At 67.9% G+C, this 57,328-nt stretch carries 39 protein-coding genes and 20 pseudogenes (2 of these 59 only partly in view); 39 read left to right on the forward strand and 20 right to left on the reverse strand.

Going from position 1 to position 57,328, the window contains the following annotated elements; genetic code table 11:
- The 5 genes and pseudogenes from H0I39_RS18765 to H0I39_RS18785 all read left to right on the forward strand — a co-directional run.
- Positions 1–906 carry the 3' portion of a DUF4401 domain-containing protein gene (locus tag H0I39_RS18765; RefSeq protein WP_180551498.1) on the forward strand. 297 nt of this gene lie to the left of the window's left edge, so only the last 906 of its 1,203 coding nucleotides appear in the window; its start codon lies beyond the left edge, outside the window; it ends in the stop codon at positions 904–906.
- A gap of 32 nt (positions 907–938) precedes the next feature.
- A complete protein-coding gene (locus H0I39_RS18770) occupies positions 939–1,412 on the forward strand; it encodes a GDYXXLXY domain-containing protein (protein ID WP_308645938.1) in 474 nt (157 codons plus the stop codon).
- Positions 1,413–1,422: 10 nt separating this feature from the next.
- Positions 1,423–3,080: pseudogene (locus H0I39_RS18775) on the forward strand (isovaleryl-CoA dehydrogenase).
- A gap of 108 nt (positions 3,081–3,188) precedes the next feature.
- Positions 3,189–4,100, forward strand: coding sequence for an SDR family oxidoreductase (locus H0I39_RS18780; protein ID WP_180551500.1), 912 nt, complete (start codon positions 3,189–3,191; stop codon positions 4,098–4,100).
- Between the two features lie 156 nt (positions 4,101–4,256).
- Positions 4,257–5,198, forward strand: a complete 942-nt coding sequence (locus tag H0I39_RS18785; protein WP_180551501.1) for a diacylglycerol/lipid kinase family protein — start codon at positions 4,257–4,259, stop codon at positions 5,196–5,198.
- 11 nt (positions 5,199–5,209) lie between these two features.
- Here the strand turns inward: H0I39_RS18785 and H0I39_RS18790 are convergent, their stop codons facing one another.
- From H0I39_RS18790 to H0I39_RS18805, 4 genes are all read right to left on the reverse strand, one after another.
- Positions 5,210–6,418 (reverse strand): hypothetical protein, encoded by a 1,209-nt coding sequence (locus tag H0I39_RS18790; RefSeq protein WP_180551502.1) that lies wholly within the window; start codon positions 6,416–6,418, stop codon positions 5,210–5,212.
- A gap of 86 nt (positions 6,419–6,504) precedes the next feature.
- Positions 6,505–8,169 (reverse strand): peptidoglycan-binding domain-containing protein, encoded by a 1,665-nt coding sequence (locus H0I39_RS18795; protein ID WP_180551503.1) that lies wholly within the window; start codon positions 8,167–8,169, stop codon positions 6,505–6,507.
- Between the two features lie 65 nt (positions 8,170–8,234).
- A complete protein-coding gene (locus H0I39_RS18800) occupies positions 8,235–8,672 on the reverse strand; it encodes a hypothetical protein (protein ID WP_180551504.1) in 438 nt (145 codons plus the stop codon).
- Positions 8,673–8,758: 86 nt separating this feature from the next.
- The gene (locus H0I39_RS18805; protein ID WP_180551505.1) at positions 8,759–9,271 is read right to left on the reverse strand and encodes a hypothetical protein; all 513 of its coding nucleotides are present in this window, start codon (positions 9,269–9,271) and stop codon (positions 8,759–8,761) included.
- 578 nt (positions 9,272–9,849) lie between these two features.
- Between H0I39_RS18805 and H0I39_RS18810 the strand changes: the two are divergent.
- The 4 genes and pseudogenes from H0I39_RS18810 to H0I39_RS22775 all read left to right on the forward strand — a co-directional run.
- A pseudogene (locus H0I39_RS18810) lies at positions 9,850–10,561 on the forward strand (LuxR C-terminal-related transcriptional regulator).
- 74 nt (positions 10,562–10,635) lie between these two features.
- Entirely contained in the window at positions 10,636–11,919 is a 1,284-nt protein-coding gene (locus H0I39_RS18815; RefSeq protein ID WP_180551506.1) for a sensor histidine kinase, read from the forward strand.
- Between the two features lie 100 nt (positions 11,920–12,019).
- Positions 12,020–12,784 (forward strand): annotated as a pseudogene (locus H0I39_RS24340) (Tex-like N-terminal domain-containing protein); the annotation flags it as partial.
- Positions 12,785–12,903: 119 nt separating this feature from the next.
- Positions 12,904–14,524, forward strand: a pseudogene (locus H0I39_RS22775) (helix-hairpin-helix domain-containing protein); the annotation flags it as partial.
- 105 nt (positions 14,525–14,629) lie between these two features.
- Here H0I39_RS22775 and H0I39_RS18830 read toward each other — a convergent pair.
- Positions 14,630–14,836 carry a hypothetical protein gene (locus H0I39_RS18830; RefSeq protein WP_180551507.1) on the reverse strand — a complete coding sequence of 69 codons (207 nt, stop codon included), beginning with the start codon at positions 14,834–14,836 and terminating at the stop codon, positions 14,630–14,632.
- Positions 14,837–15,020: 184 nt separating this feature from the next.
- On the opposite strand from H0I39_RS18830, the gene H0I39_RS18835 reads away from it, so the two are divergent.
- The 3 genes and pseudogenes from H0I39_RS18835 to H0I39_RS22780 all read left to right on the forward strand — a co-directional run.
- Entirely contained in the window at positions 15,021–15,713 is a 693-nt protein-coding gene (locus H0I39_RS18835) for a glutathione S-transferase N-terminal domain-containing protein (protein WP_180551508.1), read from the forward strand.
- A 52-nt stretch (positions 15,714–15,765) separates the two neighbouring features.
- The gene (locus tag H0I39_RS18840; protein ID WP_373368354.1) at positions 15,766–16,104 is read left to right on the forward strand and encodes a DsrE/DsrF/TusD sulfur relay family protein; all 339 of its coding nucleotides are present in this window, start codon (positions 15,766–15,768) and stop codon (positions 16,102–16,104) included.
- A 55-nt stretch (positions 16,105–16,159) separates the two neighbouring features.
- A pseudogene (locus H0I39_RS22780) lies at positions 16,160–16,558 on the forward strand (phospholipase); the annotation flags it as partial.
- Positions 16,559–16,723: 165 nt separating this feature from the next.
- Here H0I39_RS22780 and gbd read toward each other — a convergent pair.
- Positions 16,724–17,859: pseudogene (gene gbd, locus H0I39_RS18850) on the reverse strand (4-hydroxybutyrate dehydrogenase).
- 65 nt (positions 17,860–17,924) lie between these two features.
- On the opposite strand from gbd, the gene H0I39_RS18855 reads away from it, so the two are divergent.
- From H0I39_RS18855 to H0I39_RS18875, 6 genes and pseudogenes are all read left to right on the forward strand, one after another.
- Positions 17,925–18,830: a 2-keto-4-pentenoate hydratase gene (locus tag H0I39_RS18855; protein WP_180551510.1), complete on the forward strand. Its 906-nt coding sequence runs from the start codon at positions 17,925–17,927 to the stop codon at positions 18,828–18,830.
- Between the two features lie 205 nt (positions 18,831–19,035).
- Positions 19,036–19,278: a hypothetical protein gene (locus tag H0I39_RS23770; protein WP_180549139.1), complete on the forward strand. Its 243-nt coding sequence runs from the start codon at positions 19,036–19,038 to the stop codon at positions 19,276–19,278.
- Positions 19,212–19,643 (forward strand): annotated as a pseudogene (locus H0I39_RS22785) (DUF3011 domain-containing protein); the annotation flags it as partial. The gene H0I39_RS23770 and the pseudogene H0I39_RS22785, both read left to right, overlap by 67 nt.
- A gap of 74 nt (positions 19,644–19,717) precedes the next feature.
- Positions 19,718–20,044 carry a DUF3011 domain-containing protein gene (locus H0I39_RS18865; protein ID WP_257645890.1) on the forward strand — a complete coding sequence of 109 codons (327 nt, stop codon included), beginning with the start codon at positions 19,718–19,720 and terminating at the stop codon, positions 20,042–20,044.
- Positions 20,045–20,168: 124 nt separating this feature from the next.
- Entirely contained in the window at positions 20,169–21,137 is a 969-nt protein-coding gene (locus H0I39_RS18870; RefSeq protein ID WP_257645891.1) for an alpha/beta hydrolase, read from the forward strand.
- Between the two features lie 161 nt (positions 21,138–21,298).
- Positions 21,299–22,163 (forward strand): annotated as a pseudogene (locus H0I39_RS18875) (YbgC/FadM family acyl-CoA thioesterase).
- 243 nt (positions 22,164–22,406) lie between these two features.
- On the opposite strand, the gene H0I39_RS18880 reads toward H0I39_RS18875, so the two are convergent.
- The 4 genes and pseudogenes from H0I39_RS18880 to ygfZ all read right to left on the reverse strand — a co-directional run bounded on the left by H0I39_RS18880 (position 22,407) and on the right by ygfZ (position 27,129).
- Positions 22,407–23,297 (reverse strand): SMP-30/gluconolactonase/LRE family protein, encoded by an 891-nt coding sequence (locus H0I39_RS18880; RefSeq protein WP_180551512.1) that lies wholly within the window; start codon positions 23,295–23,297, stop codon positions 22,407–22,409.
- 269 nt (positions 23,298–23,566) lie between these two features.
- A complete protein-coding gene (locus H0I39_RS18885; RefSeq protein WP_180551513.1) occupies positions 23,567–25,255 on the reverse strand; it encodes a CLIPPER-2 domain-containing protein in 1,689 nt (562 codons plus the stop codon).
- Positions 25,144–25,863 carry a hypothetical protein gene (locus H0I39_RS18890; RefSeq protein WP_180551514.1) on the reverse strand — a complete coding sequence of 240 codons (720 nt, stop codon included), beginning with the start codon at positions 25,861–25,863 and terminating at the stop codon, positions 25,144–25,146. The genes H0I39_RS18885 and H0I39_RS18890 overlap by 112 nt, the downstream gene beginning before the upstream one ends.
- A gap of 326 nt (positions 25,864–26,189) precedes the next feature.
- Positions 26,190–27,129 (reverse strand): annotated as a pseudogene (gene ygfZ / locus H0I39_RS18895) (CAF17-like 4Fe-4S cluster assembly/insertion protein YgfZ).
- A gap of 61 nt (positions 27,130–27,190) precedes the next feature.
- Between ygfZ and mltG the strand changes: the two are divergent.
- The 6 genes and pseudogenes from mltG (at position 27,191) to H0I39_RS18925 (ending at position 31,879) form a co-directional block, all read left to right on the forward strand.
- Complete coding sequence (mltG, locus tag H0I39_RS18900; protein WP_308645894.1) at positions 27,191–28,219, forward strand: endolytic transglycosylase MltG; 1,029 nt, start codon at positions 27,191–27,193, stop codon at positions 28,217–28,219.
- A gap of 8 nt (positions 28,220–28,227) precedes the next feature.
- Positions 28,228–28,892, forward strand: a pseudogene (gene tmk / locus H0I39_RS18905) (dTMP kinase).
- Between the two features lie 16 nt (positions 28,893–28,908).
- A pseudogene (locus H0I39_RS18910) lies at positions 28,909–29,885 on the forward strand (DNA polymerase III delta subunit-related protein).
- A 17-nt stretch (positions 29,886–29,902) separates the two neighbouring features.
- Entirely contained in the window at positions 29,903–30,280 is a 378-nt protein-coding gene (locus tag H0I39_RS18915) for a PilZ domain-containing protein (RefSeq protein ID WP_180551516.1), read from the forward strand.
- A 124-nt stretch (positions 30,281–30,404) separates the two neighbouring features.
- A complete protein-coding gene (locus H0I39_RS18920; RefSeq protein ID WP_180551517.1) occupies positions 30,405–31,211 on the forward strand; it encodes a TatD family hydrolase in 807 nt (268 codons plus the stop codon).
- A complete protein-coding gene (locus H0I39_RS18925) occupies positions 31,208–31,879 on the forward strand; it encodes an ankyrin repeat domain-containing protein (protein ID WP_180551518.1) in 672 nt (223 codons plus the stop codon). Before H0I39_RS18920 ends, H0I39_RS18925 begins: the two co-directional genes overlap by 4 nt.
- 300 nt (positions 31,880–32,179) lie before the next feature.
- Here the strand turns inward: H0I39_RS18925 and H0I39_RS18930 are convergent, their stop codons facing one another.
- Positions 32,180–33,193 carry an FHA domain-containing protein gene (locus H0I39_RS18930; RefSeq protein ID WP_180551519.1) on the reverse strand — a complete coding sequence of 338 codons (1,014 nt, stop codon included), beginning with the start codon at positions 33,191–33,193 and terminating at the stop codon, positions 32,180–32,182.
- Between the two features lie 349 nt (positions 33,194–33,542).
- Here H0I39_RS18930 and H0I39_RS18935 point away from each other — a divergent pair, with 349 nt between their 5' ends.
- Positions 33,543–33,797 carry a hypothetical protein gene (locus tag H0I39_RS18935; protein WP_180551520.1) on the forward strand — a complete coding sequence of 85 codons (255 nt, stop codon included), beginning with the start codon at positions 33,543–33,545 and terminating at the stop codon, positions 33,795–33,797.
- A 36-nt stretch (positions 33,798–33,833) separates the two neighbouring features.
- Here H0I39_RS18935 and H0I39_RS18940 read toward each other — a convergent pair whose 3' ends face one another.
- The 4 genes from H0I39_RS18940 to H0I39_RS18955 form a co-directional block, all read right to left on the reverse strand.
- Complete coding sequence (locus H0I39_RS18940) at positions 33,834–34,814, reverse strand: LD-carboxypeptidase (RefSeq protein ID WP_180551521.1); 981 nt, start codon at positions 34,812–34,814, stop codon at positions 33,834–33,836.
- 67 nt (positions 34,815–34,881) lie between these two features.
- A complete protein-coding gene (tadA, locus tag H0I39_RS18945; RefSeq protein ID WP_180551522.1) occupies positions 34,882–36,288 on the reverse strand; it encodes a tRNA adenosine(34) deaminase TadA in 1,407 nt (468 codons plus the stop codon).
- An 86-nt stretch (positions 36,289–36,374) separates the two neighbouring features.
- A complete protein-coding gene (locus H0I39_RS18950; RefSeq protein WP_180551523.1) occupies positions 36,375–36,620 on the reverse strand; it encodes a hypothetical protein in 246 nt (81 codons plus the stop codon).
- 3 nt (positions 36,621–36,623) lie between these two features.
- A complete protein-coding gene (locus tag H0I39_RS18955; RefSeq protein ID WP_180551524.1) occupies positions 36,624–37,289 on the reverse strand; it encodes an FMN-binding negative transcriptional regulator in 666 nt (221 codons plus the stop codon).
- Positions 37,290–37,512: 223 nt separating this feature from the next.
- On the opposite strand from H0I39_RS18955, the gene H0I39_RS18960 reads away from it, so the two are divergent.
- Entirely contained in the window at positions 37,513–38,334 is an 822-nt protein-coding gene (locus tag H0I39_RS18960) for a DUF72 domain-containing protein (RefSeq protein WP_180551525.1), read from the forward strand.
- Positions 38,335–38,430: 96 nt separating this feature from the next.
- Here the strand turns inward: H0I39_RS18960 and H0I39_RS18965 are convergent.
- Positions 38,431–38,964: pseudogene (locus tag H0I39_RS18965) on the reverse strand (Tn3 family transposase); the annotation flags it as partial.
- 146 nt (positions 38,965–39,110) lie between these two features.
- Between H0I39_RS18965 and H0I39_RS18970 the strand changes: the two are divergent.
- Together H0I39_RS18970 and H0I39_RS18975 are read left to right on the forward strand one after the other, a co-directional pair.
- Positions 39,111–42,023, forward strand: a pseudogene (locus H0I39_RS18970) (Tn3-like element IS1071 family transposase).
- 398 nt (positions 42,024–42,421) lie between these two features.
- Positions 42,422–43,965, forward strand: a pseudogene (locus tag H0I39_RS18975) (IS91-like element ISCR8/ISPps1 family transposase).
- A 220-nt stretch (positions 43,966–44,185) separates the two neighbouring features.
- On the opposite strand, the gene H0I39_RS18980 reads toward H0I39_RS18975, so the two are convergent.
- Entirely contained in the window at positions 44,186–44,803 is a 618-nt protein-coding gene (locus tag H0I39_RS18980) for a VOC family protein (protein ID WP_373368320.1), read from the reverse strand.
- A gap of 131 nt (positions 44,804–44,934) precedes the next feature.
- Between H0I39_RS18980 and H0I39_RS18985 the strand changes: the two genes are divergently transcribed.
- The 6 genes and pseudogenes from H0I39_RS18985 to H0I39_RS19010 all read left to right on the forward strand — a co-directional run bounded on the left by H0I39_RS18985 (position 44,935) and on the right by H0I39_RS19010 (position 49,648).
- Entirely contained in the window at positions 44,935–45,510 is a 576-nt protein-coding gene (locus H0I39_RS18985) for an NADPH-dependent FMN reductase (protein WP_180551527.1), read from the forward strand.
- Positions 45,511–45,552: 42 nt separating this feature from the next.
- Positions 45,553–46,403, forward strand: a pseudogene (locus tag H0I39_RS18990) (fumarylacetoacetate hydrolase family protein).
- A gap of 20 nt (positions 46,404–46,423) precedes the next feature.
- The gene (locus H0I39_RS18995) at positions 46,424–46,876 is read left to right on the forward strand and encodes a Bug family tripartite tricarboxylate transporter substrate binding protein (protein ID WP_180551528.1); all 453 of its coding nucleotides are present in this window, start codon (positions 46,424–46,426) and stop codon (positions 46,874–46,876) included.
- Positions 46,770–47,375: a tripartite tricarboxylate transporter substrate-binding protein gene (locus H0I39_RS19000; RefSeq protein WP_308645895.1), complete on the forward strand. Its 606-nt coding sequence runs from the start codon at positions 46,770–46,772 to the stop codon at positions 47,373–47,375. Before H0I39_RS18995 ends, H0I39_RS19000 begins: the two co-directional genes overlap by 107 nt.
- Before the next feature lie 216 nt (positions 47,376–47,591).
- Positions 47,592–47,948, forward strand: a complete 357-nt coding sequence (locus H0I39_RS19005; protein ID WP_180551530.1) for a hypothetical protein — start codon at positions 47,592–47,594, stop codon at positions 47,946–47,948.
- Positions 47,949–48,101: 153 nt separating this feature from the next.
- A pseudogene (locus H0I39_RS19010) lies at positions 48,102–49,648 on the forward strand (transposase).
- 187 nt (positions 49,649–49,835) lie between these two features.
- Here the strand turns inward: H0I39_RS19010 and H0I39_RS19015 are convergent.
- Positions 49,836–50,510 (reverse strand): annotated as a pseudogene (locus tag H0I39_RS19015) (MFS transporter); the annotation flags it as partial.
- Between the two features lie 132 nt (positions 50,511–50,642).
- Here H0I39_RS19015 and H0I39_RS19020 point away from each other — a divergent pair.
- Positions 50,643–51,532 (forward strand): annotated as a pseudogene (locus tag H0I39_RS19020) (M48 family metallopeptidase).
- A 32-nt stretch (positions 51,533–51,564) separates the two neighbouring features.
- Here H0I39_RS19020 and H0I39_RS19025 read toward each other — a convergent pair.
- Entirely contained in the window at positions 51,565–52,356 is a 792-nt protein-coding gene (locus H0I39_RS19025; RefSeq protein ID WP_257645893.1) for a GntR family transcriptional regulator, read from the reverse strand.
- A 24-nt stretch (positions 52,357–52,380) separates the two neighbouring features.
- Positions 52,381–54,108 (reverse strand): annotated as a pseudogene (locus H0I39_RS19030) (sigma 54-interacting transcriptional regulator).
- A gap of 262 nt (positions 54,109–54,370) precedes the next feature.
- On the opposite strand from H0I39_RS19030, the gene H0I39_RS19035 reads away from it, so the two are divergent.
- From H0I39_RS19035 to H0I39_RS19050, 4 genes and pseudogenes are all read left to right on the forward strand, one after another.
- Positions 54,371–54,589: a phenol hydroxylase subunit gene (locus H0I39_RS19035; RefSeq protein WP_047350239.1), complete on the forward strand. Its 219-nt coding sequence runs from the start codon at positions 54,371–54,373 to the stop codon at positions 54,587–54,589.
- 37 nt (positions 54,590–54,626) lie between these two features.
- Positions 54,627–55,618 (forward strand): annotated as a pseudogene (locus H0I39_RS19040) (ferritin family protein).
- A gap of 11 nt (positions 55,619–55,629) precedes the next feature.
- Positions 55,630–55,911, forward strand: coding sequence for an MmoB/DmpM family protein (locus H0I39_RS19045; RefSeq protein WP_180551531.1), 282 nt, complete (start codon positions 55,630–55,632; stop codon positions 55,909–55,911).
- A gap of 49 nt (positions 55,912–55,960) precedes the next feature.
- On the forward strand, positions 55,961–57,328 hold the 5' portion of the coding sequence (locus H0I39_RS19050) for an aromatic/alkene/methane monooxygenase hydroxylase/oxygenase subunit alpha (RefSeq protein ID WP_047350220.1). It continues 192 nt past the right edge of the window; only the first 1,368 of its 1,560 coding nucleotides appear in the window; its start codon is at positions 55,961–55,963; its stop codon lies beyond the right edge, outside the window.

A 57,328-nucleotide genomic window follows, 5' to 3' on the forward strand; every position in this document is an offset into this window, starting at 1 on the left:
TTCAGTGCCTTGCTGGCGGGGCTGGCCCTGCTGGCGATCGGCTTCGAGGGCGCGCTGCACAACCCGCAGTTGCTGACCATCCTGCTGGTGCTGCTGGGGACGGCGCTGTCGACCCGCGTCGCCTGGGTGCAGCGCGTGCTGGGCTTTCTGGTTGCCGGCGTGGCGCTGGCGGTGGTGCTGTGGCCGCTGGGCGCGGGCCACGCCGCCAACGACTGGGCGCGGTGGGAGTGGCGCTTCAGCGCCTTCCCGATGGTCATCAACGCCGCGCTGCTGGCGCTGGGCTGGGCGCTGTGGGTGGCGCGCGAACCGCGCGTGTCGGGCCGCCCATGGGCCGGTGCGCTGCATGCGCTGGCCGATGGCGCCGGCGTGGCGCTGCTGCTCGCGGTGGCGTATGGCGCCACGCGCCACTTCTGGTTGCTGGGCATGCTGCGCGGCGGGCCGGCGGGCTCGGCTGACGTGCCCACGGCCGGGCTGGCACGCATCTTCGATCCGGGCTGGCCGCAGCTGCTGCAGATCGCGTTGGTGCTAGGCGCGGCGATCTGGCTGCTGCGCCACTGGCACCTGCGCGAACGCTTGCCGGCGCGCGAGCTGGTGCTGCTGGCGCTGTTGTATTCGGTGCTGTTGGTGGGCTGCCTGGTGGTGCCGCACATCGGCGTGGTGGCGCTGGTCGGTACGCTGGCGCTGGGCACCGGGCGGCGGCTGATGCTGGGGCTGGCACTGGCGGCCCTGCTGGCGCAGCTGTCGGGCTTTATTACGCGCTCGACTGGCCGCTGGCCCACAAGGCGGCGCTGCTGGCCGGCCTGGGCGCGGCGCTGGGGCTGGCGCTGTGGGCCATGCGCGCGCCGCCGGCGGCCACGTCGCAGCAGGTCGAGCCGCCACGTCCGCATTGGTCTGCTCTTGTGTTGATAGCTGCTGGCGCGCTGCTGTCCTTGGGTTTGGTGCATTTCGATGTGCAGAAGAAGGAGCAGGTGATCGCCCAGGGCCAGAAGATCTACGTGCCGCTGGCGCCGCGCGATCCGCGCTCGCTGATGCAGGGCGACTACATGGCGCTGAACTTCGCTTTTCCTGAAGGCGTGCGCAAGGCGCTGAACGAGGACGACCGGCTGGGTCTGAATCGCCACGCCCAGGTGGTGGCGACGCTGGACGCGCGCGGTGTTGCCACGGTGCGGCGTCTGGCGCAGGATGGCGCACCGCTGGCCGCGGGTGAGCGCTTGTTGCCCGTCAAGCGACTCCAAGGTGACTGGGTTCTGGTCACGGATGCGTTCTACTTCCCCGAAGGGCAGGGCGAGCCATTCGCGCAGGCGCGCTTTGGCGAGTTCCGCGCCTTGCCCGATGGCCGCGCGCTGCTGGTGGGCCTGGCCGATGAACATCTGCAGCCGATCGCACCCGCGCCGCGCAAGCCACGACCTTGAGGAGAACCACATGGCCGCCACGCACGACGTCTTCAACCAGGTCACGCCGCTGGCCGACGTGAATCTGTTCGCCGGCAACCAGGCGCTGCAGGATGCGCTGAAGTTCAACGCCCCCGGCCTGAACACCGCGCCGCTGGCCGCGCTGGGCCAGTTGGCCGGCAGCGCGGCCATGCAGAACCACGCGCGCCTGGCCAACGTGCACACACCCGAACTGCGCACGCACGACCGCTTGGGCCACCGCATCGACGAGGTGGAATTCCACCCCAGCTACCACGCGCTGATGGCCGCCGCCACCGAGGCTGGCCTGCACGGCACGCCGTATGCGCCCGATGAGCAGGCCAGCGGCCACGCCCATGTGAAGCGCGCGGCGGCGTTCCAGCTGTTCACCGAACTGGAACCCTCGGTGCTGTGCCCGATCTCGATGACCTACGCCGTCACGCCCGCGCTGCGCGACAACCCGGCCATCTTCAAGGACTGGGCGCCCAGGCTGGCTGCCCGCGCCTACGACCCGGCGCTGAAGCCCTGGCGCGACAAACCCGGCGTGACGATGGGCATGGGCATGACGGAGAAGCAGGGCGGCTCGGACGTGCGCGCCAACACCACGCGCGCGGTGCACGATGGGCGTGACGCGTGGGGGAGCGCTATCGGCTGACCGGCCACAAGTGGTTCTTCTCGGCGCCGATGTGCGATGCGTTTCTGGTGCTGGCGTATGTCGAAGGGATGGGCGAGGGCGGCCTGTCCTGCTTCTTCCTGCCGCGCGTATTACCGGACGGAACGCGCAACACGCTGCGCATCCAGCGCCTGAAGGACAAGCTGGGCAACCAGGCCAACGCCTCGTCAGAAGTCGAGTTCGACGGCACTCTCGCCTGGCTGGTGGGCGAGCCCGGCCGCGGCGTGCCGCAGATTCTGGCCATGGGCACCATGACGCGGCTCGACTGCGCGCTGGGCACCAGCGGGCTGATGCGGCAGGCGCTGTCGATCGCGCTGCACCACACGGCCGAGCGCAGCGCCTTCGGCAAGCGCCTGATCGAGCAGCCGCTGATGAAGAACGTGCTGGCCGACCTGGCGTTGGAGAGCGAAGCAGCCATTGCCTTGTCGATGCGGCTGGCGCGCGCCTTCGACCAGCAGGGCGACGAGCAGCAGCGCCTGCTGGCGCGCGTGCTCACGCCCATCGCCAAGTTCTGGATCACCAAGCGCGGCAGCCTGTTCGCGCAGGAGGCCATGGAATGCCTGGGCGGCAACGGCTACGTGGAAGAGGGCGGCGAGGGCATCCCCGCGCGCATCTACCGCGAGATGCCGGTCAACAGCATCTGGGAAGGCGCGGGCAACATCATGGCGCTGGACCTTCTGCGCGCCTTGCGCAAGGGCGACGTAGCCGCCGCGCTGGCGCATGAGCTGGCGCCAGCGCGCGGCCAGCATGCCGCGCTCGACCGCATGATCGACACGCTGCCCACGCTGATTGACCACCACGCCACCGAAGCCACCGCGCGCACGCTGGCACGCGACGTGGCGCTGACGGTGCAGGCCGCGCTGCTGGCGCAGACCGCGCCGTCCGCCGTGTTCGGCGCCTTCTGCGATTCGCGCATCGCGCAGCGGCACGACGTGTTCGGCACGCTGGGCGCGGGCGCCGGCGTGGATGCGCTGATCGCGCGGGCCATGCCGGCTTGACCACAAACAATGGGAGTATATGGTTTTAGCGCCCTACTGGCGGGCTCTAGAGCATGACTACCTTGGGAGTATATTTTTCAAACCTTACCACTGAATGGAGACCGATTGATGATCAGCGACTTCAAAGGCAAGACCGCCGTGTTGACCGGCGCCGGCTCGGGCTTCGGCCTGGAGTGCGCGCGCATCGCCGCGCAGCGCGGCATGAACGTGGTGCTGGTCGACATCCAGCCCGATGCGCTGGCCGCGGCCGAGGCCGAGATCAAGGCCCTGGGCGTCAAAACCCTGGCGCGCCGCGTCGACGTCAGCAAGGCGCCGGAGATGGACCAGCTGGCCCGGCAGGTGCAGGAAACATTCGGCGCGCCGCACTTCGTCTTCAACAACGCCGGCGTGGCGGTGGGCGGCCTGGTCTGGGAGAACACCGTCAAGGACTGGGAATGGGTGCTGGGCGTCAACTTGTGGGGCGTCGTCCACGGCGTGCGCGGCTTCACGCCGATGATGCTGGAGGCGGCCAAGGCCGACCCGGCGTACCAGGGCCACATCGTCAACACCGCCAGCATGGCCGGGCTGCTGACGCCGCCCAACATGGGCGTCTACAACGTCAGCAAGCACGCCGTGGTGGCGCTGACCGAGACGCTGTACCAGGACCTGAAGCTGGTGACCGACCAGATCAGCGCCAGCGTGCTGTGCCCGTACTTCGTCGCCACCGGCATCAGCCACAGCGAGCGCAACCGCCCCGGCGACATGCCCGCGGCCGAGATGACCGCCTCGCAGCGCATCAGCCAGGCGCAGACCGACAAGGCCGTGAGCAGCGGCAAGGTCACCGCCGCCGAGGTGGCGTACAAGGTGTTCGACGCCATCGCGCACGACCAGTTCTACGTCTTCAGCCACCCCAGGGCGCTGGGCAACGTCAAGTCGCGCACCGATGCGATCGTCGCCATCCATAACCCACCCGACCCGTTTGCCGAACGGCCGGAGATCGGCGTCGGCCTGCGCGCGGCGCTGCGTGGTCAAGCGGCTTGAGGTCGCGGCCCAGGGTGCGTTAACTATGGTTTGGATAGCTGCTTGCGCTCGCCCGCTTGCGCTGCAGCCCGATTAGACCAATTTCTTCTGATGGGCCGATAGGCATTCGCGCCATCGGCCGACAGCCGCCGACGCACGCGGCGCCTACAGTGCCCCATGCCGTCGGCACCAGCCCCTTTGTTCCTCGTCTTCAACGCGGCGTCCGGGCGCGGCGACACGCCCGATGTCAGCCGGCACGTGGCCGAGCGCCTGCGCGCCGCCGGCCGGCGGGCTGAATGCTTCGTCGCCCGCCAGCCGGGTGAACTGGGCGCCGTCATCGGTCGCGCCGTCAACGCCGCCCGCGATGCGCGCGGCATCGTGGTGGCGGCGGGCGGCGACAGCACGCTGAACGCTGTCGCGCAGGCGGTGTGGAACGCCGGCCTGCCGATGGGCGTGCTGCCGCAGGGCAGCCTCAACTACTTCGGCCGCACGCACGGCATGTCGACCGATCTGGATGCCGCGGTGGACGCCTTGCTGGGCGCGCGCGTGCAGCCGGTGCCGGTGGGCATGGTGGGCGAGCGACTGTTTCTGGTCAACGCCAGCGTCGGCCTGTACCCGCGCCTGCTGGAAGCGGGCGGGCAGCGCCATGGCCGCAGCCGGCTGGTGGCCTGGATCGCCGGGCTGGGCACGCTGCTGCGCGGCCGCAGCCTGATGACGCTGGAGCTGCACGACGGCACCGAAACCCGCGTGGTGCGCACGCGCACGCTGTTCGTCGGCCACAACGATCTGCAGCTGCGCGCCCTGGGCCTGCGCGAACCGCTGGCCGCCGAAGCAGGGCGCCTGCTCGCCATCACCCTGCCGCCGGCGCCGCCGCTCGCCACGCTGTGGCGAATGCTGCGCGGCAGCATCGGCCGGCTGGACGGTGCCGCGCGCGTGGACAGTTTCTCCGTCGATCGGCTGGTGGTGCAGCCAGGCCGGGGCAGTGGCGGCATGCAGCTCGCCATCGACGGCGAGCTTGCGCACTTGCCGGCGCCGCTGGTGTTTCAGCTCGCGCCCCGGCCGCTGCGTCTGCTGGTGCCCACGGCCGCGCGCGGACTGCCCGGTCTGGCCGCGCAGTAGCACCCGCGGCTTCAGCGCGGTACCGTGTTGAGCCGGCGCTGCCATTCGTCGGGCAGCAGGTCGAACAACGGCGTTGGGTCGCGGTACATCATGGTGGAGAGCGAGCGCGTGTCCAGCTGCGGCAGGTTGTTGGCCGTGTCCAGCCAGGCCAGCTGCGACATCCAGGCGATGTTGATCGTGCCATCGGGCTGCGGGCGGGATGTGATCAGCGCCAGCATGCGCTTGGCCGCGGCACTGCCCTGGGCGGCAGCGGCCTGGTACAGCCGCATGGCTTCCGCGTAGTTGGCAGGCACCACGACGCCACGGTGCGCGCGCTGGGCTCTTTCCAGCAATCGATCGGCCTCCGTCGCGGCGGCCGACGCCGGCCGCGCATCCTTCAGATCGAGCAGTTTCAGATTGGCCGCGGCCGCGCGGGAGTGCGGCGCCGCGGCCTGCAGATGTTGGCGCGCGCTGCGCAGATCGCCGTTGACGATGGCCTCCAGCCCCAGCTCTATATGCGCCTGCGTATCGCCCTCGGCTGCGGCGCGTTCCAGCATCTGGCGCAGGGGCAAGCGCAGGCTGGTCACGCCCTGGGGGTCACTGGAGCGCACGGCAAGGGGTTGTGCGCGGCTCTCCAGCACCCATTCCAGATAGAGCGCCCGGGCACGGTGGTGCGCACGCAGTTTGTTGATGGCCTGCCGCGCGGCCGACGTGTCGGGCGGCCCCGCGCAGCCATCAAGTGCGCACCAGGCCAGGCCGGCGTTGGCCAGCGGCTGGCGTCCGAAACGCGTTGCGCGCTCGAACCACATCTGCGCCGAGGCCGTCGAGCGCGGCCCTGCGCCGCCGTGCAGGTCGATCAGCCCCAGCGTCCAGGCGGCATTGGCCGCCGCATTGGTGCTGCCGAAGCCCGACCGGGGTTGTGCCTGGCGGCGCAGCAGGTCCAGATCCCTGCGCACGGCAGGATCGGCCAGAAGGTTGCTCGTCTGACGCGCCTCCGGCAGCGCGGGCGATGCCGGCGCACGCACAGGCCCCAGTTGAGGGTCGGCAGCTCGCTGAGAAGGATTGGCCACCGGATCGGCTGGCGGCAACGGGTTGCGCGGCAAGCTGACGGCCGGCGCCTGACCGCTGGGCGCCTGGACATCCGGCACCCTTGCGGTCGGCGCCTGGATCTCAGGCAGCGTTGCCGCCCGCGCTGCTGCCTGTACCGATACGCAGGCGATCAGCAGGCTCGTGGCGACCATGCCCATGCGCCAGTCCGCGCCGCGCGGGTGGCGCATCCGGCGGGCCCGCATGTTGACGCTGCGGTGCTCATGGCCCGTGCGTCGCCTTACTGGGCGGCGCCGTTCTTGCCCGCTGCGGCTGCGGCAGCGGGGCGCGCCGGCAGGATGCGCCATTCCAGGGTCTGCGCGGCCATGTTGCCGGCACCCACCGCGGCCTCGAATTGCTCACGCAAGGCTTGCAGCGACGCGACGCCCTGCATGCGGGTCAGCGCGGGCACGTTCAGCTCAGGCGGCATCTTCAGCATCGGGTCTTCGTTGGTGGCCACGCACATCAGCGCTTCCGAGCCCTTGGCGCCTGCGGTCAACACGAACGCCGGATAAGGCACCATCCAGTCGGGCAGCCGGATGGCCTGATTGGCCGACACCAGCGATTCGGGACTCAGCATGTTGGGCTGGATCTTGACGATGTTGCCATTGGCGTCGTTGATGTAGCAGAACAGGTGTGCGGCACGCGAAATCGTCGCCGACGCAAAGATGTGCGTCCCCGCCTCGAAAGCCGTGCGGTCCCGGCTGGTGTTCTCGATCTGCAGATCGATCGTGAAGGGTTCGATCTTCGTCTGGCCAGCACTCAACTCGGCCCATCCGACGCGCGCCAGCTGCCCGTCTTCGCCCACGGCCACGAAATCGCGCAAAGCGCGCTCATAGACGGGGAAGTCGATCTCGCCCGTGACCACCGCACCCACATCGGCCTGGAAGCGGCCGACCGCTTCGCGCAGCAGGGCGTGGCCCGGTGGCAGTGCCGTTTCGGACGCTGCGAGGTAGCCTCGGCTCGCCAGATAGCGCTGCACCATGCGCGAGCGCGTGGTGCGGTCGCCCTCGTCGTACCACACGCGCAGCTGGCGCTGGAATTCGGGGTGGGTGTTGTCCAGCGTCAGGCAGCGCCAATAGGGCAGGTGGGTCCACTTGCCCGCCAGCTCGATCGCGGCCAGCTCCACCAGGGTGCGCATCGCCGCGCCCGAGCCCTGCACGAGGTCGCGGCCGACGTTGAACTGCACACCGTAGGTACCAATGCGGCCGGCCAGATCCAGCCCCTGGCCCGAGGTGCCCATGATGACCTCGTTGGCCGAGTCCAGCCCTGGGATCAGCGTGCGCGTGCGAAAGTCGCCCAGGTGCATCTCCAGCCCGATGATGGTGGCGGCGCGGCTGCGGTCGTAGCCGGCTTCGATGCGCGCGCCCGAAAGCCCTGCACTGTGCCGGTTGCTCAGCACGTTCTGATCGACGAAGGAAATGGCACCGGACACATACAGCGCCGGACGCTGCAACTCCATCTGGTTGTTGTTGAGCAGGATGGTGGTCAGGTTCTGCACCGTGTCCTGGCGCGCGATGTCGACCTCGAAATCGACGTAGCGGAACGCATTCGACTGGCGCGACATCTGCGACAGCGCGGTGATCACCATTTCCTTGGCCGCCACCGGCACGCGCCCCGAGAAATCGGGGATGTACTTGCTGGTGATCAGCGTGGTCGGCACCTCGGCGTCGCGCATCATCCGGTCCATGCAGACCAGCGAGTCGCTGAAGCTGGACATCGAGCGGACCGGCCGCGTGGCGGGCCGGTCGGTGGCACTGGCGTAGGACTGGAAGAGGGCATCCTCCTTGGGCGACAGCGGGGTGGCGCAGCCCGAGAGGACGGCGACCGCGGCCAGAGCGCAGAACAGCAATGTCCGCGCTTTCCCTCCGCGTTCGGCAGCGCCCGAGAAGTTGCCGTGTCCCATGATGTCCTCCCTCCGCTCTGGCGAGCCTCTCAGTTGCTGGTGCTGGCGGCGTGCCGCGCAGCTTCTTATTTGCAGATGGTGACCACGTCGCCGCGCAGCACCGCGATCTGGTCTCCACCACTCATGCCGTAGCGGCCTGAAGGGCCGGCTGCGGTAGGGGCGATGGTGTTGCTCGCCACTTCCGTGGTGCAGGTGCGCTGCAGGGCGTTGCCGGTCTGCCGGCTGACGACATCGCGCTCGGTTTGGACAGTTCCGCTGCCGCCTTCGAGCGCGGAAAAAGCCTTGGCTTCATAGCGCGATACCTTGGCCTGCAGCCAGGACGGAATATCCGTTTCGTTTTCGATTTGCCCCGAGGGCTGAAACGGCGGAGCGGGCAGGGCCAGGTAGCTGACCTGACCGTTCAGCATGATCGGGTCCGAGCCGGGGGCGAACTGCGCCCAGCCGCTCTGCGCAGCGCAAAGCAGAACCAGGCCAGGGGCGATGGACAGGAGCTTGAGCTTCATGGCAATCCCCTTTCGACAAGAATAAAAACGGCGGAACCGGGACGGGGGCCACCGGTTCCGCCGTGCGCTTCAGGCCCTTTGATCGCTCATTCGCAGGTCAGGCAGGCGTTGTTGCTGGAGAAGTTCTGCACCGCCCTGGATCCGGTGCCAGTGGCCTTGGCAGCCAGGAAGGCGCCCTTGCCGAGGACGATCTGCAGTTGGTCGGCGCCGACGCCGACCGAGCCCACGTTGCTGGCCAGGTTGTTGTTCGCATACGAGTCGCTGGCACTTGCGTAAGCCAGCACGCCACTGTTCTTGAGCGCAGTGATTTGGGTCGACTCGACGCCCTGGTCGATCAGCACGCCGCTGGTGTTGCTGGACATGTTGTTGACGGCCTTGGAGTCGGCGCCACTGGCCCAGGCGATGGAAGCGGTGTTTTTCAGCGCGGTCACCTGGATGGTCGGGCCCTTCAGGACGATGTCGTGGGCGCACAGGTCGCAGGCCTCAGGCGTCGGCGAAGGAGACGGAGCCGGTGGATCCTTCGGCTTAAAACTTGCGTCTTGGGCCATCGCAGACGTGGCGACAAACGCAGCGGTCAGGAAAAGCAGTTTCGCGTTCATGATGAGATCCTCCAAAGGTGTGGTGAGACACGGATCCGGAGCGGCGGGCGAATTCCAGCAGTTCCGGGGGTGACTCCGCCGCATCCGGCCTCCTGTTTTTCGGTGCTCGTCATGCGGTGTCGTCGGGGTGCAGTGTCCTGCGCATTCAGCCCGACACCAATCGCTACAAATGGATACGTCGTATGGTGGACATGTGGCATGTGTTTGGGGGCTCCAACCTCGCGGATCATGGCTCACTACAACAGCGCGCAGCTCCTGCTTGGATAGCATTCAACGGATTTCGATGGGGTAGTAACAAAAAGTGTTTATTGCAAATATTGGAAAAGAAGCGCAGGATATCCCTCTTCGATGTTGTGACAAAGCCTAAGTTTTTGTGCAAAGTTCACAACTTGTGCGCAGGAGATGTTTACAAACTCCGCGTTCAGCTCCCGAGTCGCAGGCGTCGCAGGCTTGGAGGGGTTACAGATGTTTCGAAACGCAGGCGCCGGGGGATCGACATGAGCACAACCAACATGGACTGGAGGGACCCGGCGTCACCGGGCCGTGGGGGCAAGGCAGTTGACAAGCCTGCAGCACCGATGACTTTCGGATCGAGCTGGCCCGACTTCCTCATCGGCCAGCCCGATCAGCCGGTGCAGGTGCTGCTGGTGGACGACGACCCCACATGCGCCGCGTGGTGTCGCAGGAGTTGCTGACCGACCCCGCATCCACCTGGTGGGCCAAGGGGCGTCGCTGCGCGAGGGCAAGCGCCTGATTGCGCTGCACGAGTTCGATGTCATGCTGGTCGACCTGAACCTGGGCGACGGCACCGGGTTCCAGCTGATCGAATACATGAAAAGCATGCGGCCGGTGGCCGAGGCGGTGGTGGTGTCGGCCATGGAAGACGAAGAGCACGCCATTCACGCGTTCGAATTGGGCGCCACGGGTTATCTGATCAAGAACTCCTGGTTCGGCAGCTTCCCGCAAGCGGTGCTGCAGGTGGTCAACGGCGGGGCGTCGATCACACCCAACCTGGCGCGCCGGCTGATGAAGCGGCTGGATGGCAGCCCACGGGCTGCCGGCGTGCCCGCGCATGCCAGCCGCGGCGCGGCCTCGGGCGAGAAGCTGTCGGATCGCGAGCGCGAGATCCTGCGGCTGGTGGCCACGGGCCACACCAGTTGCGAGATCGGCAAGCGCCTGGGCATCAGCGACCAGACGGTGAACACGCACATCAAGAACATGTACCGCAAGCTGCAGGTTCGAACGCGAGCGCAGGCCGTGAACCTGGCGTCGATGCGTGGCCTGCTGTAGTGAGCGCTGTCGACGCGCAGGCCGTTTGACGTCGCGGCAGTGCCGGCCATGACCGGCAGGAGGGCCGGATAGCCATGTCCATCATGTGGCCGGTGCTGTTGCTGAGCCTCGGCCTGGCGGGCTACGCCCTGCTGGGCTGGCGCCAGCGTGGCGATACGCGCGATCTGCGCTATGGCCTGGCGCTGCTGGCCTGGTCCGCCCTGCTGGCGGCCGGCGAACTGGGGCGTCTGGGTGCCCCGGATGAAGTGGTGCGGGCCGCCACACGGGGCAGCTATCAACTCACGATCCTGGCCGTGTCGGCCTTCCTGATGGCCTGGGTGCGGGGCCTGGGCTGGGGCGACAAGGTGCTGATGGCCAGTCAGGCCGCGCTCGGCCTGTTTCTGGCGCCGCTGCAGGCGGCCGCGCTGCCGGCCGGATGGGGCCAGGCGTGGTTCTGGGTCAATGCGCTGGGCATCACCGCCCTGGTGCTGCGCCTGGCGCACGCCATCTGGCGCCGCACCGATGCCGAGAGCTGGATGGTGCTGCTGGTGGCCGTGCTGGGCCTGGGCGTGGTGCTGACCGACCTGCGGCAGGCCGCTGATGGGCCGGCACTGGTGTCGGTCTCGCACTACTTCTTTGCGGTGGCGCTGTTCGTACTGTGGCTGGCGCTGACGCAGCGCGTCGGCAACTCGCGCAGATCGATCGGCGAGGGCGGCTCGTCTGCGCACCAGGTGCAACGCCAGCTGGCCCAGGACCTGCACGATGGCGTGGGCTCGCAGCTGACCACCCTCATCTCGGCGCTCGATGCCGGCTCGCCCGAGCAGCGCGCCACCGCCGCCACGCTGCAGCAATGCCTGCTGGAGCTGAAGCTCCTGGTGGATGGCATCAACGAGGAGGGCTCGGTCGTCAGTCACCTGGCCAGCCTGCGCTATCGCATGCAGCCGTTGCTGGCTGCGGCTGGCATGGATCTGCAATGGCGCCTGGTCGATGAGGAGCAGCTCGAGCGCGCGCAAGGGCCCGCCGCGCGCCAGGTGCTGCGCGTGGCGCAGGAGGCGCTGGCCAACGCCGTGCGGCATTCCGGCGCCGACACCGTGGTGCTGAGCTGCTGCCACATGAACAGCGCCGACGCGCTGCTGCTGGAAATCGCCGACAACGGCAAGGGCATGGCGTACGAGCGCTATGCGCGCACCGCGTCGTCGGGCGAACCGCACCGTGCGTCGCACGGGAAAGGCCTTTCGGGCATGGTGCTGCGCGCCAGCCAGATGCACGGCCAGCTGAGCGTGGAAAGCGCGCCGGGCGAGGGCACGCGCGTGCGCCTGCAGGTGCCCATGGCGGCGCTGATCCAGCCGACGGCGGAACGGCGCCGCGCCCCGGCCTGATCCTGCCCGTGCCGCCTGCGGCGCGCGGCATCTGCTGTGGCAAACTTCCCCGCTTTTTCGACTCGCCGGGCGGCGCCATGCCGCCGCGCGGCACGCACGCATGCTTTCCATCACCGCCCAGATCGCCGCCGAGCTCAAAGTACGTGAAAACCAGGTCGCCGTGGCCGTCGAACTGCTCGACGGCGGCGCCACCGTCCCGTTCATCGCCCGCTACCGCAAGGAGGCCACCGGCGGCCTCGACGACGTGCAGATGCGCGAGCTGGAAGCGCGCCTGGCCTACCTGCGCGAGCTGCACGAGCGTCGCGCCGCCATCCTGACAAGCATCGACGAACAGGGCAAGCTCACGCCCGAGCTGCGCGCCGCCATCGACGCCGCGGCCACCAAGCAGGAACTGGAAGACCTGTACCTGCCCTACAAGCCCAAGCGCCGCACCAAGGGGCAGATTGCGCGCGAGTTCGGCATCGAGCCGCTGGCGGATCAACTGTGGGCCGATCCGACGCTGGATCCGCAAGAAGCGGCCAAGCCCTTCGTGAAGGCAGAGAAAGGCGAGGGCGGCGAAGACTTCACCACCATCCCTGCCGTGCTGGACGGCGTGCGCGACATCCTGAGCGAGCGCTGGGCCGAGGACGCCACGCTGGTGCAAGGCCTGCGCGAATGGCTGTGGGCCGAAGGCCTGCTGCAAAGCAAGCTGGCCGCCGGCAAGAACGAGAACGACCCCGAGGTCGCCAAGTTCCGCGACTACCACGACTACGACGAGCCCATCGGCCGCGTGCCCAGCCACCGCGCGCTGGCGGTGTTCCGTGGGCGGGCGCTGGAGATTCTGGATGCGAAGCTGGTGGTGCCGGAGGCCGTCAGCCCTCACCCCAGCCCTCTCCCCAAAGGGGCGAGGGAGTCAACAGCCGAGGCGCTGCGGACTCGCTCCCTCTCCCGCGTGCGGGAGAGGGCAGGGGTGAGGGTGTGGCGTCGTCGGCCAAAGGCCCAGCCCCCAGCCTCGCCGAAGGCCGCATCGCCCTGCACCTGGGCTGGAGCCACCAGGGCCGCCCGGCCGACGACCTGCTGCGCAAGTGCGTGGCGTGGACCTGGCGCGTGAAGCTCAGCCTGAGCACCGAGCGCGACCTGTTCGCCCGCCTGCGCGAAGATGCCGAGCAGGTGGCCATCAAGGTCTTCGGCGACAACCTGCGCGACCTGCTGCTGGCCGCGCCCGCCGGCGCCAAGGCCGTCATGGGGCTCGACCCCGGCATCCGCACCGGCGTGAAGGTGGCCGTGGTTGATGCCACCGGCAAGCTGGTCGACACCGCCACCGTCTACCCGCACGAGCCGCGCAAGGACTGGGACGGCAGCGTGCACACGCTGGCCAAGCTGGTGGCCAAACACGGTGTGCAGCTCATCGCCATTGGCAACGGCACCGCCAGCCGCGAGACCGACAAGCTCGCGGGCGACCTGATCAAATTGGTGCAAAAACAGGCTGCAGCGCTTGCAGAACAAGCGCCACCAGCTATTGAAAAGATAGTAATCAGCGAAGCCGGCGCCTCGGTCTATTCGGCCAGCGAATACGCCAGCCAGGAACTGCCCGACGTGGATGTGAGTCTGCGCGGCGCCGCCAGCATCGCGCGCCGCCTGCAAGACCCGCTGGCCGAGCTGGTGAAGATCGACCCCAAGAGCATCGGCGTCGGCCAGTACCAGCACGACGTGAACCAGAGCGAACTGGCGCGCCAGCTCGACGCCGTGGTCGAGGACTGCGTGAACGGTGTCGGTGTCGATCTGAACACCGCCAGCGCGCCCTGCTGGCGCGCGTGTCGGGCCTGTCGGGCACCGTGGCCAAGGCCGTGGTGCGCTGGCGCGAATCGCACGGCGCGTTCAGAAGCCGCCAACAGCTGCTGGAAGTCAGCGGCCTCGGCCCCAAGACCTTCGAGCAGAGCGCGGGCTTTCTGCGCATTCGCGGCGGCGACAACCCGCTGGACATGACCGGCGTGCACCCCGAGACCTACCCAGTGGTGGAGCAGATCATCGTCAAGACCGGCAAGCCCATCGACCAGCTCATGGGCCGCAGCGAACTGCTCAAACCGCTCAAGCCCGAAGCCTTCGCCACCGAACAGTTCGGCGCCGTGACGGTGAAGGACATCCTGGCTGAGCTGGAAAAACCCGGCCGCGACCCGCGCCCCGACTTCAAGGTGGCGCGCTTCAACGAGGGCGTGGAAGACATTGCCGACCTCAAGGAGGGCATGGTGCTCGAAGGCACGGTGAGCAACGTCGCCCAGTTCGGCGCCTTCGTCGACCTGGGCGTGCACCAGGATGGCCTGGTGCACGTGAGCCAGCTGTCGAACAAGTTCGTCAACGACGCGCGCGAGGTCGTCAAGGCCGGCCAGATCGTGAAGGTGAAGGTGCTCGAAGTGGACGTGCCGCGCAAGCGCATCAGCCTGACGATGAAGCTGGACGCGCAGGCGCCGCGCCGCGATGGCCCACGCGAGAACCGCTTCGAGCACGCCGGCCGGGGCGACCGCGGCCGCGGTGGCTACGCAGGCGGGCAGGGCAGGGCAACGCGCCCACGCCCCAGGGCGCCATGGCTTCGGCGTTTGAAAAGCTCAAGGGCTTGCAGAGCAAATAGGCCTGCATCGCTTGTCTGGTCAGCGCCAGCAGCTATTGAAACGAGAGCGAAAAACAGATTCGGTCCAGCATCCGGCACCGTGGGGCGCCGAATGCGCGGTGGTCATCAGGCCGGCTTGGGCCAGGTGGCCAAAGGTACCGAGGGCACAGCCACGGTCGGCAAAGGCACCGTGGGCAGTTCGCGCGGCACTTCATCGTCGGGGTCGCTCTCGGGTGCGTGGCGCGTCATCGCGCGAAGCGCCGTGGTGGCATGGGCCGCGCCGGTCATCAGCGACAACCAGCGGACGGTGAATTGGGTCAAGAGCTGGTGCATGGTTTGTCTTCTCCATACATCGGCAGAAAGGGCGGTAGTCGGAACCTGTTCCGCCCCGCGTGGTGGGGCATGGTGCGCCACGTCCCCACTATAGGTGCGAGGCCGCACGAAGGCCAGAGTTCCCGCCCCGCCGGTGGGGGCGTGTTGTGACCAGCTGTGTCGCGCGCTTTGCCAGAATGCCCGCATGACGCCACGCCCCGTGCTCTACACCTTTCGCCGCTGCCCCTACGCCATGCGCGCCCGCTGGGCGGTGCAGGTGTCGGCGCTCGACGTGGAACTGCGCGAGATCACGCTGCGCGCCAAGCCCGCCGCCATGCTGGTCGCGTCGCCCAAGGGCACGGTGCCCGTGCTGGTGCTGCCGGGTGGCCAGGTCATCGACGAAAGCTTGGACGTGATGCGCTGGGCGCTGGCGCAGCACGATCCCGAGGGCTGGCTGACGCCCGCGCAGGGCACGCTGGCCGAGATGCTGGCCCTGATCGAGGCCTGCGAGCGCGACTTCAAGCCGCACCTCGACCGCTACAAGTACCCCGCGCGCTACCGCGCCGAGTGGGGCGGGGCGCCTGACGCGGGTGACAGCGATCCGTTGGCGCGCGCCTTTGCGGCGCAGCATTTCGATGTTGCCCAGGGCTTTCTGTCGCTGCTGGCGGTGCGGCTGGAGGGTGGTGCGGCACCGCGTTACCTGTTCGGTACCCGCCCCGCGCTGGCCGACTTCGCCATCGCGCCCTTCGTGCGCCAGTTCGCCCGCCACGACGCGGCACGCTTTGCACAGCAGACGGCGCCCGCGCTGTCGCAGTGGCTGGGCGCCTTGCTCGCGCGGCCCGATTTTGAGGCCGTGATGGCGCGGCAAGCAGTGTGGGCCGACACCGGCGCGCGCTAACATCAGTCGGTCCTGATATCCCACCCTGAAAGACCATGCAAAAATCCTGCTCATCATCCATGCCGCGCCCTATGGCAGCGAGCGTTGCCTGTCCGCCCTGCGCCTGGCCCTGGCGCTGATGGGGCGCGAGGGCGAGAAGCCGCAGCTCGACGTGTTCCTGATGTCCGACGCCACCGTGCTCGGCCTGCCTAACCAGCAGGACGCCTCGGGCAACACCCTGCAGCAGATGGTGGAGCAGCTGGTGGCCCAGCAGGTGCCGGTGAAGGTGTGCAAGACTTGCGCCGGCAACCGCGGCCTGCTTTCGCTGCAGCTGATCGGCGGCGTCACCGTCGGCACGCTGGCCGAACTGGCCGACGCCACCATGGCGGCCGACAAGGTCATCACCTTCTGACGCCGCGCTTGCGGGCGCTGCGGCTGTACGCCGGCCCGGCCGCGTACCGCCACACGCGCTGCAGGCCAGCGGCTCGATCCCCTTCGTGCTGAAGGTGGTGCACGACATTCCGGGGCGCCACGCGGCGCCTACTGGGACGGCGGCATCACCGACTACCACCTGCACCTGGCCTATGTCGCTTCATCTTCGATAGCTGTCAGCGCCCGCCCAGCAAGCGCTGAAGGCCGATTTGATGCTGAATTTGCCACCACCGGCGCGCTGGTGCTGTACCCGCACTTCCAGCAGGCGGTGGTGCCCAGCTGGCTGGGCGAGAGCCTCAAGTGGCGCCACCGCGCCACACCACCCCGAGCGCGTGCAGGCCTGGAGCAGTGCCGTGCAGGCGGCGCGGCAACTGGCGGACGAGTTCGAGGCCTGGCCGGCGCGGCCCGATCCGGCGCAGGTGCAGCCGCTCTGAGCGCCACGCGGGCGCCGCGCCGCGGCGGCTTATAACGTCATCCCGGCGTAGGCCGGGATCCATGTTTCTCCGCACACGCTGTCTGGATTCCGGCCCCGTAGCGCGGTACGGGGCAGGCTTTGCGCCGGAATGACGAGATAGGGCAGCTTTGATCTGGAATTGGAATTACATCGACTCGGCCAGCATCTGCCGGTAGTCGTCGGCGCTGGCGATGCGCGGGTTGGTCTTGTGGCAGTGGTCAAGCTGGGCGTGCTCGATCACGCCAGCCCACAGGTCTTCGGTCACGCCCATGGCGGCCAGGCCGGTGGACAGGCCCAGGCGCGCGGTCATGTCGTGCACGGCGTCGGCCACGTCGCTGCCGGCGGGCAGGCCCATGGCCTGGGCCATGCGCGCCAGGCGGTCTTCCTTCTGGATGCTTTCGGCCCCAGCGTTGAAGCGGATCACGGCGGGCAGGAACACCGCATTCAGCGTGCCGTGGTGCAGGCGTGGGTTGGCGCCGCCCAGGCTGTGGCTCAGCGAATGCACCGCGCCCAGGCCTTTCTGAAAGCCCAGCGCGCCGTGCATGCTGGCGGCCATCATGTTCAGGCGCGCTTCGCGGTCGCTGCCGTCCTTCGTCGCGCGCTCGATGTGGGCCCAGCCGCGGCGCAGGCCCTCCAGCGCAATGCCGTCGGCCACCGGGTTGAAGGCGGGGGCCATGAACACCTCCATGCAGTGCGCGATGGCGTCCATGCCGGTGGCGGCGGTCAGCATGGGCGGCAGGCCCAGGGTGAGCGCCGGGTCGCAGATGGCGGCCCGGGGCATCAGGCCCAGCTGTGAAAACCCAGCTTGCGACCATCGTCGACGATGACGATGGCGCCGCGCGCCACCTCGCTCCCGGTGCCGGCGGTGGTGGGCACGGCGATCAGCGGCGCGGCCGCCTCGGTGATCTTGGGGCTGCCGCCTTCGATGGTGGCGTAGGTCTTCAGCGGGCCGGGGTGCGTGGCGGCAATGGCCACGCCCTTGGCGCAGTCGATGGCGCTGCCGCCGCCCACGGCGATCAGGCCGTCGCAACGCTCGCGCTGGTAGATCTCGGTGGCGGCGCGCACGGCGGCCTCGGTGGGGTTGGGCGGCGTGCCGTCGAACACGGCATGCGGCAGGCCCTGCAGGGCGTCGATCACCGGCTGCAGCACGCCGGCGGCACGCACGCCCGCGTCGGTCACGATCAGCGGCCGCGTGATGCCCACGCGCTGGCACTGCGCCGGCAGTTGCTGCACGGCGCCGTAGTCGAACTCGATCTGGGTGAGGTATTGGATGAGGGCCATGGGTGGATTTCCAAAGTACGATGTTCAGGTTTCATTATTCAGTCAAACCCACAGGAGATCGCTACATGAAGTCCCGCACACTACAAGCCCTGGCCCTGGGGGCCGCCGTGTCGGTGCTGGCCGGCTGCGCCAGCACCTCGGCCCCGGTGGTGGCCAACACGCCCGGCTGCCTGGACGACGTCGCCGTCAACCGCCTGCTGGGCGACTACAACGCCCGCCGCCCGGCCGCCAACCTGCCGGAGAACCTGACCATGGTCGACGCCAACTGCACCCGCAGCAAGCTGCAGCAGCGCCTGGCTGGCCAGGCCGGCCGCCTGGCGGGCTACAAGGCGGGCCTGACCAACCCGGCAGTGCAAAAGCGCTTCAACACCACCGAGCCGGTGTGGGGCGCGCTGTACACCAACATGCTGCTGAACAGCGGCGCCACCGTGGACGCCGCCTTCGGCGCCCGCCCGCTGTACGAGGCCGACCTGTTGGTGCGCGTGAAGAGCGCCGCCATCAACAACGCCAAGACCCCGGCCGAGGTGCTGGCGCAGGTGGACCAGATCATTCCCTTCATCGAACTGCCCGACCTGGTGGTGGAGACCCCCGCCAAGGTCAACGGCGCCGCGTTGAGCGCGCTGAACGTGGGTGCGCGCCTGGGCGTGCGCGGCGCGCCGCTGATGGTGCCGCAGGACGCCGTGGGCCAGGCCCGCGTGCTGAACGAGCTGCGCGACATGAACGTGCACCTGGTCGATGCCGCCGATGCGCCGCTGGGCGGCGGCAAGGGCAGCGACGTTCTGGGCCACCCACTGAACGCGGTGGTGTGGCTGGCGCAGGCGCTGAAGGCCGAAGGCCTGTCGCTGCGGCCGGGGCAGGTGGTCAGCCTGGGTTCGTTCTCGGCCCTGCTGCCGCCCAAGGCCGGCCAGAAGGTGACCGCGCATTACGACGGCGTGACCGGCCTGCAGCCGGTGACGGTGAGCTTCCGCTGATCGCCCAGGCATGCGCTGGAGCTATACCAATGATAGCTGCCAGCGCTTGCTGCATCAGCGCTGCAGGCCGATTTGGCTTGAAACCTGTGCCGGGCACGGTGCGCCGCCGTGGTGCGCCCTGAAGCTGGCGCGACAACCGCCCGGCCGGCCACCGCGCTGAGCAGTGGATTGCCCCTTCGGGCGCCACCCACAGGAGATCGTTCGCATGACCCGCATTCCGTCCCTCGCGGCCCTGGCACTGGCCGCCGTTGCGTTCTCGCCGCTGGCGCAGGCGCAGTACGACCAGCCCATCGGCCAGCCGCTGGGCCAGCCCTGGGGCACCGTGCCCTTCGGCAACCCGACCTATGGCAGTCCGGGGTACGACCCTACGGCGGCCCCGGCATCACCTGCGAAAGCCGTGACGGCGGCTTTCAGGAGTGCGGCACGCCCTTCCGCGGCCGGCCGGTGATTGCGGAAACCCTCTCGTCCGCGGCCTGCATCGAAGGCCAGACCTGGGGCACGCGCGGCGTCGGCTCCGTCTGGGTGATGAATGGCTGCCGCGCCCGCTTTGCCGACACCTACGGCGGCCAGGCCGGCGTGGGTGGCTATGGCGACACGCGCTACACCGTGCGCTGCGAGAGCGACCAGGGCCGGCGGCGCGACTGCCAGGCGCCGGTGGCGGCACGCCTGACCCTGCTGCGCCAGATCTCCGACGCGCCCTGCATCGAGGGGCAGACCTGGGGCAGCCATTTCAACGGCCAGGTGTGGGTCAGCGGTGGCTGCCGTGGCGACTTCGGGCCCGCGCAGGGTTGGGTCAATCCGGACTACGGCACCGCCGCCAATGCCTACCGCTGCGAAAGCGAACAAGGCCGCCACCAGGAATGCCGCGCGCCGGCGCCGGGCGCCAGATGCTGGTGCGCCAGTTGTCCGAAACCGCCTGCGTCGAAGGCCAGACCTGGGGCAGCCGCGACGGCGGCGTCTGGGTGCGCGGTGGCTGCCGGGGCGAGTTTGCTGCCGCCGACTGGGGCGGACGCAGCCCCGGCTACGGCCGCACCGTGGTCTGCGAAAGCGTGGAGCAACGTCTGAACCGCTGCAACTGGGACCCGCGCTGGGGCCGGCCGGCGCTGATCGACCAGCTCTCGCAAGACAGCTGCCGCGAAGGCCGCAGCTGGGGCTACGACGGCCGCGAGATCTGGGTCGACCGGGGCTGCCGCGGACGCTTCGGGGCACGCTGACGGCGCCGCGCCGCGCCGCGCCGCGCCGCGCCGCGGCGTGCAGCGGTGCGGCGCACCCTTTCCGTCACTACGTTATCAATAGCTGCCAGCTCCCGCCAGCAGGGCGCTGGCAGCTTATTTCATCATGAATCACTCGCCCGACATCCACGCCCGCCTGACCCCCGCCATGCGCCTGCTGGTCGAGCGCATGGCGCAGGCGCCTTACCCGCCCATGCACACGCTGACGGCGCAGCAGGCCAAGGCCGCCTACGCCAAGTCCATCGGCGTGCTCGACGTGCCCAAGCCCGAACTGGCGCGCGTGGAGGAGGTGCGCATCCCGGCGCGCGACGGCCACGCCTTGCCCGCGCGCCTGGTCGCGCCCAGTACTGACACCGGCCTCCCCGTGCTGCTGTACACCCACGGCGGCGGCTTCACCATCGGCAGCATAGAATCGCACGACACCTTTTGCCGCGTGCTCAGCGCAACCAGCGGCGCCGCCGTGCTGTCGCTCGACTACCGCCTGGCGCCCGAATGGCGCTTTCCCACCGCGGTGCACGACGCCTGGGATGCGCTGCACTGGCTGGCGGGCGAGGGCGGTCGCGCCCTGGGCCTCGATACCACGCGCATCGCCGTCGGCGGCGATTCGGCCGGCGGCACGCTGGCGGCCGTCAGCGCCGTGCACGCGCGCGACGCGGGGCTGAAGCTGGCGCTGCAACTGCTCATCTACCCCGGCACCACCGACCACCAGGACACCGACTCGCACGCGCTGTTCGCGCACGGTCCGGTGCTCGACAAGGCGCTGATCGACTGGTTCTTCCACCACTACATCGACAGCGTGGACCGCAGCGACTGGCGCTTTGCGCCGCTGAAAAGCGCCGACGTCGATAGCGTGGCCCCCGCCTGGGTGGGCCTGGCCGAATGCGACCCGCTGGTGGACGAGGGCGTGGCCTACGCCGACAAGCTGCGCGCCGCCGGCGTGCCGGTCGATCTGGAGATCTACCGCGGCGTGGTGCACGGCTTCATCACCATGGGCCGCGCCATTGCCGAGGCGCGGCAGCTGCACCAGGATGCGGCGGCGGCGCTGCGGCAGGCCTTTGGACTGCCAGCACCATGATCCCGGGCTGTGGGAGCGGGCTTGCCCGCGATAGGGCGCTGCCGTAAGGCCGAGGCCCTATCGCGGGCAAGCCCGCTCCCACAGAACTTTAAGATCCATAGCTGCCAGCGCCCGCCGCCAAAGCGCTGGCCGCTGATTTGACTGAGAACAGGCAAACCGCCATGAAACCCACCGACTTCCGTCACCACCACCGCCTGCGCGTGCGCTGGGCCGAGGTGGACATGCAAAAATCGTCTTCAACCCGCACTACCTGGCCTATTTCGACTGCGCCATCAGCGACTACTGGCGCGCGCTGGCCATGCCTTATGCCGCGGCCATGCAGCGGCTGGGCGGCGACATCTTTCTGCGCAAGACGGCGGTGGAGTTCAACGCCTCGGCCGAGATGGACGACCGGCTCGACATCGGCTTGCGCTGCGACCGCATCGGCGCCTCGTCGATGACCTTCGTGGGCGGCATCTTCCGTGGCGATCGATTGCTGACGGCAGGCGAGCTGGTCTACGTGTTCGCCGACCCGGCCACGCAGACCTCGCGGCCGGTGCCGGCGCCGCTGCGCGCGCTGATCGAGGCCTACGAAGCCGGCCAGCCCGTGACCCATGTGCAGACCGGCGACTGGGCCGCGCTGGGCGACGCGGCGCGGGCTCTGCGCACGGCGGTGTTCATCGAGGAGCAGGGCATCGCCCGCGCGGACGAGTGGGACGAGGCCGATGCCACGGCCGTGCACGCCGTCGTCACCAACCTGCTGGGCATGCCCGTGGCCACCGGGCGCCTGCTGCAGCAAGCGCCGGGCGAGGGCCGCATCGGCCGCATGGCGGTGGACCGCGCGCTGCGCGGCAGCGGGTGGGGCGGCAGCTGATCCAGGCGCTGCAGCAGGCCGCCTTCGAGCGCGGCGACCGCCGCATCGTGCTCAGCGCGCAGCGCAGTGCCGAAGGCTTCTACCAGCGGCTGGGTTATGTGCCCGAGGGCGCGCCGTACGACGAGGTGGGCATTGCACACATCGGCATGGCGCGGTCGTTTGAAAACCTTTGAACGCAGAAGATCGGCACATCTTCAAGGGCATGGCTTTCCCACCACACCGCTGGAGGGCGGAAACAAGCGATAGCCATTTGGCGCCATGTTGAAGTATCAATAACGTAGCTGCTTGCGCCCGTTATCTGGGCGCAAAAGCCTTTATCAACCATGCAAAAATCTGGGAAGTCCCCCTTGCGGGAACCTCCTCAGCATCGCGCCGCGCCCAAGGCCGGCGGGCCGGCGGGCCGGCGTCGCCGCGCGTCAGAACCCCGCGCCCGGCACGTCCACGCGCGTGGTCCAGATCTGCGCCTCGCGCGCGGCCGCGCGGTGGTGCTCCATGAAGTCGGGCGCCACGCACAGGAACAGCGTGCGCCCGTCCGGCCCGCCCAGCGTGCAGGCAAAGGTGCCCTGCGCGCCGGTCGACACCTCCTGCAGCACGCGCCCGCCCTCGGCCACGCGCAGGGCGCGGTTGCCGATGGCGTCGGCCACCCACACGGCGCCTTCGGCGTCCAGCGCGCCGCCATCGGCGGCCACCTTGCCGCCGGCGATGTAGTCGTCCAGCTTGTCGCTTTGCACCAGCGGGCCGAACACCGCCCAGTCGCGGCGCGGGCCCAGGCTGCCGTCGGCGGCGATGTCGAAGGCCGACAGGCGGTTGCCCAGCGTTTCGTTGACGATCAGCGTGCGGCCGTCGGGCGTGGGCAGGATGGCGTTGGGAAAGTAGAGGTCGCGCGCCGCCTCGTGCACGCTGCCGTCGGGGTCGACGCGCGCCAGGCTGGCCGTCTGCACCCCGCCGCCGCCCATCAGATCGAAGCCGAAGTTGCCCACCCAGGCGCGGCCCTGGGCATCCACGGCCATGTCGTTGCAGTGGCCGGTGGCGATGTTCGACAGGTCGGCGTGCGTCACCAGCTGGCCATCGGCCTCGCGCCGCAGCACGCGGCGGTCGCGCATGGAGACGATCAGCAGCCGCCCATCCGGCAGCCAGCCCAGGCCCGAGGGCTGGCCCGGCACGTCGGCGATTTTTTCGACGCGGCCCTGCAGATCGCAGGCGATGACCTGGTGCGTGTAGAAGTCCGACAGCCACAGCCGGCCGTCGTGCCAGCGCGGGCCCTCGAAGAAGCTGTAGCCGGAGAGCAGGGTGTCGAAAGCGGGCATGGCGGTGTCTCCTCGTGGTGGTGTTGTGCCGGGCATGATAGGCCGGTCACGGCGATACCGCCTTCCACCGGCGTCCTGGCGGGCCGGCGGGCCTGCACGCGACGCTCTTATTCCAATTCCAGATCAAAGCTGCCATATCTCGTCATTCCGGCGCAAAGCCTGCCCCGTACCGCGATACGGGGCCAGAATCCAGACGGCGTGTGCGGAGAAACATGGATCCCGGCCTTCGCCGGGATGACGGCGATTGACGCGTTGAATTGCAGATGGAATTACTTGCGCCCTGCCCAGGCACGGCGGCCCAGCCATGCCACCGCGCCAACCAGCAACCACCGGGCCAAGGGGTGGTTCACGGGCACGGCGGTCACGCCCTGGGGCGCCGCCCGGGTGCTGACGCTGGCCGTGCCTGTGGCCGGCGGCACGGCCACCAGGCCGTTGACCGGGTCGGCGGTTGCGGTGGCGGTGTTGCTGACCTGTCCGGCTGTGACGTCCGCGGCGTTGAGCGTGTAGGTGGCGGTGGCCGTGGCCTGCGCGCCCACGGGCAGGGTGCCGGGGTTGGCCGCATCGGGCCAGGTGATGGTGAGGGTCGAAAGGCCGGCCAGCGGGTCGGTCAGCACCACACCGCTCAGCGGCACGTTGCCGGCGTTGGTGGCGGTGAGGGTGTAGGTCACCACGTCGCCCGCATCGCCCTGCGTGCCGTTGCCATTGGTGTCGGCCACGGCGGCGGTCTTGGCCAGGGTGAGCTGCGGCGCCGGCGTGGGCAGCACGGGCTGGCTGGCCGTGGCCGTGGCGGGCGGCACGGCCACCTTGCCGTTGACCGGATCGGCGGTCACGCTGGCGGTGTTGCTGACCTGCCCGGCCGTCGCGTCCGTGACACTGAGCGTGTAGGTGGCGGTGGCGGTGGCCTGCGCGCCCACGGGCAGGGTGCCGGGATTGGCCGCATCGGGCCAGGTGATGGTGAGGGTCGAAAGGCCGGCCAGCGGGTCGGTGAGCACCACGCCGCTCAGCGGCACGTTGCCGGCGTTGGTGGCGGTGAGGGTATAGGTCACCACGTCGCCCGCGTCGCCTTGCGAGCCGTTGCCATTGGTGTCGGCCACGGCAGCGGTCTTGGCCAGGGTGAGCTGCGGCGCAGGCGTGGGCAGCACGGGCTGGGTGATGCTGTCGCTGCCCCGCGGCGTGACGCCGCCCACGGGGTTGGCCGTGGCGGTGACGGTGTTGCTCATCTGGCCCGATGCCGCGTCCGCGGGGGTCAAGGTGTAGGTGGCCGTGGCGGTGGCCTCGGTGTTGACGGGCAGGGTGCCGGGGTTGGCCGGGTCGGGCCAGGTGATGGCGAGGGCCGAGAGGCCGGCCAGCGGGTCGGTCAGGCTCACGCCGGTGAGGGCGACGTTGCCGTTGTTGCGCACCGTGAAGGCGTAGGTCACCAGGTCGCCGGCATCGCCGGTGACGCCGTTGTCGTTGGTGTCGGCCACGCCGGCGATGTCTTTGCCCACCACCAGGCTGGGCTGTGCGCTCAGGCTGTTGCTGAAGGTGCAGACGATGGGCGCGGCGCCGGCGCCCAGCGCGCCCACGGTGAGGGTGAAGCCGCTCAGGCCGACGTCGCCCGTGCATTGCAGGCCGGCGTGGTAGGTGGCCGTGGCGGGCGTGAAGGTTTCGGCCAACTCGATCACGTCGCCGGCGAAAACGGTGGTGGGCGTGGCGTCGGTGGTGGTCTGGCCGCCCGGCGCGTTGGCGGCGGCCGTGGCGGTGGAGCTGAGCGAGTCGATCTGCGTGCGCACGGCGGGCGTGCCGGCCACACGGGTGGCGGTCAGCGTCGCGGTGTTGCCCACGGTGGCGCCGGCCCAGTGCTTTTTCAGCGTGAGCGTGGTGGCGGGGCAGTCGAGATCGTCGACGGTGATCGATGCGTTGTCGAAATTGGTGGGGTTCGACATGTAGATGGCGTAGGTGATCTTGTCGCCAGGCACCACGGTGGCGGTGCCGGATACCTGCGTCCAGCGATTCCACGGCAATGCGGGGGTGAACTCACGGACGCGAGCAACACGCCCTCTCCGTCCACGGGCTGCACCCGACTGCCGGCCACCTGAACGTTGCCGCGCAGCAGGCGTACCGTGCCGCTGCCGCCGGTGCCGGTGTCGCGGCTGGAGAAATAGCCGGAGAACCGGAGCGTGCGCGGTCGGGTGTCACCGCTGCCGCAGCTGGGCACGACGAGGGTCTGGTACAGCTCGTTGACGCCGTCGATGTCCAGGTAATGCCGGCGAGTGCCGTTGGGGTTGGCCACCTCGGCATCGAAGTTGACGTTGATGCCGTAGTTGCAGGTGCCGCCGCCGGTTCGACCCAGGGCCGGGTCCACCGTCGTGCCACCGTCGACGGCGATGACGTTGGTGCGGCCACCGCCCGCCAACTGCCAGGGCGTGACCGACGCCCCCAGGTTATTGGCGCAAAGGGAGGGCGGCGGATTGTTCTCGAAGCCGCCGTTGACGAGAAGGTTGGCCGAAGGGGTCTGGGCCAGCGCCGGGGTGACCAGCGCCGCCAGCAGGCAGGCCCCGAACCAGGCGCCGCGCAGTTGCGCCACGGCGCGGTTGCGGGCAATGTCCGGGACACATGCCGGGTGATAGTGCGATGCCAGAGGGGTGAGATGCGCACGGTGCGTTCCTGTCGTGTTGGAGGGCGCCGGCTGCCCATGCCGCTTGCGGGCACGGCAGCCGGCTTGGTGGTTCGCCCTTGGCGCCTGAGCGTAACGCGCCACATGGGGCGCGCCTATCGCAACAGGCGGCGGTGTGATTTTATCACGCCGGCGAGCGGCCGCGCTTGTGGGTGGCGACGCTTGGAAAGTGCGCCGTTGCAGCGCTTCCAGGTCGCGGGCCAGAGCCCTCTCGCGCCGGGGTTTTCAGCAAATGCTCAGATGTCTTCCGCGAGCGGGTACGGAATCGCCAGCCCCGTCAGCGCCGGGCCGATGGCGCTGCCGACGTGCAGTGCGGCGCCAGCCGCCACCTCGGCCACCTGCAGCACGGCGATCACCGCTGCAGCGTCGTCTGCCGCGGCGGCTTGCGCAATCTGGCCCACGGGCTGATCGGGGTCGGCCGCCGAGAACACCTCCTGCCCTGCCTGCGCCGCACCCGCCACGTGGCCGACGTAGGCACGCCGCTTGATGGCGCCGCGGAACTGGCTGCGCGCCACCACTTCCTGGCCGGGGTAGCAGCCTTTCTTGAAGTTCACGCCGCCCACGCTTTCGTAGTTCAGCATCTGCGGCACGAAGGCCTCGACCACCGGCGGCGTGATGCGCGCCACGCCGGCCAGCACCTCGGCCAGCAGCCAGTCGGCTTCGGTCAGGGCGCCACGCCGGCGGGCAGGGCGCTGCCGGCGGGCGCCAACCACAGCGTGCGTGCCACGCCGCCTGCGGCGGGCAGGGCGATGCGGTGCGCTGGTTTTTCGGCATCGTTTTGGGCCTCAGCGCCCGCCCCATCGGCGCTGGCAGCTATCAAATCAGGAGTTTCGCCGAGTTGCCCCCAGACCGCGTAATCCCCGGTCGCGTCGCTCAGCTTGAGCTGGCGCGCAGCACGAACATCGACAGGCGCTTGAGCGTGGCGGGCAGGGTGTCGGCGCTGGTCACCAGCAGCAGTTCGTCGGGCGCGGTCTTCAGCACCTGAAAGCTGGCCAGCATGCGGCCCTTGGCGCTGCAGAAGGCGGCCAGGCGCGCCTCGCCCTGCTTCATCAGCACCACGTCCTGCGTCAGTTGGCCCTGCAGGAAGGTGGCGGCGTCTTCGCCCCGGGCGCGGATGACGCCCAGGTGGGACAGGGGGCGATGCCGTTCGATGCGGCGACGGCGGGAAAGGCAGATACGGACTCGGACATGGGCTGAATTATCATGGCCGGCTCGTTTTCAGGACGTTCATAGCCCCGTGCGAACCCTATTCAAATTGCTGGCATTGCTGCTGGCGCTGGCCCTGGCGGCCGGCGGCTGGGCCTGGTGGTGGACGCAGCAGCCGCTGCCGCTGGCGGCCGAGAAGGTCGAGATCAGCGTGCCGCAGGGCGCCTCGCTGCGCACCGCCGCCGCCAAGGCGGTGGAAGGCGGCGTGCGCACCAACGCCGATCTGCTGCACGCGTTCTTCCGCTTCGCGGTGGGCGAGCAGACCATCAAGCCCGGCGACTACGCCGTCACGCGCGGCATGACGCCGGGCGACCTGCTGGGCAAGCTGGTGCGCGGCGACCGCATCGTGCTGACGGTGACGCTGGTGGAAGGCTGGACGTTCAAGCAGTTCCGAGACGCGCTCTCCAAAGCCGAGCATCTGCGGCACGACACGCAAGGCATGGCGCCGGCCGAGATCATGAAGGCGCTGGGCAAGCCGGGCGTGGCACCCGAGGGGCGCTTCTTCCCCGACACCTTCCACTACTTCAAGAACGCCAGCGATGTGGACGTGCTGCGCCAGTCGCTGCAGTTGATGGACCGGCGCCTGCAGGCCGCCTGGGACGCGCGCGCGCCCGGCCTGCCGCTGAAGTCGCCCGACGAGGCGCTGATCCTGGCCAGCATCGTCGAGAAGGAAACCGGCCAGGCCGGCGACCGGCCCGAGATCGCCGGTGTGTTCATCAACCGCCTGCGCATCGGCATGCGGCTGCAGACCGACCCGACCGTGATCTACGGCCTGGGCGATGCGTTCGACGGCAACCTGCGCCGCAGCCACCTGACCGCCGACACGCCCTTCAACACCTACACCCGCGCCGGCCTGCCGCCTACGCCGATTGCCATGCCCGGCAAGGCCTCGCTGATGGCGGCGGTGCAGCCGGCGCAGACCAAGTCGCTGTACTTCGTGGCGCGCGGCGACGGCAGCAGCAAGTTCAGCGAATCGCTGCAGGACCACAACCGTGCGGTCAACAAGTACCAGCGCGGCGGCGGCGCGCCCGCCCCGGCTCCGGCCGCCAGCGGCAACTGATGGCGGCGATGGCGACGATGGCGCAGACGGGCCTGTTCATCAGCTTCGAGGGCATCGACGGTGCCGGCAAGTCGACCCACATCGACGCGCTGGCCGACGCCCTGCGCGCTACCGGCCGCACCGTGGTGCTGACGCGCGAGCCCGGCGGCACGCCGCTGGCCGAGCAGATCCGCGCGCTGGCGCTGCACCAGCCCATGGACGCGCTGACCGAGGCGCTGCTGATGTTCGCCGCCCGGCGCGACCACATCCGCCAGGTCATCGCCCCGGCGCTGACACGCGGCGACGCGGTGCTGTGCGACCGCTTCACCGACGCGACCTTTGCCTACCAGGGCGGCGGGCGCGGGCTCGACTGGCAGTCGCTATCAAAATTGGAGCTTCTGGTGCAGGATACACGGGAGCTGGAGGCCGATTTGACCCATAAACCGCTGCTGCAGCCCGATCTGACCATCTGGTTCGATCTGCCACCCGCCGTGGCCGCCGAGCGCCTGGTGGGCGCGCGTGTGCCCGACAAGTTCGAGGCGCAACCGGCCGCCTTCTTCGACGCCGTGCGCGCCGGCTACGCCCGCCGCGCCGGCGAGGCCCCGCGCGCTTCGCCCGCATCGACGCCGATCAGCCGCGCGACGCCGTGTGGCGCGACGTGCAGGCGGCGGTGCAGGGCAGGGGATGGCTGTGAGCGCGCCGGCCCCTGGATTGCGCGCCAGCTGGAAAGCCTGCTGGCCCAGCGCGGCCACGCCTGGCTGCTGCAGGGCCCGTCGGGTCTGGGCCAGTTCGAACTGGCTGAAGCCCTGGTGCGCGCCTGGCTGTGCGATGCCCCCACGCCCCAGGGCGCGTGCGGCAAGTGCGCCAGCTGCCACGGCATCGACGTGCACACGCACCCCGACCTGGTGGTGCTGATGCCCGAGACCGACATGATTGCGCGCGGCTGGCCGCTGCCCGAAAAGGCGCAATCCGACATTGACGACAAGAAGCGCAAGCCCAGCAAGGAGATCCGTGTCGATGCCATGCGCGACGCCATCGAATTCGCCCAGCGCACCAGCGGGCGCGGGCGCGGCAAGGCGGTGCTGGTGTACCCGGCCGAGCGCATGAACCAGGTCACCGCCAACGCCCTGCTCAAGACGCTGGAAGAGCCGCCGGGCGACGTGCGCTTCGTGCTGGCCACCGACGCGGCGCACCTGCTGCTGCCCACCATTCGCAGCCGCTGCCTGGGCCACACCCTGCTGTGGCCGGACGCGGACGAGGCGCTGCCGTGGCTGAGCGCGCAGGGCATCGCGGCCGGGAGGGCGCCGCCCTGCTGCGCGCCGGCGGCGGGCGGCCGGCCGAAGCCCTGGCGCTGGCGCAGGGCAAGGACAGCGCGCGCCGCTGGGCACTGCTGCCACGGGCACTGGCGCAGGGCGAGGCCAGCGCGCTGGCCGATCTGCCACTGCCCGAAGCCGTGGCACGGCTGCAGAAGCTGTGCCACGACCTGCTGGCGTTGCAGGTGGGTGCCGCGCCGCGCTTCTTCGACCGCGCCGATCTGCCCGAGCGGCCGCTGCCCGTGGGCGCGCTCACCAAGTGGTGGCAGCAGCTGGCGCAGTCGACACGCACCGCCGAACATCCCTTAAACCCCGGTTTGGCGACAGAATTCCTGGTCAGCAGTGCACGGCAGGCCCTAAACTCGCGTCGCTGAACCCCTTTTGCACCGTCATGTCCACCAGCCCGAGCCAGAACGCCGCCCTGTCCACGCCCCGACCCAGCGTCATCCAGCTGGCGATCAAGGAAAAGGCGGCGCTGTACGCAGCCTACATCCCGATGTTCGCGGAAGGGGGCATCTTCATTCCCTCGGCGCGCGATCACAAACTGGGCGACGACGTGTACGTGCTGATCACGCTGCCGGACGACCCGCAGCGCTACCCGGTGGCCGGCAAGGTGGCCTGGATCACCCCGGCGCGCGCGACCGGCAACCGCACGCAGGGCGTGGGCATCCGCTTTCCGAAAGACGAGAAGTCGGAGCAGCTCAAGGTCAAGATCGAGCAGATTCTCGGCTCCGCACTGAGCTCGGACCGACCGACGCAGACCATCTGACGCGGGGGCTGCGGCCGGCCGGACGCGGCTCGCGCCGACAGCGCGCCTGCATGGGCGGTGCTAGCATCGAAATCAGTCATTTTTCTGCCAGCGCGCCGACGGGTTCGGCCGCTTGGCCTTGTGCATGTTCACCGATTCCCACTGCCACCTGACATTCCCCGAACTGGCGGGCGACATGGCCGGACTGCGCGCCGCCATGGCCGCTGCGCAAGTCACGCGCGCCTTGTGCATCAGCACCACGATGGAGGAGTTTCCGTCGGTGCAGGCGCTGGCCGCGCGCTACGACAACTTCTGGGCCACGGCCGGCGTGCACCCCGACAGCGAGGACGTGCACGAGCCGAGCGTCGATGAACTGGTGGCCGCCACCCGCCTGCCGCGCGTGGTGGCGGTGGGCGAGACCGGCCTGGATTACTACCAGATGGAAGAGCGCAAGGGCGGCCGCAGCATTGCCGACCTGGCATGGCAGCGCGAGCGTTTCCGCACCCACATCCGCGCCGCACGGCAGGCCGGCGTGCCGCTGGTCATACACACGCGCGCGGCGTCCGAAGACACGCTCGGCATCCTGAAGGAAGAGGGCGAGGAGGGCGGCCCCGGCAGTGCCGGCGGCGTGTTTCATTGCTTCACCGAAACGCGCGAGGTGGCCCGCGCCGCGCTGGACCTGGGCTTCTACGTGTCGCTGTCGGGCATCGTCACCTTCAAGAACGCCCGCGAACTGCACGAGGTGGCCGCGCTGGTGCCCGATGATCGCCTGCTGATCGAAACCGACGCACCCTACCTGGCGCCGGTGCCTTACCGCGGCAAGGTCAACACGCCGGCCTACGTGCCGCACGTGGCTGCGCGCCTGGCCGAGCTGCGCGGCACCACGGTCGAACGCATCGGCGAGATCACCAGCGCCAATTTCACCCGCTTGTTTCCGAGGGTTTCATCATGATCCGCAACGTCCGCAAGAGCATCACTGCCGTCGCATTCGGCCTGTTCACCGTCGCCGCCCTGGCCGATTCCGGCGCCTTCTTCCGCGCCATCAAGCAGGACAACGACGTCGCCATGCGCAGCCTGCTGGCCAGCGGGGTCGACCCCAACACCAAGGACGAAAAGGGCGTGCCGGGCCTGTACATGGCGCTGCAGGAAGGCTCGCTGCGTGTGGCCAGGCTGCTGATCGATTCGCCGCGGCTGAAACCCGAAACCCGCAACGCCACGGACGAAAGCCCGCTGATGATGGCCGCGCTGAAGGGCCACCTCGATCTGGCGCGGCAGCTGATCGCCAGGGATGCCGACGTCAACAAACCCGGCTGGACACCGCTGCATTACGCCGCCACCGGCGGTCATCTGGACATCATGCGCCTGCTGCTCGAAGAGCACGCCTTCATCGACGCTCAATCGCCCAACGGCACCACGCCGCTGATGATGGCCGCGTCGTACGGCACGCCGGAAGCCGTCAAACTGCTCATCGAAGCCGGCGCCGACATCCACATGCGCAACCAGAAAGGCTTGAGCGCCCTCGACTTCGCCCGCCGCGCCGAGCGCCGCGATTCGGTGGAACTGATGGAAACGGCGCTGCGCTGGTCGCAGCAGAAGCAAGGGCCGCGCGGACAGTGGTGATTGCCGGACGGCGCGCAGACCACTAAGCACTAAGCTGATGCGCAGCAGCCGGAAGGCCGCGAACGGGATGGCGTGGCGACCAGCTTCCCGGTTACGTAAACACCGCTCGGTGACGTGAAGATGCTTCGCGCAGTCGGCCCGCGACCCGCCGAGTGATCGGTACATGGCGCGCAGCTTGCGGCTTCGCTCGACGCGGCTTTGCACCACGTGGCCGGGTGGCCGACGCGGTGGCTTCACTTCATACGATGTGCATTATGTTAATAATAAACGAGGTGAAGCAGGATCAATCTGGGTCTCTACCTAAATTGCTGCGCTCGCGTCATCGAACAGATACGGCCCCTGGCCTGCTGAATCGCCGGAGCTGACGTTGAACGCCACCACTGGCGCGCTGAAGTCGCTGAAAGACGCACCCAGTGCGATCTCGCCGGTCGAGTGCAGAACGCAGTCGTTGCGCCGCAGCTGGACTTCGGCGTCGGGGTTCTCGCTGAAACGCACCCAGGTGCCGAAGCTGCTCAGGTCGGTCAGCACGAAGGCACCGTTGATGAACTCCAGGCGCGCGTGGCTGCGCGACACCCGCTGGTCCTTCACGACAAAGCCGCTGTCCGGAATGCGCCCGATGAACACCGGCAGTTGTGCGGCCGTGAACACCCGGGTCGTGCCGAACCAGGCCAGTGCGATGCTGCCGCCACTGCCGGCACCCGCACGTTGCGCCTCGGGCAACATGCCGCGCACGGTCATCAAGTCTGTCGTGACATCCTCGCTCCACTCGATCTGGAAGATCGACCGGGGCTCGGTCAATCCGCGCACGTTGATCATGCCCAGCGAGCGGTAACGCGCCGCGTCCATCACCCCGGGTTCGAGGTGGCCGGATTTGACGGCCGCTTCGCGATCCTGGCGCAGTTCGGCGATGACGCCCTCGTCTGCCCAGATGCCGTTGGCACCCGCCATGTCGGACAGGCGTGCCGCCAGGTTCACCGGGTCGCCATACACGTCGTCGTCGCGCTGCACCACGTCGCCGGAGGCCATGCCGATCTTCAGGCGCATGCGCAGCGGCTCGGGCCATTTTTCCAGGCGTTCGGTGTGGCTTTGCTGCAGGAAGATGGCCGATTCGACAGCCTTGGCACTGCGCGAGAACTGCGCCAGCACGCCATCGCCCAGAAACTTCACGGTGCGCCCTTCATGGGCCTCGCACACACGGCCGATCCACTGTGTCACCTTGGAGATGACATCGGCCACCTGGGCGTTCCCGAGCGCTTCATACGCGGCAGTGCTGCCGGTGAGGTCGATGAAGACCATGGTGGCGCGAACGTTCATCTGGACTGGTTTCCGATGGGAGCGGTCATGTAAAGCCGTTGCATTGGCAGGAATTCCCTTGTCTCGCCGCGGGCAATTGGCCTCAAAAATGATAGCACCCGACAGCCCTTGGGGCCAAGCATGATGCTGCCCAGGGTGGCGAACGCGTTGTTTTTCACGGAATCCGTGGTTGGTCCGCCGCGTCAGGGTGGCGTCAGCACAAGCGCTTCGCTATGATCGTAACCGTTGGTTATTAACGAAACTTCATGGTAACAACACCGATGAGATGGTTCAAGCACGGGTGGGTGTCTGCCCTGTATGGCCGCTTGTCCAGGCCGCAGGAGCTGATGCGGAGCGCCTGGCGCACCGGATGGAAGATATCCGCATGGCCATGCTGGACATGCTGGGCGATCCCGGCGCGCAGCAATACCCGCAGGTCGCCCGCCGCATTCGTGCCGGTGGCGATGCCCTGGCGCTGTGGTACGCCCGCGCCGACTTGATGGCCGCCCTCGCCGGCCTGCATGGCGAGCAGGTGGCGCGCACGCGCATGGTCAGCCTGTCGGCCATGTTCGAGGGCATGTTGCCCAGGGGCATGGTGTCGCGCCCCACCACGATCCGGGCCTGATCGGCTGCGGCCGGCCGCGGCAGGCTGCGCTGCGGTTCAGTGCTGGTGCCCCCACAGCACCAGCGCTTCCCTGCCCTCCACCAGCACGTCCACCGGCAGTCCCACGGGCAGCAGCACCTTGGTGGGCACATGGCCGAAGGGCAGGCCCGTGAGCACGGGCACCTTCAGCCGGCTGCGCAGTTCCGCGACGACCTTGGCCAGCGAATAGCCCTTGTCATGGACGCTCAGGCTGTATTCGGTGAACTGGCCGAGCACGATCAGCTTCTGCCGCGCCAGCACGCCGGCGTGCAGCAATTGCAGCAGCATGCGTTCGATGCGGTAGGGGTGCTCACCCACGTCTTCCAGAAACAGCACGCCGCCCTTCACCTCGGGCCACCACGGCGTGCCCAGCAGCGACAGCACCATCGCCAGGTTACCGCCCCACAGCGGCGCCTGGCGCGCCACCAGGCCGTCCTTGCCGTTCAGCGCGGCGATGTCCGCGGCGGGCAGGCGCCAGCCCGTGCCTTCGCTGCTGCCGCTGACCATGTCGTCGAAGCAGGCCAGCATGATCTCGTCGGGGCCGCCCTGCCCGTTCGCACTGCCCAGCCCGCCATGGCCTTCGGCCGCGTCGCCGGCATCGGTGGCGCCGAAGCCCTCGCACACCGCCGGGCCGGCCCAGGTGACGGCGCCGGCCTTCTTCATCAGCGCCAGCTGCACCACCGTAAAGTCGCTGAAGCCGACAAAGCGCGTGCCGCGCTCGATGGCGCGGGCCATGGCCTTGTACGGAATCTGCTCCAGGATGCGCGTCAGCCCATAGCCGCCGCGCGAGATGAGCGCCACATCGGCCCCGCTGGCCGCGGCCCGCCCGATGGCGGCCAGGCGCGTGTCGTCGTCGCCGGCAAAGCGCTGCCAGCTGGCCAGTGCCGAGGGATCGACCTCGACCTCATGCCCCAGCGCCTTGAGCCGCGCCACACCGCGCTTGAAAGCCGCGCGGTCGCGCACAGCGCCGGAAGGGGAATACACGTAGACATGGGCCATGGCACGGCTTCTTTCAAATCAAATTGGCCTTTTGCGCAGACCAGTCCTGCGCAGGCAGCTATCAAAATTATAGATCGTCGCCCGGCTGACGCGGCGGTGAGGCGAAGTGCCGCAGCGCCCGCTCGGCAATCTGGCGACCATGCTCGGGCACGAAATGGCCCGCCTCGGGCAGCAGCCACGGTTCGGAGCAACCACGGATGTCGGCGTGCAGCGCGCGCATCACCGGTTCGCCCAGCACCGGGTCTTGCGTGCCGATCACCATCAGGCTGCGGCCCTGCCAGTCGTGCTGCCAGAAGTCGCGCGCGGCGCGCGAGAGGGCCGCGCCGTCGTCATCCGGCCGCTCGGGCACCAGGGCCGGAAACGCGCGCGTCGCGGCGCGGTGCCCGGCATCCGGGAACGGCGCGCCGTAGGCCGCGCTTTCGGCCGCGCTCAACTGCGGGTTGCCGCGCGCCAGCAGGCGGCCGATGTCGAACGCCGGGTTCCTGGCGCACCAGTCGCGCCAGGCCAGAAAGCCCGCCGACAGCGGCGCCTCACCCGTCGCCAGCGTGGTGTTCATCACCAGCAGGCCGGCGTAGCGCCGGGGCGCTGCCATGGGCAGCGTCAGGCCCAGCAGGCCGCCCCAGTCCTGCACCACCAGCACCACGTTGTGCAGGTCCAGCCGCTCGACGAGTTCGAGCAGCACCTGACGGTGCCAGCTGAACGTGTGCGCGTCTTCCTTCTTCGGCTTGTCGCTCTTGCCGAAGCCGATCAGATCGGGCGCTACCACGCGGTGGCCGGCAGCGGTGAAGACGGGGATCATGTGCCGCCACAGGTAGCTCCACGCCGGGTTGCCGTGCAGGCACAGCCAAGTGCGCGGGGCGTCGGGCGGGCCTTCGTCCAGGTAATGCAGGCGCAGGCCGGCCAGCGCCGGCAGATCGCAGACGTAGTGCGGCACCCACGGGTAGCCGGGCAAGTTGTTGAACGCCGAGTCGGGCGGGCGCAGCGCGTCGTCGCGCAAGGGGCTGGCGTTCACGCGGCGCGGCTTGAAGAAATCGCGCAGCAGCGCCGCGCATTCATCGGCCAGCACGCCGCCCTGCACCTGCGTATGGTGGTTCAGGCGCGGTTCGGCAAACAGGTTCAGCACCGAGCCGGCGGCGCCGGTCTTGGGGTCGGCCGCGCCGTACACCACGCGCCCCACCCGCGCGTGCAGCATGGCGCCGGCGCACATGGCGCAGGGCTCCAGCGTCACGTACAAGGTGCAGCCGTCGAGCCGGTAGTTGCCCAGCGCGGCCGCGGCGGCGCGCAGCGCCACGATCTCGGCGTGCGCGCTCGGGTCGTGCGTGCCGATGGGGGCATTGCGGCCGGTGGCGATCATGCGCCCGTCCCTCACCACCACGGCGCCCACCGGCACCTCGCCCGCGGCGGCGGCGGCCCGGGCTTCGGCCAGCGCCAGACGCATGGCGTCGGCATCGTTGGTCAGCACGGCTTCGGGCATGGTGGTTGCTTCAATATCAATAGCTGCCGGCGCTTGATGGGCGGACGCTGGAGGCCTATTTGGCTTGAAATCGCGCGCGCACGTCGTCACCGGGCATCGTCAGGCACGTCGCGCGGCTGCGCCTTCATGGCGGCGTCCAGCGCCTCCTTGTACTGCTGCTGAATCTGCCGGCTCTGGTCGCGCACGGTGGCGGGCGGCGCATCGGCACCGGTCGATGCGGCGGGCGGCGGCGGCGCCGGCACGCTGGCGCGCGTGGCGCCCAGTTGCTGCTTCGCCAGCAAGCCCACGATGACCAGCGCGGCCACCAGGCCCAGCAAACCGAAGATGCGCATGGCTCAGTTCCCTCCTTGGTTGATGCGGTCCGTCATGCCCAGTGTCTCCATCCAGCCTGCCAGCGCGCGCTCGTTCGGCATGCCCTGGGCACAGGCGCTGTGCAGCGCCGCGTGCGACTCTTTCCGGTGCTGGTTCAGCTTGAGCTTGCACTGCCAGCTGGTCACTGTCAGCTCGAACGCGACGATGCCCTGCAGCAGCTTGCCCGCCAGTTCTTCGTCCAGCGCGCGCCATTGCGCGGCATAGGCCGGCTCGTGGTCGCCGATCAGGCATTTGAGCAGGCGCTCCTTGCCCGCCGCATCGTTGTGCGGCAGCAGGGTGGCCTGCACAGTGCAGTGCACGGCGACGTAGTTCCACGTCGGCACGCGCGCCAGATCGGGGTACACCTGCGGCGACATGTAGGCGTGCGGCCCCAGAAAGCTGACCACCGCGCGCGGCCGCGCCTGCAGATGGCGCCACTGCGGGTTGGGCCGGGCCACGTGCCCGAGCAGCGTGAAGCCCGCCGCGTCTTCCCCATCGGGCGATGCCTGGGGCTGCAGGTGCAACGGCAGGTGCGTGACGAAGGGCAGGCCCTCGTCGTCGGTGGTGATCAGGCTGGCGAACGGGTGCTCGCGCATCACGCGGGCGGCAAGGCGCGCGTCGCGGCTGGCAAAGTAAGGGGGCAGGTACATGGCGTGTGTGCGGCATCGGGCCGCAGGCACGATTCTGGCGCAAGGCAAGCGGCGCCGGCGCGGCAGCGTTCGATGCTATGCTCCTGATAGCTGCCGGTGTCGATGGCATAAAGGCTGCATACGGAATTTCTTTCAGGGTGACCAATCGCCTAATGCAAGGTTGAGCGCGTGAGCCGCTCTCCTGTGCGGCCAGCCCCAGCGCATCAACCCGATGGATTCTTCAATGACGCCACCGCCCCAGCCCGAGCAGAACGCCCTGTTCGACGAGCCGCTGGCGCCGGCTGATGCACCCGCCGCCGAGCCCACAGCGCCCCGGCCCGCCCGCCGCCCGCGCGCTGGCGTTGAGGCCACCGCCGTGGGCGACGCCACCCGCACACTCGCCGCCGCCCTGCCCCACGGGCTGCACCTGGGCACCTCGTCGTGGCACTTTCCCGGCTGGGCCGGGCTGGTGTGGGGCGGCGACTACGCCGAGGCGACGCTGTCGAAGCACGGCCTGGTCGCCTACGCCCGGCACCCGCTGCTGCGCAGCGTCAGCCTCGACCGCGCGTTCTACCGCCCCCTCACCGCCACCCAGTACGCGGGCTATGCCGCCCAGGTGCCGGCGCACTTCCGCTTCGTCGTCAAGGCGCCTGCGCTGGTGTGCGACGCGCAGGTGCGCGCCGAAGACGGCCGCGGCCGTGCGCCCAACCCGGCCTTCCTGAGCACGGAGCTGGCCATCCGCCAGTTCGTGCAGCCCGCGCTGGAAGGGCTGGGCGACAAGATCGGCGCGCTGGTGTTCCAGATCAGCCCCTTGCCACGCCACATGCTGGCGCGCCTGCCCGAGCTGATCGACCGCATCGGCGCCCTGCTGTCTGCCCTGCCCCGCCTGCAACCCGCTGCCCCCGGCGGCGTGATCGCGCTGGAAGTGCGGGATGCGGCCTTTCTGGCGCCTGAGCATGCCCCGCACCTGGCCCGCACCCTGCGCGCCGCGCGCCCGCCAGCGGCAACCGTGTCACCTAGGGGTCTCCTCGTTTTCAGTGCAATAAGTGACGGTACGAAAAGCTAGCACTGGCGCGGAGGTGGTGTTGGTAGATCGTTGATTTCATTGACTTTCCTGTTCACTTTCAAATCTGCGATTCGTGGCGTCAAACCGTGGTCGGTTTCATCCATTGGTGCCAGTTATCGATGCATTTGGCCGCGAAGGCAGGATTTGGTCAGCATAGCGGTCAACCGGGAAGCGAAACACACCCCGCAAGTTGATGCTCTCCAGCCTGGTGGGCGCAATCTTCCCGATCAGTTCCGGTGGAATGACCTGGCGGCGGTTCGACCAGCGATCCAGGACCGCCTGCATCTGTGAGGTATTCCACGCCATCACGATGTTGGCCATCAGGCTCAACGCATCGGCCACAGCCTGCATTTCATCGACACGTTTGGCCTGCGCCGGGCTGATCCGGCCGGTATAAATGGCGCGCTTGAGGGCGTTAACAGCCTCGCCCCGATTGAGCACCCGGCGCAACTCGTTCCTGAAAGCGTCCTTGACAAAGTAGTCAGCCAAAAACGCCGTACGCAGCAACCGCCCCAATTGCACGCCAGCCTCATAGATTGGATCGCCCTGGGCGGCAGAACCGAACCGCGCAAGAGCTGCCACCGCACTGGCATGTCCGCTCATGACCGAGGCTGCCAGGTGCACCAGACTAGGGGTCTCCTCGTTTTCAGTGCAATAAGTGACGGTACGCAAAGCTAGCACTGGCGCGGGGGTGGTCTGGGTAGACCGTTGATTTCATTGACTTTCCTGTTCGCTTTGTAAACGGGTATGGTGGCCTCCCACTTTTGAGGTTCACGATGCAGGGTTGGCACACAACGTTTTTGGGGATGCGTGGGCTCCCCGCGATATCAGCGACTTCGAGATGAAGGCATTTTTCACCTTCGATGGTGCCGAGCGCGACGCAATCAATGCACGCCGAGGTGATTCCCACAAGCTTGGTCTGGCGCTCCATATTGGTTTCCTGCGCATGAGTGGGCGTTTGCTCGGTGCCTTTCGGGTAATTCCAGTAGCCTTGTGGCGCCACCTTGGCAACGAGCTTGGCATTGCAGCACCAGAAGTCGCCTCGCTGAGAGCCATGTATGAACGCGGGCGCACGCTATTCGATCACCAACAAGTAGCCTGCACGGTCCTTGGATTCCAGTGGATGAGCGAGCACCAGCGCCGCTCACTGGTACGTGAACTGCGCGACGAAGTGGCGCGCTGCGCCGACCGCGATCAGCTACTCGTGCGGGCGCGTCAATGGCTGTACAAGAACAAGCTGGTGATCGTGCACGAGCGGGCAATTCGGACACTGATTGCGGCGGCACTTGCCCAGCTTGAAGTTGAAACAGGCACCGCCATCGCCGCCAGCGTTGATCCAGCAACACTTGATCGCTGGCGAGCTCAGTTTCAGAGCTGCGCCCAGATGGACAAACCCAGCAGAGTTGGCTATGGGCTGCACCGGCGAAACACTCAACCCGCCAAATCAGCGAGGTACTGGAGCGCATCGACCTGCTTTACACGCTGGACGTTCATAAGCACCTGGCAGACATCCCCGATCTCATCTTGCGCCGCTACGCGCGCCGACTTGTCTCCAGGCCGCCCTCAGCCGGGCCAAGATCAAAGAGCCAGCGCGCACCGTGGAGGTCGCATGCTTTCTTCGATATTGCCTGTTCACCACCACAGACCAGTTGATCCTTATGGTGCAGCGCCGGATCGCCGATCTGTGGCGTCAGGCTGCCGCCGATGTCCCCGCTACCGTCAATTGGGCCGCAATGTACAAAACGCTGCTCGGCGAACTTGTTGCCTTGAGCGCGCAAGGTGCGGTGCCAGATGCTGAGTTGCGTGCCCGTCTTGAAGCCTTGATCACCGAAACCCAGAAACGCAAACCACCGAGCAGGGCCTCCCTGGTCCGCGAGGGATTGATTGATGGAATTCGCCCCGTGCGGTCGTTGCTCGTCGCCATTGCAAAGCTGCCCTGGCAGGCCACCGGCGAGCATCCTGCCATCGAGTACCTTGCCAAGCTGCAAGCTTTATATCTCAAAGGATCCAGAAAGCTGCCAGTTGAAGTGGTGGCACCAAGTCTGGGAATGATCTGGCAGGTTTCGATCTCCAGCCCAGACCGGGAACGGGCGTTTCAGGCGTTGGAGGTGGCCACCCTGTTTGCCCTGCGCCGCGCGGTGCGCAATGGCTCGGTCTGGATTGAGCACAGCCTGAGCTTTCGGGGTCGTGCGCGCTTGTTCTTCACGGACGAGCGTTGGCAGGCAGAGTCCAAGAAACACTATGCCCGTCTATCGTTACCCAGCAAGGCTGCCACTTTCTTGAAGCCTTTGCTGGCCAGAGTAACTGCCGGTGTCGATGCGGTGGCCGCTGCAGCCCGCAGTGGCGTACTGCGCGTGGATGATGAACTCCATTTGTCGCCATTGCCCGCAGAGGACGAAGACCCAGAAGTGACCAAGCTGCGCGCGGCTTTGGATCACCGCATCGGTGAGGTTCAATTGCCGGAAGTGATTCTGGCCGTTGACGCCCAGGTGCGCTTTAGCTGGATCATGCTCGGACGTGAGCCGCGCTCTACCGACGAGCTGCTGATGGTCTATGCCGGCATCATGGCCCACGGCACCAGTCTGACTGCGGTCGAATGCGCGCGCATGATTCCGCAATTGTCTGCCACCAGCATTCGCCAGGCCATGCGCTGGGCGCGGGACGAACGGCGTCTGAGCCAGGCCTGCCAGGCTGTGCTGGAATTCATGCAGCGACACCCGATTGCCGCCACCTGGGGGCGGTCCGATTTGGCATCTTCTGACATGATGAGCATGGAGACCACCAAACGGGTGTGGCAAGCCCGGCTTGATCCTCGGCGCAACACACCTTCCATTGGAATCTACTCCCATGTAAAAGACCGGTGGGGCATCTTCCATGCGCAGCCCTTTGTGCTCAATGAGCGCCAGGCGGGCGTGGCCATTGAAGGTGTCATCCGCCAAGAAAAGCTGGAGACCAGCCAGCTTGCTGTGGATACCCATGGCTACACCGACTTTGCCATGTCACATGCCCGTTTGCTTGGTTTTGATCTTTGCCCGCGGTTGAAGGAACTCAAACAGCGCCACCTCTTTGTGCCACGCGGCACCAAAGTGCCCGCAGAAATCGCTGCGGTGTGCGAAGCCAATGTCGACGTCGCTTTGATCGAAAAGCATTGGGATAGTCTGGTGCACCTGGCAGCCTCGGTCATGAGCGGACATGCCAGTGCGGTGGCAGCTCTTGCGCGGTTCGGTTCTGCCGCCCAGGGCGATCCAATCTATGAGGCTGGCGTGCAATTGGGGCGGTTGCTGCGTACGGCGTTTTTGGCTGACTACTTTGTCAAGGACGCTTTCAGGAACGAGTTGCGCCGGGTGCTCAATCGGGGCGAGGCTGTTAACGCCCTCAAGCGCGCCATTTATACCGGCCGGATCAGCCCGGCGCAGGCCAAACGTGTCGATGAAATGCAGGCTGTGGCCGATGCGTTGAGCCTGATGGCCAACATCGTGATGGCGTGGAATACCTCACAGATGCAGGCGGTCCTGGATCGCTGGTCGAACCGCCGCCAGGTCATTCCACCGGAACTGATCGGGAAGATTGCGCCCACCAGGCTGGAGAGCATCAACTTGCGGGGTGTGTTTCGCTTCCCGGTTGACCGCTATGCTGACCAAATCCTGCCTTCGCGGCCAAATGCATCGATAACTGGCACCAATGGATGAAACCGACCACGGTTTGACGCCACGAATCGCAGATTTGAAAGTGAACAGGAAAGTCAATGAAATCAACGATCTACCAACACCACCTCCGCGCCAGTGCTAGCTTTTCGTACCGTCACTTATTGCACTGAAAACGAGGAGACCCCTGCATGCGGTGTTGTGCGCAGCCGGCTTCGACATCCGCTGGCTGCTGCGTGCCATCGCCCGGCGGGGCATTGCTCCAGCCTTTTGCGCTCGCTTTGGCTGCTGTCAGCGCTCGCAGCGTCGGCGAGTCGACTCGCTACTCTTACACGTCCGGCGCTTCTCGTCGGCGCCGCGAGATGAATTTTGCAGGGCCGACGAGATCGACTCGGCGCAGTATTTCCAGGCCCTGGCGAATACTGTGCATTTGTACAGTATTCATGTCAGCCACTTCCAAGCCCAAGCTCTACAACCCACGCCACCCCGAACGCACGCTGCTCTACCAAACGGTAGCCGAGCACTACGAGACCTGGCTAGAGTTGGCCAGCGCGGGTCAGTTCGACGGCCAGGGCGACCACCACACCCCCAAGCCCTTCGTGCGCAAAGCGTTTGCCAAGTATCTTGAGTGCGGCATCTTTGCCCATGGCTTTGCCCGCGCTCGCTGCGGCGACTGTGGGCACGACTACTTTGTAGCCTTCTCCTGCAAAGGCCGGGGAGTCTGCCCCTCGTGCACCACCCGGCGCATGGTGGAGACAGCAGCGCACCTGAACGACCACGTCTCCCCGCCTGCCGGTGCGCCAGTGGGTGCTGTCGGTTCCCAAGCGGCTTCGGTACTTCATGCAGCGCGACGGAGCGGTGCTGAGCATGGTGCTGCGCATCTTTCTGCGGGTGATCGCACAAACTCTGCAGACCCACAGCCCCGGTGCGGCCCATATGGACAAGGCAGGCCTGCACATCGGTGCCATCGCCTTCATTCACCGATTCGGCTCCAGCCTCAATGAACACGTCCACTTCCACGTTTGTGTGGTGGACGGGGTGTTTGAGGAAGTGGAGGGCGAGGGCGATGCTGATGCGACCCCTCGAATCTCATCGCCGGGTGTCATCTTTCACGCGGCCACCGGCATCGATGCGGCTACCGTGGCCCCAGTGCAGACCACACTGCAAAACGCATCCTGCGCGCCTTCGTTGCTCGGGGCCTGCTGGAGAACTGTGACGCCAAAGACATGCTGGGCTACAAACACAGCGGCTTCTCGGTGGACGCCGGTGTCTGCATCGAAGCCCACGACCGCGCTGCGCTGGAGCGGCTGCTGCGCTATTGCGCGCGTCCACCGTTTTCCATGGAGCGCCTACGCAAAGAGGAAGCAAACTGGTGTACCGCTGTGCCAAACAGCGCAGCGAGCCCACCAGTGACAAGCGTGGTGCCAAGGCAGATGAGCTGCACCTCACACCGCTGGAGCTCATCGACCGCATTGCCGCGCTGGTGCCACCGCCACGCACCCACCGGCACCGCTACTTTGGTGTGCTGGCACCAAACTCGCCGCTGAGAGCGGCGGTAACGGCGCTGGCTCAGCCTGCTGCGTCGCAACCAGCCACGGTGGAGACTGCACAACCTGGCGCGGGCGTACCTGGGGTGGCGGCGCCGGGCAACGCGGCCACACCCACACCCGAACCTGAAGCACGCCCGAAGCGAGCGGCGCATTACTTGTGGGCGGTGCTGATTGCCCGCATCTACGAGGCATTTCCGCTGCTGTGCCCCATGTGCGGTGGGCAGATGCGCATCATTGCCTTCATCACCCACAGCGCCGAAATCCGCCACATCCTGAACCACATCGGGGTGGACTCGCAGCCACCGCACATAACCCCGGCACGCGGGCCACCGCTGTGGGAGGGCTGCGACGCGCCGGTGGATGATGGTGCGCAAGGCGAGCCGGATTGGGATCTGGCAGCTCAACCCGACGAGGTAGACCAGCGCGTCAATTGGTGACCCAGTGAAGCGGCGGTATCCATCGCTGCGGGAAGCAGCTGCGCGCGCGCCAGGCCCAAATGCATACTGCCTCCCAAGCTCTTGCCATTGAGCGGCAAGCGAGCGCTCAACCTTCCTTGGCCGAACGTGTTTCGAGGCCCAAAACTCGTGCCATACTTGGCCTCATGCGGTTGAATTTCCTATCCGTGGGATGGCTTTGTGCATGGCGAAGAACCGGATGCTATCCCGCCGCGCCCTCCTGCGAGGTCCATCCCATGCGCCGGGCCATCTCCGCACGCCATTGCGCGCGCGGGCGGAAACCGGGCAGGCCGCGCGCGTGCGCCTCCAGGCGCTGCAGCAGCGTGGCCTCGTCGTCCAGGTCGATCGGCACGGCCATGGGTTGCGAGACATACCAGGGCAGGTCGAAGTACAGCTCGAGCCGGTTGCCCTCGGGATCCGGGACATAGATGGACACCGCGTTGCCGTGGGTGATGGGCCTGACTTCGCCTGCGCCACGGGCCTGGAGGGTGCGGTACATGCGGCACAGCGTGTCCAGGCTGTCGGCCTTCAGCGAGATCTGGTTGATCGGGTTGAAGTCCAGCTCCTTCGGACGGCCGGAGATCAGCACGAGCTGGTGGTGTTCGTCGGGATCGCGGCTGAGGAACACCAGGTCGCGCGGGCCATTCGGCCCCGGCAACTGGCCGCGGTCCGTGACGGTGAACGCCAGCAGCTCCGTGTAGAAGGCCTCGAGGGCGGCGATGTCGTGCACGAACATGCCGAAGTGGCTGAAGGAAAAGCCGGGACGCGTCACAAGAGTCTCCATGGAATCAGGGCCCCGGCGCAGGCACCCGATGGCCATGCGCGGTGCGCCGGCGGATTCTAGCGCTTCGCGGTTAAATATCGATATTTTTGCTTTAGAGATATATTTTTCCTTTTTGTCGCTATGATCGCCGCGACCTGAATCCGAAGCGGGCGCTCCGCCCCCACCGCATGCAACCCATCCTGAACGTCATCACCTGCAGCACGCGCCCCCGGCGCGTCGGCCCCGCCGTGGCCGCCTGGTTCGAGCAAGTGGCCCGCGCGCAAGGCGAATTCGAAGTCGTCGCCTGCGATCTCAAGGAACTGGCCCTGCCCCTGCTGGACGAGCCGGAGCATCCGCGCACGGGCAAGTACAGCCACGCGCACACCCTGCGCTGGAGCAAGCTCACGGCGGCCGCGGATGCCTACGTCTTCGTGCTGCCCGAGTACAACTTCGGCCCGCCCGCCTCGCTGCTGAACGCGCTGAGCTACCTGAGCGCCGAGTGGGCCTACAAGCCGGCGGCATTCGTCAGCTACGGCGGCATGTCCGGCGGCATCCGCGCGGTGCAGGTCGCCAAGCAGTTGATGACCACCCAGAAGATCGTGCCGCTGCTGGAAGCCGTGGCCGTCCAGAACGTCGGCACGCTCGTGGACGCCGAAGGCAAGTTCCAGCCGGCGGCGCTGCACGGCGAGTCCGCCGCCGCGATGCTCAAGGAGCTCGCACGCTGGGCCGCGGCCCTGCGCCCCCTGCGCGCGCCGACGCCCTGACGCGCAAGGCGTCCCAACCCGTAGTCACCAAGGAAGCACTCCATGAAATTGATCAGTTTCACGCGGGGCGATCGCCCCGGATTCGGGGCCGTCGTCGAAGGCGGCGTCGTCGACCTGGGCGCCGCCCTGGACGGCAAGTACGCGGACCTGCGGGCGCTGCTGGCCGGCGATGCGCTGGCCGAAGCGCGCGCCGCGGTGGCGCAGCGCAAGCCCGACTTCGCCCTGGAGTCGGTCACCCTGCTGCCCGTCATCCCCGAGCCCGGCAAGATCTGGTGCTGCGGCCTGAACTACCACGAGCACGTGCAGGAGACCAACCGCGAGGTCACCGAGCAGCCCACCTTCTTCCTGCGCGTGGCCGACTCCCAGGTGGGCCACGGCCAGGCCATCGTGCGGCCCCGCGAATCCACCCAGCTGGACTACGAAGCCGAGATCGCCGTGATCATCGGCAAGGGCGGCCGCCGCATCGCCGAGGCCGACGTGGCCCGCCACATCGCCGGCTACGCCTGCTACAACGACGGCAGCGTGCGCGACTGGCAGCGCCACACCTCCCAGTGGGTGCCCGGCAAGAACTTCTGGCGCACCGGCGGCTTCGGCCCCTGGATGGTCACCGCCGACGAGATCCCCTTCGGCACCAGCATGACGCTCGTCACCCGCCTCAACGGCCAGGAGATGCAGCGCGCCACCACCGAGATGATGATCCACAGCATCGCCCGGCAGATCGCCTACGTCTCGGCCATCGCCCCGCTGCAGGCCGGCGACGTGGTCGTCACCGGCACCCCCGGTGGCGTGGGCGCGCGGCGCCAGCCCCGGTGTGGATGAAGGCCGGCGACGTCGTGGAGATCGAGGTCGATCGCATCGGCGTGCTGCGCAACCCCATCGTCGACGAAGACTGAACCAACGAGGAGACCGGAAGATGAACAAGACCACTCGCATCCTCGCCGCCGCTGTCCTGGGCCTGGGCGCATCGGCGGTGTCGGCTTCGGACTTTCCGCAGGGGCCGATCGAGGTGACCGTGCCCTTCGCCGCCGGCGGCGGCCTGGACCAGAACGCCCGCGCGTTCGCCAAGGCCTTCTCCGAGGCGCTGAACACGCCGGTGGCGGTGATGAACCGCGACGGCGCGGCCGGCGCGATCGGCCTGGCCTTCGTGGCCGGCGCGCGCGCCGACGGCTACGCGCTGGCGTTCACGCCCGCCGTGTCGCTCACCAGCCAGCCGCACCGCGTCAAGACGATCAAGTACGGCGTGGAGTCGTTCTCCCCGTGTGCCACGTCTTCGACAACATCTTCGCGATCGCGGTGCTGGCGAACTCGCCGTACAAGACGATCGCCGACGTGCTGGTGGGTGCACGCAAGGAGCCGGGTGCGGTGAGCTACGGCACCTCTGGCATCGGCTCGATCCCCATCTGGGCACCGCCGACATCGAGGCCGCGGCCAAGGTGCAGCTGAACCACGTCGCCTACAAGGGCGACGGCCCGATGATGCAGGACCTGCTGGGCGGCCGCCTGGGCTTCGGCGCGGTGCTGGCCAGTTCGGTGCGCGCGCAGGTGCAGGCCGGCACGCTGCGGCTGCTGGCGGTGTACTCGGACCAGCGCCATCCGCATTTCCCGGCCGTGCCCACGCTGACCGAGTCGGGCGTGCCGGTGGTGCAGCTGAGCTTCGGCGGCCTGCTGGCGCCGGCCAAGACGCCGACCGCCGTGCTGGACAAGCTGCAAGCCGCCTGCGAACGCGCGGTGAAGTCGCCCGGCTACGTGGACTGGGCCGCCAAGGCCGGCCAGGTCGTCGAGTACCAGCCGGCCGAAGCGTTCGGGCGCAAGCTGCGCGAGGACAGCCGGGCGAAGGCAGCGACGATCCAGCGGCTGGGCCTGTAACCGGCAGCGATCGCTGATCGAGGCTGAGGGCTCCCGCGTGGGAGCCCTTTTGTTTCGCTCGGGCTTGCCGCGGCGCCGAAGGCCGCCGCACAGCCGGCATCACCTACGGCCGCGCAGGAAGCGGCGCACAGGTCGCCGCTGCATGCACCGGCTGCGCACCCGGGCGCGCTGCAGTGCAATGGATCCAGAGCGGAAATGGATCCGCAGGAGCAGCTCATGAAGAAGTTCATCTTGTCTGCCGTCGCCGCCAGCGCGATGGCGTTCGGCGGCTTCGCGCACGCCGACCTGATCGATGGCGTGGGAAAGACGCTGTCGCAGATCTTCGGCGTCCCGTACGACCCGACGCCGCCCGACCGGCCCGCCTTCCCCGTGGGCACCGTGTACACCGACGCCAACGGCACGCGCTACCAGGTGGACCCGGCCGGCCGCCACATTCCGCTGGCGCAGGGGCCCGCGCCCTATGCCGACGTCGTCGTGCCGCCCACGGTCGCCGTCGCGCCGGTCTTCGACGACGACGGCGACGGCGTGGCGAACCAGTACGACCGCTATCCGTACGACGGTCGCTACCGCTGACCCCGGCACGCCGCCGCCGACCACGGCAGGGCCGGGCGGCGGATCACGCCAGGGATCCAGCTGGCCTACACGGCCACCCGGCCAGGCGCATCGACACTGCGTCATCGGCGCTACTGGAGCTAAATAGATACCCCTTGCATTTGTACAGTATTCATGTCAGCCACTTCCAAGCCCAAGCTCTACAACCCACGCCACCCCGAACGCACGCTGCTCTACCAAACGGTAGCCGAGCACTACGAGACCTGGCTAGAGTTGGCCAGCGCGGGTCAGTTCGACGGCCAGGGCGACCACCACACCCCCAAGCCCTTCGTGCGCAAAGCGTTTGCCAAGTATCTTGAGTGCGGCATCTTTGCCCATGGCTTTGCCCGCGCTCGCTGCGGCGACTGTGGGCACGACTACTTTGTAGCCTTCTCCTGCAAAGGCCGGGAGTCTGCCCCTCGTGCACCACCCGGCGCATGGTGGAGACAGCAGCGCACCTGAACGACCACGTCTCCCCGCCTGCCGGTGCGCCAGTGGGTGCTGTCGGTTCCCAAGCGGCTTCGGTACTTCATGCAGCGCGACGGAGCGGTGCTGAGCATGGTGCTGCGCATCTTTCTGCGGGTGATCGCACAAACTCTGCAGACCCACAGCCCCGGTGCGGCCCATATGGACAAGGCAGGCCTGCACATCGGTGCCATCGCCTTCATTCACCGATTCGGCTCCAGCCTCAATGAACACGTCCACTTCCACGTTTGTGTGGTGGACGGGGTGTTTGAGGAAGTGGAGGGCGAGGGCGATGCTGATGCGACCCCTCGAATCTCATCGCCGGGTGTCATCTTTCACGCGGCCACCGGCATCGATGCGGCTACCGTGGCCCCAGTGCAGACCACACTGCAAAACGCATCCTGCGCGCCTTCGTTGCTCGGGGCCTGCTGGAGAACTGTGACGCCAAAGACATGCTGGGCTACAAACACAGCGGCTTCTCGGTGGACGCCGGTGTCTGCATCGAAGCCCACGACCGCGCTGCGCTGGAGCGGCTGCTGCGCTATTGCGCGCGTCCACCGTTTTCCATGGAGCGCCTACGCAAAGAGGGAAGCAAACTGGTGTACCGCTGTGCCAAACAGCGCAGCGAGCCCACCAGTGACAAGCGTGGTGCCAAGGCAGATGAGCTGCACCTCACACCGCTGGAGCTCATCGACCGCATTGCCGCGCTGGTGCCACCGCCACGCACCCACCGGCACCGCTACTTTGGTGTGCTGGCACCAAACTCGCCGCTGAGAGCGGCGGTAACGGCGCTGGCTCAGCCTGCTGCGGCGCAACCAGCCACGGTCGAGACTGCACAATCTGGCGCGGGCGTGGGCGTACCTGGGGTGGCGGCGCCGGGCAACGCGGCCACACCCACACCAGAACCTGCAGCACCTCCCAAACGCCCAGCGCACTACCTATGGGCGGTGCTGATTGCCCGCATCTACGAGGTCTTCCCACTGCTGTGTCCGAACTGCGGGGGCAAATGCGCATCATTGCCTTCATCACGCACAGCGCCGAAATCCGCCACATCCTGAACCACATCGGGGTGGAGTCTGCCCCCGCACATCACCCCGGCACGCGGGCCACCGCTGTGGGAGGGCTGCGACGCGCCGGTGGATGATGGTGCGCAAGGCGAGCCGGATTGGGATCTGGCAGCTCAACCCGACGAGGTAGACCAGCGCGTCAATTGGTGACCCAGTGAAGCGGCGGTATCCATCGCTGCGGGGAAGCAGCTGCGCGCGCCAGGCCCAAATGCATACTGCCTCCCAAGCTCTTGCCATTGAGCGGCAAGCGAGCGCTCAACCTTCCTTGGCCGAACGTGTTTCGAGGCCCAAAACTCGTGCCATACTTGGCCTCATGCGGTTGAATTTCCTATCCGTACAGCAGTACCGTCACCACGCCCAGCAGCATGGATGCCGCCATCACCAAGTAGGCCGTGGTCCAGGCGCCGGCCTGGTAGCCCGCCAGGCCGGCCACTTCAGCGCGCGCGGCCACCCACAGCACGCCCGCGCCGGCCCAGATCATGGCCAGGCGGTAGCCCGTCTGGTAGGTGGCGGCCAGGGCGGCCTGGTGGTCGGCGTCGGCGGATTCGATGCGGAAGGCGTCCAGCGCAATGTCCTGCGTGGCAGAGCCAAAGGCCACCAGCAGCGCGCACCACACTATGGGCCCCAGGGCGTCGCGCGGGTCGGCCAGCGCCATGCCGACCAGGCCGGTCATCACCAGCGCCTGCGCCAGCAGCAGCCAGCTGCGCCGCCGGCCCAGCCAGCGTGTGAGCAATGGCAGCGGCAGGCGGTCCACCAGCGGCGACCAGACCCACTTGAACGCATAGGCCAGCCCCACCCACGACAGGTAGCCGATGGTGGTGCGGTCGATGCCCGCCTCGCGCAGCCTGAAAGACAGCGTGCCCAGCACCAGCAACAGCGGCAGCCCCGCCGCAAAGCCCAGGGCCAGCATGCGCAGGCTGGCGGGCTCCAGATAGACAAGCCAGGCCTGGCGCCAGGAGCGGCGAGGGGGCAGCGGCAGCAGGGGAGCGTTGGTGGCGGTTTCGGCAGGCATGGGCAAGGGCGGGGGATGGGTGCAATCGCGGGATTATCCGCACCGCAGCGCGCAGCGCGCAGCGCGCAGGACGCCATGACACCCGCCGGCCAGCATTGGCGGGGTGCGCCAGTCTGTCCTAGACTCGCGCCCATGACCATCCGCACCCCCAACCCCTTGTCCTCGTTGTCCGCCTGGCCGGGCTGCCTGTGCTGCGTCGCGCGCGGTGATCAGTCCGGCGGAATCTGGCAGGCGCGCCGCGCCTTTGTGCTGGCGGCGGCTGGGGCGGCGGCGCTGCCGGCGGCGGCGCAGGTGGATGTGGGCAGCGCATCGGGCATGCGCATGCTGGTGCCCGCCGAGACGCTGGAAGAATCCGCCGTGCAGCAATACAACCAGCTGCTGGCGCAGGCCAAGGCCAAACGCGCACTGGCGCCGGACAACCACCCGCAGCTGGTGGCGCTGCGCGGTATTGCCCGCCGCCTCATTCCCCACGCCGCGCAGTGGAACAGCCGCGCGGCCCAGTGGCGCTGGGAGATCAACCTGATCGCTAGCCGCCAGATCAACGCCTTTGCATGCCGGGCGGCAAGATTGCGTTCTACACGGGCATCCTGGACCAGCTCAAACTGACCGGCGACGAGGCCGCCATGATCATGGGCCACGAAATGGCCCACGCGCTGCGCGAGCACGCCCGCTCGCGCGTGGCCAAAAGCCAGGCCACCAGCATTGGCCTGTCGCTGGGCGCGCAGCTGCTGGGCCTGGGCGAGCTGGGCAACGTGGCGGCCAACCTGGGCACGCAGCTGCTCACGCTCAAGTTCAGCCGCTCCGACGAGACCGAGGCCGACCTGGTCGGCCTGGAGCTGGCCGCCCGCGCCGCCTACAACCCGCAGGCCGCCGTCAGCCTGTGGCGCAAGATGGGCGCGGCCACGGGCAACAACGGCGTCGCGTTCTTGTCCACCCACCCCTCGGGGCCAGACCGCATCCGCGAGCTGGAGGGCAACGTGCCCAAGGTGCAGGGGCTGTACCAGGCGGCGCGGGGTGGTTGATTTGCTTCTTTATTGATAGCTGTTGGCGCTTGTCAGTCAAGCGCTGGTGGCTGATTTGGCTTGAAGCTGCGGCGGTGCGCAGCCCGGCAAAAGGCGCGGCCTTCGCGCAGGGCGCGGATCAGCAAATCGGGCGTGGCGCGGATGTGTGCCTCCAGCGCCAGCGCGGCGCGGGCGTCCTGGCCTGACATGGCCAGCGCGAAGATTTCGGTGTGCTCGGCGTGCACATCGCGCACACCACCCGGCAGGCCCATGGCGCAGAAGCGGTAGCGCTCGCTGTGGCGCGACAGCAGGCGCAACACCCGCACCGTCCAGGGCGAGGTGTGGCCCGCCAGCAGCGCCTCATGAAAGCGCACGTTCAGCAGCTCCCACTGGCGGCGGCGGTGCGGCGCGATGGGCTGCTCTTCGGCCGAGATGGCCGCATAGGCCTCGGCAAGCGCTTCGCGCCACTGTGCATCACCGGCGCGAATGGACTGGCGCAGCGCGTCGGTCTCGATGTGCACGCGCAGCGTGGTGATGTCTTCCAGCTCTTGCAGCGCGATGGGCGCCACGCGAAAGCCGCGCTGCCCCTCCACGGTCACCAGCGCGTCGCTCACCAGCCGCGTGAGCGCCTCGCGCAGCGTGCCCGCGCCCACCTCGTACTGGGTGCGCAGGTGCTCGATGCGCAGCTTGCTGCCGGGCGCAAGGCGGCCCTCGACGATGTCGCTGCGCAGCGTGGCGTAGGTTTGCTCGATCAGCGTGCGCGAGGGTGCGCCGTGCAGGCTGGCATCGGCGGCGGCGTGGCCGCCAGCCAGCGCAATCAAAGGGTGAAAGCTGCGTTTGGCCATGGCAATGCGGGGCTGGTGTGCGCCTCACGAAGCCGCCAGCGGCCGCTCTTGCAGGCGCGACAGGCGGTAGCTCAGCTGCGGGCGCGTCAGGCCCAGCGCGCGCGCGCCGCCGCGCCAGGTTGCCGCCTGCGCGCGCCACGGCCTCGCGGATCAGCGCGTCTTCGAGCGCGTCCAGCGTCAGGCCGCTGGCTTGCAGGGTGTCGTACAGACTGGCGCTTTGCTGGCAGTGCGCCTCGCTCTCCAGCGCGCCGACGGCGTTCACGGTGTGCGCCGCGGGCGTGGCGGAGGCGGGGAAAAGCATGGCGGCGTCCACCAGGTCGTCGTTGGGCGCCAGGATCACGCCGCGCTCGACCAGGTTTTCCAGCTCGCGCACGTTGCCGGGCCAGGCGTGCTGGCGCATGGCGGTCATGGCCAGGTCAGTGAAGCCCGCCAGGCGCTTGCCGTGCAGGGCGGCGTAGCGCTGCAGCAGGTGCATGGCCAGCAGTTCGATGTCGTCCGCGCGCTCGCGCAGCGCCGGTATGCGGATGGGATAGACGTTCAGGCGGTAGAGCAGGTCGCGCCGAAAGCGCCCTTCCTCCACGGCTTTTTCCAGATCGACGTTGGTGGCGGCAATCACGCGCACGTCCACCTTGCGCGGCTGCGTGCCGCCCAGGCGCTCCACTTCGCCCTGCTGCAGCACGCGCAGCAGCTTGGCCTGCGCGGGTAGCGGCAGCTCGCCCAGCTCGTCCAGCAGCAAGGTGCCGCCGTGCGCGCGCTCGAAGCGGCCCACGCGCGCGGCGGTGGCGCCGGTGTAGGCGCCTTTTTCGGCGCCGAAGAGCTCGCTTTCGATCAAATCGGCGGGCAGCGCCGCGCAGTTGACGGCCACGAAGGGCTTGTCGGCGCGCGGGCCCATGGCGTGCAGCGCGCGCAAAGCGCTCTTTGCCCACGCCGGTCTCGCCGGTCAGCAGCACGGTGACCTGCGTGGGCGCGGCCTTGCGCAGCAGCTCCACGGTGTCGTTGAAGGCGCGCGAGCGTCCCAGCAGCGGGCCCTGGTCGTCCGCGGGCTGTAGCTGGGTGCGTAGCGCATCCGCCTGCGACTGCAGCTCGCCCAGGCGCACCAGCATGGAGTCGGGGTCGTAGTCGCGCGCCAGTTGCTCGCCGTCGGGCCATTCGTGCTCAAAGCGGCCCTCGATCAGGCAGTGCGGGTGGCCGCAGGCAGTGCACTGCACTTCCTTGAAAAGGGCCGGGCGGCGAAAGAACGCGCTGGTGTAGCCCGAGGCATAGCCCAGCAGCATCCAGCACACGGGCGCACCTTGCGGGCCCCAGGCGCGCTGGTGCACCTCGGCCTCCCAGCTGTGATCCCACTGAAAGATGCCGTGAAAGTGGCTTGCCGCCTCGTCCAGCTCGAACACCTTCGGCTGCACGCGCACAGCGCCTTCCAGCATGTGCAGCTGCGGCCCTACGGCAAAGGCGTCGAACAGCGATGCGCCCGGCCGCACCTGGCGCGCCAGCAGCGCATCGCGCTCGCCCGATGCGTAGCCCGCACGCATCAGCAAGCGGCGGGCGTGCTCCGGCCCCAGGCTGGCCACCAGCTCGCGCCGCAACGCCTGAAAGGCCGCCGCATGTACCAGCAGCATGCGCTGATCAGCCAGCCAGATGCGCCCATCGACGGGCGAGAAGTGCACCAGCCGGCGCAAGTCGGCGTCGGACGGGTAGGGGGCAGGGTGGTGGCTGGCATGAAAAAGTATCGATAAACAGCGGGTGGTCGTCCATCGGGATCGACCCGGGGAGGTTTTTCATCATTTCATGAACTGGCTGACCCCTGGGTCTCATCAAAACATCATGCTGCTGTGCAGCAATCGCGGCTCCGGGCTGTCCGCGGGTGCCGCAGCCGGCGGCTACCAACCTGCGGGCGGGCCTCTTTGACGCGATTTGCTAGGGATTAACCCTGGATTTATCGATATTTGCGCGCAAAACGCCAGCATTGGCATGGCCCGTGCAAAACAGATGGCGCAAAACCGAAAAGGAGACCGTCATGACCCACACCGCCATTGCCACCGACGCATCTGCCACCCCGCAACCCGTCTGCGATCTGTCGCAGCGGTTTGTGCGCGTGCTGGGCCGCCGCGACAACGGCTTTGTCGAGTTTGCTTTCTCGATCGGATGGCCCGAGCTGTCGGTGGAGCTGATGCTCCCTGAACCGGCATTCGATGCCTTTTGCGCGGCGCACCGCGTGCGCCACCTGGATGACTGAGCCCTGCCCCAACAACCACGACCAGGAGATAAGCCCCATGAACATCGACTTGCAGGCGCGCGAAATTCAGCCGCTGCGCAACACCTTCGCCCGCGTGGCGGCCTACACGGGCGACAAGCCCGCGTCGCGCTACCTTGAAGCCACGCTGGGCATTCAGAACGCCGCGAACTTCCATTACCGCCCGACCTGGGAGCCCGAATTCGAGCTGTTTGATGCTGGCCGCACGGCCGTCAAACTGGCTGACTGGGATGCCCTGCGCGACCCGCGCCAGTATTACTACGCCAACTGGACCATGGCGCGTGCGCGCCAGCAAGAGGCGATGGAGGCCAACTACCAGTTTGTCGAGTCGCGCGGCCTGATCGACAAGATTCCCGACGCGCAGCGCGCCGCAGCCTGCGAGGTGCTCATGCCGCTGCGCCACGCGGCCTGGGGCGCCAACATGAACAATTGCCAGGTGTGTGCACGCGGCTATGGAACGGCCTTTACCGCCCCGGCCATGATGCACGCCATGGACCAGCTAGGCGTGGCCCAGTACCTGACCCGCCTGGGCCTGGCGCTGGGGAGCCCGGCGCACTGGAAGCCGGCAAGAACGACTGGCTGCAGGACCCGCGCTGGCAGGGACTGCGCAAGCTGGTGGAGGACACGCTGGTCGTCAACGACCCGTTCGAGCTGTTTGTGGCGCAGAACCTGGCGCTCGACGGTCTGCTGTACCCGCTGATCTACACGCATTTCGTGGACGACCACCTTGCGGTGCAGGGCGGTACGGCGGTGGCCATGCTCACGGCCTTCATGCCCGAATGGCATGACGAGAGCGCACGCTGGGTGGACGCGGTCATCAAAGTGGCCGCCGCCGCATCGGACGACAACCGCGCGCTGATTACCGGCTGGTTCAAGACCTATGCCGACAGTGCGCAGGCCGCGCTGGCGCCGGTGGCAGAGATGGCCTTGGGCGCTGCCGGTGCCGAAGCCCTGCTGGCCGTGCGCGAAACCCTCAACACCCGCGCCCGCAAGGCCGGTCTAACCCTCTGAGAAAGTTTGTGATGACCGAACCCGTTTCTAAAGTTTTCATTGCCTTCCAAGACAACGAAGAATCGCGCCCGATTGTCGATGCCATCTTGGCCGACAACCCCGAAGCCACTGCCGTGCATTCGCCCGGTTTGGTCAAGATCGACGCCCCCGGCCGCTTGGTAGTGCGCCGCGAGAGCATCGAAGAGCAAACCGGCCAGCGTTTTGACCTGCAACAGATTCACGTCAATCTGGTCACGATCTCAGGCTACATCAATGAAGACGACGACGAGTTGTCGTTGAGCTGGCTGCGCTAAAGCAGCCGCCACCCCCGATTTATTGCCGCAACCACCAGGAGATAACACCATGGACGCACCCGTTACCAAAAAGAAGCTCGGCCTGAAAGAACGCCACATCGCCATGACGCGCGATCTGGCCTGGGACACTACCTACCAACCGATGGACAAGGTGTTCCCGTTCGACAAATACGAAGGCATCAAGATCCACGACTGGGATAAATGGGAAGACCCGTTTCGCCTGACCATGGACGCCTACTGGAAATACCAGGGCGAGAAGGAAAAGAAGCTCTATGCCGTGATCGAGGCCTTTGCGCAGAACAATGGCCAGCTGGGTATTTCGGATGCGCGCTATGTGAATGCGATCAAGATCTTCTTCCAGGCCGTGACCCCGATAGAGTACCTCGCGCACCGCGGCTTTGCCCATGTGGGCCGCCACTTCACCGGTGCCGGTGCCCGCGTTGCCGCGCAGATGCAGTCCATTGACGAGCTGCGCCACTGCCAGACCGAAACCCACGCCCTGTCGCACTACAACAAGTATTTCAATGGCCTGCACCAGGCACCCCACATGTTTGACCGTGTGTGGTACCTGTCCGTGCCCAAGTCGTTTTTTGAAGACGCCTCCACCGCAGGGCCGTTCGAGTTCCTCACCGCCGTGAGCTTCTCGTTCGAGTACGTGCTGACCAACCTGGTGTTCGTGCCCTTCATGTCCGGCGCCGCCCACAACGGCGACATGAGCACCGTGACGTTTGGCTTCTCGGCCCAGTCCGACGAATCGCGTCACATGACCCTGGGCATCGAGTGCATCAAGTTCATGCTCGAGCAGGACCCGGCCAACGTGCCGATCGTGCAGAAGTGGATCGACAAGTGGCTCTGGCGCGGCTACCGCCTGCTGACCATCGTGGCCATGATGCAGGACTACATGCTGCCCAAGCGCGTGATGAGCTGGAAGGAGGCCTGGGAGATGTACGCCGAGGAAAACGGTGGCGCGCTGTTCCGCGATCTGGCCCGCTATGGCATCCGCGAACCCAAGGGCTGGAAGGAGGCGTGCGCCGGCAAAGACCACATCAGCCACCAGGCCTGGAATACCTTCTACAACTATGCGGCTGCTGCGCCCTTCCACACCTGGATTCCCAAGGAAGACGAGATGCAGTGGCTGAGCGAAAAGTACCCCGACACCTTCGACAAGTACTACCGGCCGCGCTTCGAGCATTTCCACGCGCAGCAGCAACAGGGCAAGCGCTTTTACAACAAGACGCTGCCCATGCTGTGCACCATCTGCCAGGTCCCCATGTTCTTTACCGAGCCCGGCGATCCGACCAAGATCTGCTACCGCGAGTCCGACTACCACGGCGACAAGTACCACTTCTGCAGCGACGGTTGCAAAGAAATTTTTGACGACGAGCCCGAGAAATATTCGCAAGCCTGGCTGCCCGTG

The organism is Ottowia beijingensis, assembly GCF_013423955.1.
Taxonomy (GTDB): domain Bacteria; phylum Pseudomonadota; class Gammaproteobacteria; order Burkholderiales; family Burkholderiaceae_C; genus Ottowia; species Ottowia beijingensis.

Coding starts and splice junctions, on each gene's coding strand:
- H0I39_RS18780 (WP_180551500.1), top strand. CDS start 3,189: ATGATCAGCGACTTCAAAGGCAAGACCGCCGTGTTGACCGGCGCCGGC.
- H0I39_RS18785 (WP_180551501.1), top strand. CDS start 4,257: ATGCCGTCGGCACCAGCCCCTTTGTTCCTCGTCTTCAACGCGGCGTCC.
- H0I39_RS18790 (WP_180551502.1), bottom strand. CDS start 6,418: ATGGTCGCCACGAGCCTGCTGATCGCCTGCGTATCGGTACAGGCAGCA.
- H0I39_RS18795 (WP_180551503.1), bottom strand. CDS start 8,169: ATGGGACACGGCAACTTCTCGGGCGCTGCCGAACGCGGAGGGAAAGCG.
- H0I39_RS18800 (WP_180551504.1), bottom strand. CDS start 8,672: ATGAAGCTCAAGCTCCTGTCCATCGCCCCTGGCCTGGTTCTGCTTTGC.
- H0I39_RS18805 (WP_180551505.1), bottom strand. CDS start 9,271: ATGAACGCGAAACTGCTTTTCCTGACCGCTGCGTTTGTCGCCACGTCT.
- H0I39_RS18815 (WP_180551506.1), top strand. CDS start 10,636: ATGTCCATCATGTGGCCGGTGCTGTTGCTGAGCCTCGGCCTGGCGGGC.
- H0I39_RS18830 (WP_180551507.1), bottom strand. CDS start 14,836: ATGCACCAGCTCTTGACCCAATTCACCGTCCGCTGGTTGTCGCTGATG.
- H0I39_RS18835 (WP_180551508.1), top strand. CDS start 15,021: ATGACGCCACGCCCCGTGCTCTACACCTTTCGCCGCTGCCCCTACGCC.
- H0I39_RS18855 (WP_180551510.1), top strand. CDS start 17,925: ATGAAGTCCCGCACACTACAAGCCCTGGCCCTGGGGGCCGCCGTGTCG.
- H0I39_RS23770 (WP_180549139.1), top strand. CDS start 19,036: ATGACCCGCATTCCGTCCCTCGCGGCCCTGGCACTGGCCGCCGTTGCG.
- H0I39_RS18865 (WP_257645890.1), top strand. CDS start 19,718: ATGCTGGTGCGCCAGTTGTCCGAAACCGCCTGCGTCGAAGGCCAGACC.
- H0I39_RS18870 (WP_257645891.1), top strand. CDS start 20,169: ATGAATCACTCGCCCGACATCCACGCCCGCCTGACCCCCGCCATGCGC.
- H0I39_RS18880 (WP_180551512.1), bottom strand. CDS start 23,297: ATGCCCGCTTTCGACACCCTGCTCTCCGGCTACAGCTTCTTCGAGGGC.
- H0I39_RS18915 (WP_180551516.1), top strand. CDS start 29,903: ATGTCCACCAGCCCGAGCCAGAACGCCGCCCTGTCCACGCCCCGACCC.
- H0I39_RS18920 (WP_180551517.1), top strand. CDS start 30,405: ATGTTCACCGATTCCCACTGCCACCTGACATTCCCCGAACTGGCGGGC.
- H0I39_RS18925 (WP_180551518.1), top strand. CDS start 31,208: ATGATCCGCAACGTCCGCAAGAGCATCACTGCCGTCGCATTCGGCCTG.
- H0I39_RS18930 (WP_180551519.1), bottom strand. CDS start 33,193: ATGAACGTTCGCGCCACCATGGTCTTCATCGACCTCACCGGCAGCACT.
- H0I39_RS18935 (WP_180551520.1), top strand. CDS start 33,543: ATGGAAGATATCCGCATGGCCATGCTGGACATGCTGGGCGATCCCGGC.
- H0I39_RS18940 (WP_180551521.1), bottom strand. CDS start 34,814: ATGGCCCATGTCTACGTGTATTCCCCTTCCGGCGCTGTGCGCGACCGC.
- tadA (WP_180551522.1), bottom strand. CDS start 36,288: ATGCCCGAAGCCGTGCTGACCAACGATGCCGACGCCATGCGTCTGGCG.
- H0I39_RS18950 (WP_180551523.1), bottom strand. CDS start 36,620: ATGCGCATCTTCGGTTTGCTGGGCCTGGTGGCCGCGCTGGTCATCGTG.
- H0I39_RS18955 (WP_180551524.1), bottom strand. CDS start 37,289: ATGTACCTGCCCCCTTACTTTGCCAGCCGCGACGCGCGCCTTGCCGCC.
- H0I39_RS18960 (WP_180551525.1), top strand. CDS start 37,513: ATGACGCCACCGCCCCAGCCCGAGCAGAACGCCCTGTTCGACGAGCCG.
- H0I39_RS18980 (WP_373368320.1), bottom strand. CDS start 44,803: ATGGCCATCGGGTGCCTGCGCCGGGGCCCTGATTCCATGGAGACTCTT.
- H0I39_RS18985 (WP_180551527.1), top strand. CDS start 44,935: ATGCAACCCATCCTGAACGTCATCACCTGCAGCACGCGCCCCCGGCGC.
- H0I39_RS18995 (WP_180551528.1), top strand. CDS start 46,424: ATGAACAAGACCACTCGCATCCTCGCCGCCGCTGTCCTGGGCCTGGGC.
- H0I39_RS19005 (WP_180551530.1), top strand. CDS start 47,592: ATGAAGAAGTTCATCTTGTCTGCCGTCGCCGCCAGCGCGATGGCGTTC.
- H0I39_RS19025 (WP_257645893.1), bottom strand. CDS start 52,356: ATGGCCAAACGCAGCTTTCACCCTTTGATTGCGCTGGCTGGCGGCCAC.
- H0I39_RS19035 (WP_047350239.1), top strand. CDS start 54,371: ATGACCCACACCGCCATTGCCACCGACGCATCTGCCACCCCGCAACCC.
- H0I39_RS19045 (WP_180551531.1), top strand. CDS start 55,630: ATGACCGAACCCGTTTCTAAAGTTTTCATTGCCTTCCAAGACAACGAA.